This window comes from uncultured Amnibacterium sp., assembly GCF_964250715.1.
In the GTDB taxonomy this organism is placed as follows: domain Bacteria; phylum Actinomycetota; class Actinomycetes; order Actinomycetales; family Microbacteriaceae; genus Amnibacterium.
Window position 1 is genome coordinate 1 of the sequence record NZ_CAXUGX010000007.1, and the last position, 55353, is coordinate 55353.

The 55353-nt window shown below is 70.8% G+C and carries 56 protein-coding genes and 3 tRNA genes (1 of these 59 only partly in view); 28 read left to right on the plus strand and 31 right to left on the minus strand.

Translation table 11 applies throughout. From position 1 onward, the window contains the following. A tRNA-Thr gene (locus tag ACFE7H_RS08295) sits at positions 1-72 on the plus strand. 37 nt (positions 73-109) lie between these two features. Beyond that, positions 110-183, plus strand: a tRNA-Met gene (locus ACFE7H_RS08300). A gap of 133 nt (positions 184-316) precedes the next feature. Here ACFE7H_RS08300 and ACFE7H_RS08305 read toward each other — a convergent pair. Next, entirely contained in the window at positions 317-1531 is a 1215-nt protein-coding gene (locus ACFE7H_RS08305) for an FAD-dependent monooxygenase (protein ID WP_375400763.1), read from the minus strand. 289 nt (positions 1532-1820) lie between these two features. Between ACFE7H_RS08305 and ACFE7H_RS08310 the strand changes: the two genes are divergently transcribed. Together ACFE7H_RS08310 and ACFE7H_RS08315 are read left to right on the plus strand one after the other, a co-directional pair. Further along, on the plus strand, positions 1821-3224 hold the full coding sequence (locus ACFE7H_RS08310; protein ID WP_375400764.1) for an amidase: 1404 nt from the start codon (positions 1821-1823) through the stop codon (positions 3222-3224). Positions 3225-3316: 92 nt separating this feature from the next. Further along, positions 3317-3679 carry a nitroreductase/quinone reductase family protein gene (locus tag ACFE7H_RS08315; protein WP_375400765.1) on the plus strand — a complete coding sequence of 121 codons (363 nt, stop codon included), beginning with the start codon at positions 3317-3319 and terminating at the stop codon, positions 3677-3679. Between the two features lie 241 nt (positions 3680-3920). Here ACFE7H_RS08315 and ACFE7H_RS08320 read toward each other — a convergent pair whose 3' ends face one another. Next, positions 3921-4421 carry a GNAT family N-acetyltransferase gene (locus ACFE7H_RS08320; protein ID WP_375400766.1) on the minus strand — a complete coding sequence of 167 codons (501 nt, stop codon included), beginning with the start codon at positions 4419-4421 and terminating at the stop codon, positions 3921-3923. After that, positions 4418-5302, minus strand: coding sequence for an alpha/beta fold hydrolase (locus ACFE7H_RS08325; RefSeq protein WP_375400767.1), 885 nt, complete (start codon positions 5300-5302; stop codon positions 4418-4420). The genes ACFE7H_RS08320 and ACFE7H_RS08325 overlap by 4 nt, the downstream gene beginning before the upstream one ends. A gap of 108 nt (positions 5303-5410) precedes the next feature. Between ACFE7H_RS08325 and ACFE7H_RS08330 the strand changes: the two genes are divergently transcribed. Next, positions 5411-6301 (plus strand): SDR family oxidoreductase, encoded by an 891-nt coding sequence (locus tag ACFE7H_RS08330; protein WP_375400768.1) that lies wholly within the window; start codon positions 5411-5413, stop codon positions 6299-6301. A 38-nt stretch (positions 6302-6339) separates the two neighbouring features. Here the strand turns inward: ACFE7H_RS08330 and ACFE7H_RS08335 are convergent, their stop codons facing one another. Further along, on the minus strand, positions 6340-7140 hold the full coding sequence (locus ACFE7H_RS08335; RefSeq protein ID WP_375400769.1) for an inositol monophosphatase family protein: 801 nt from the start codon (positions 7138-7140) through the stop codon (positions 6340-6342). 162 nt (positions 7141-7302) lie between these two features. On the opposite strand from ACFE7H_RS08335, the gene ACFE7H_RS08340 reads away from it, so the two are divergent. Then, the gene (locus ACFE7H_RS08340) at positions 7303-7899 is read left to right on the plus strand and encodes a DUF1440 domain-containing protein (RefSeq protein ID WP_375400770.1); all 597 of its coding nucleotides are present in this window, start codon (positions 7303-7305) and stop codon (positions 7897-7899) included. A 94-nt stretch (positions 7900-7993) separates the two neighbouring features. On the opposite strand, the gene ACFE7H_RS08345 is transcribed toward ACFE7H_RS08340, so the two are convergent. Then, positions 7994-8692 carry a hypothetical protein gene (locus ACFE7H_RS08345; protein WP_375400771.1) on the minus strand — a complete coding sequence of 233 codons (699 nt, stop codon included), beginning with the start codon at positions 8690-8692 and terminating at the stop codon, positions 7994-7996. Positions 8693-8868: 176 nt separating this feature from the next. Next, positions 8869-8950: transfer RNA gene (locus tag ACFE7H_RS08350), tRNA-Tyr, on the minus strand. Between the two features lie 193 nt (positions 8951-9143). On the opposite strand from ACFE7H_RS08350, the gene ACFE7H_RS08355 reads away from it, so the two are divergent. Both ACFE7H_RS08355 and cls read left to right on the plus strand, forming a co-directional pair. Next, the gene (locus tag ACFE7H_RS08355) at positions 9144-9632 is read left to right on the plus strand and encodes a YajQ family cyclic di-GMP-binding protein (protein WP_375400772.1); all 489 of its coding nucleotides are present in this window, start codon (positions 9144-9146) and stop codon (positions 9630-9632) included. Between the two features lie 68 nt (positions 9633-9700). Then, positions 9701-11170, plus strand: coding sequence for a cardiolipin synthase (gene cls / locus ACFE7H_RS08360; protein ID WP_375400773.1), 1470 nt, complete (start codon positions 9701-9703; stop codon positions 11168-11170). Positions 11171-11176: 6 nt separating this feature from the next. Here cls and ACFE7H_RS08365 read toward each other — a convergent pair whose 3' ends face one another. From ACFE7H_RS08365 to ACFE7H_RS08375, 3 genes are all read right to left on the minus strand, one after another. Beyond that, positions 11177-12529 (minus strand): FAD-dependent oxidoreductase, encoded by a 1353-nt coding sequence (locus ACFE7H_RS08365; RefSeq protein WP_375400774.1) that lies wholly within the window; start codon positions 12527-12529, stop codon positions 11177-11179. 69 nt (positions 12530-12598) lie between these two features. Further along, the gene (locus tag ACFE7H_RS08370; protein WP_375400775.1) at positions 12599-13675 is read right to left on the minus strand and encodes a polyprenyl synthetase family protein; all 1077 of its coding nucleotides are present in this window, start codon (positions 13673-13675) and stop codon (positions 12599-12601) included. Continuing rightward, positions 13672-14397, minus strand: coding sequence for a demethylmenaquinone methyltransferase (locus tag ACFE7H_RS08375; RefSeq protein WP_375400776.1), 726 nt, complete (start codon positions 14395-14397; stop codon positions 13672-13674). Before ACFE7H_RS08375 ends, ACFE7H_RS08370 begins: the two co-directional genes overlap by 4 nt. A gap of 42 nt (positions 14398-14439) precedes the next feature. On the opposite strand from ACFE7H_RS08375, the gene ACFE7H_RS08380 reads away from it, so the two are divergent. Continuing rightward, positions 14440-15711: an isochorismate synthase MenF gene (locus ACFE7H_RS08380; RefSeq protein ID WP_375400777.1), complete on the plus strand. Its 1272-nt coding sequence runs from the start codon at positions 14440-14442 to the stop codon at positions 15709-15711. Here the strand turns inward: ACFE7H_RS08380 and menD are convergent. The 3 genes from menD to ACFE7H_RS08395 form a co-directional block, all read right to left on the minus strand. Next, positions 15662-17389 carry a 2-succinyl-5-enolpyruvyl-6-hydroxy-3-cyclohexene-1-carboxylic-acid synthase gene (gene menD, locus ACFE7H_RS08385; protein ID WP_375400778.1) on the minus strand — a complete coding sequence of 576 codons (1728 nt, stop codon included), beginning with the start codon at positions 17387-17389 and terminating at the stop codon, positions 15662-15664. The two genes, ACFE7H_RS08380 and menD, sit on opposite strands and share 50 nt — an antisense overlap. Beyond that, positions 17382-17768, minus strand: a complete 387-nt coding sequence (locus tag ACFE7H_RS08390) for a PLDc N-terminal domain-containing protein (protein ID WP_375400779.1) — start codon at positions 17766-17768, stop codon at positions 17382-17384. The genes menD and ACFE7H_RS08390 overlap by 8 nt, the downstream gene beginning before the upstream one ends. 68 nt (positions 17769-17836) lie before the next feature. After that, the gene (locus ACFE7H_RS08395) at positions 17837-18190 is read right to left on the minus strand and encodes a PLD nuclease N-terminal domain-containing protein (RefSeq protein WP_375400780.1); all 354 of its coding nucleotides are present in this window, start codon (positions 18188-18190) and stop codon (positions 17837-17839) included. Between the two features lie 182 nt (positions 18191-18372). Here ACFE7H_RS08395 and ACFE7H_RS08400 point away from each other — a divergent pair, with 182 nt between their 5' ends. Next, positions 18373-18717 carry a DUF4229 domain-containing protein gene (locus ACFE7H_RS08400; RefSeq protein ID WP_375400781.1) on the plus strand — a complete coding sequence of 115 codons (345 nt, stop codon included), beginning with the start codon at positions 18373-18375 and terminating at the stop codon, positions 18715-18717. On the opposite strand, the gene ACFE7H_RS08405 is transcribed toward ACFE7H_RS08400, so the two are convergent. Beyond that, positions 18675-19637: a 1,4-dihydroxy-2-naphthoate polyprenyltransferase gene (locus tag ACFE7H_RS08405; protein ID WP_375400782.1), complete on the minus strand. Its 963-nt coding sequence runs from the start codon at positions 19635-19637 to the stop codon at positions 18675-18677. The two genes, ACFE7H_RS08400 and ACFE7H_RS08405, sit on opposite strands and share 43 nt — an antisense overlap. Positions 19638-19648: 11 nt before the next feature. Then, positions 19649-20959 (minus strand): AMP-binding protein, encoded by a 1311-nt coding sequence (locus ACFE7H_RS08410; RefSeq protein WP_375400783.1) that lies wholly within the window; start codon positions 20957-20959, stop codon positions 19649-19651. 133 nt (positions 20960-21092) lie between these two features. Between ACFE7H_RS08410 and ACFE7H_RS08415 the strand changes: the two genes are divergently transcribed. Next, a complete protein-coding gene (locus tag ACFE7H_RS08415) occupies positions 21093-22073 on the plus strand; it encodes an o-succinylbenzoate synthase (protein ID WP_375400784.1) in 981 nt (326 codons plus the stop codon). A gap of 140 nt (positions 22074-22213) precedes the next feature. On the opposite strand, the gene ccsB is transcribed toward ACFE7H_RS08415, so the two are convergent. From ccsB to ACFE7H_RS08440, 5 genes are all read right to left on the minus strand, one after another. Next, positions 22214-23200, minus strand: coding sequence for a c-type cytochrome biogenesis protein CcsB (gene ccsB, locus ACFE7H_RS08420; protein ID WP_375400785.1), 987 nt, complete (start codon positions 23198-23200; stop codon positions 22214-22216). 111 nt (positions 23201-23311) lie between these two features. Further along, positions 23312-24928, minus strand: a complete 1617-nt coding sequence (locus ACFE7H_RS08425; protein ID WP_375400786.1) for a cytochrome c biogenesis protein ResB — start codon at positions 24926-24928, stop codon at positions 23312-23314. Then, the gene (locus ACFE7H_RS08430) at positions 24912-25670 is read right to left on the minus strand and encodes a cytochrome c biogenesis CcdA family protein (protein ID WP_375400787.1); all 759 of its coding nucleotides are present in this window, start codon (positions 25668-25670) and stop codon (positions 24912-24914) included. Before ACFE7H_RS08430 ends, ACFE7H_RS08425 begins: the two co-directional genes overlap by 17 nt. After that, positions 25667-26290, minus strand: a complete 624-nt coding sequence (locus ACFE7H_RS08435; protein WP_375400788.1) for a TlpA family protein disulfide reductase — start codon at positions 26288-26290, stop codon at positions 25667-25669. The genes ACFE7H_RS08430 and ACFE7H_RS08435 overlap by 4 nt, the downstream gene beginning before the upstream one ends. After that, positions 26287-26922 (minus strand): histidine phosphatase family protein, encoded by a 636-nt coding sequence (locus ACFE7H_RS08440; protein WP_375400789.1) that lies wholly within the window; start codon positions 26920-26922, stop codon positions 26287-26289. Before ACFE7H_RS08440 ends, ACFE7H_RS08435 begins: the two co-directional genes overlap by 4 nt. Positions 26923-27096: 174 nt before the next feature. Here ACFE7H_RS08440 and aspS point away from each other — a divergent pair, with 174 nt between their 5' ends. The 3 genes from aspS to ACFE7H_RS08455 all read left to right on the plus strand — a co-directional run bounded on the left by aspS (position 27097) and on the right by ACFE7H_RS08455 (position 31116). Continuing rightward, a complete protein-coding gene (gene aspS / locus ACFE7H_RS08445; RefSeq protein WP_375400790.1) occupies positions 27097-28413 on the plus strand; it encodes an aspartate--tRNA(Asn) ligase in 1317 nt (438 codons plus the stop codon). Between the two features lie 163 nt (positions 28414-28576). Continuing rightward, the gene (locus ACFE7H_RS08450; protein WP_375400791.1) at positions 28577-29869 is read left to right on the plus strand and encodes a DUF222 domain-containing protein; all 1293 of its coding nucleotides are present in this window, start codon (positions 28577-28579) and stop codon (positions 29867-29869) included. A gap of 131 nt (positions 29870-30000) precedes the next feature. Then, a complete protein-coding gene (locus ACFE7H_RS08455; RefSeq protein WP_375400792.1) occupies positions 30001-31116 on the plus strand; it encodes an AI-2E family transporter in 1116 nt (371 codons plus the stop codon). A 6-nt stretch (positions 31117-31122) separates the two neighbouring features. Here ACFE7H_RS08455 and ACFE7H_RS08460 read toward each other — a convergent pair whose 3' ends face one another. Next, positions 31123-31380 carry a glutaredoxin family protein gene (locus ACFE7H_RS08460; protein ID WP_375400793.1) on the minus strand — a complete coding sequence of 86 codons (258 nt, stop codon included), beginning with the start codon at positions 31378-31380 and terminating at the stop codon, positions 31123-31125. 150 nt (positions 31381-31530) lie between these two features. Between ACFE7H_RS08460 and ACFE7H_RS08465 the strand changes: the two genes are divergently transcribed. Genes ACFE7H_RS08465 through ACFE7H_RS08480 form a run of 4 tightly spaced genes read left to right on the plus strand, consistent with a single transcriptional unit; the run spans position 31531 to position 36460 of the window. After that, on the plus strand, positions 31531-32133 hold the full coding sequence (locus ACFE7H_RS08465; protein ID WP_375400794.1) for a PadR family transcriptional regulator: 603 nt from the start codon (positions 31531-31533) through the stop codon (positions 32131-32133). Then, positions 32130-32852, plus strand: a complete 723-nt coding sequence (locus ACFE7H_RS08470; protein WP_375400795.1) for an ABC transporter ATP-binding protein — start codon at positions 32130-32132, stop codon at positions 32850-32852. Before ACFE7H_RS08465 ends, ACFE7H_RS08470 begins: the two co-directional genes overlap by 4 nt. After that, the gene (locus ACFE7H_RS08475; protein ID WP_375400796.1) at positions 32852-35656 is read left to right on the plus strand and encodes an FtsX-like permease family protein; all 2805 of its coding nucleotides are present in this window, start codon (positions 32852-32854) and stop codon (positions 35654-35656) included. Before ACFE7H_RS08470 ends, ACFE7H_RS08475 begins: the two co-directional genes overlap by 1 nt. A gap of 48 nt (positions 35657-35704) precedes the next feature. Beyond that, positions 35705-36460, plus strand: a complete 756-nt coding sequence (locus ACFE7H_RS08480) for an HAD family hydrolase (RefSeq protein ID WP_375400797.1) — start codon at positions 35705-35707, stop codon at positions 36458-36460. 42 nt (positions 36461-36502) lie between these two features. On the opposite strand, the gene ACFE7H_RS08485 is transcribed toward ACFE7H_RS08480, so the two are convergent. The 4 genes from ACFE7H_RS08485 to proC all read right to left on the minus strand — a co-directional run bounded on the left by ACFE7H_RS08485 (position 36503) and on the right by proC (position 38490). Next, complete coding sequence (locus tag ACFE7H_RS08485; RefSeq protein ID WP_003792170.1) at positions 36503-36601, minus strand: 30S ribosomal protein bS22; 99 nt, start codon at positions 36599-36601, stop codon at positions 36503-36505. 80 nt (positions 36602-36681) lie between these two features. Further along, positions 36682-36903, minus strand: coding sequence for a helix-turn-helix domain-containing protein (locus ACFE7H_RS08490; RefSeq protein ID WP_375400798.1), 222 nt, complete (start codon positions 36901-36903; stop codon positions 36682-36684). 230 nt (positions 36904-37133) lie between these two features. After that, positions 37134-37568 carry an ArsR/SmtB family transcription factor gene (locus ACFE7H_RS08495; protein WP_375400799.1) on the minus strand — a complete coding sequence of 145 codons (435 nt, stop codon included), beginning with the start codon at positions 37566-37568 and terminating at the stop codon, positions 37134-37136. A gap of 100 nt (positions 37569-37668) precedes the next feature. Then, positions 37669-38490, minus strand: a complete 822-nt coding sequence (proC, locus tag ACFE7H_RS08500) for a pyrroline-5-carboxylate reductase (RefSeq protein ID WP_375400800.1) — start codon at positions 38488-38490, stop codon at positions 37669-37671. A 56-nt stretch (positions 38491-38546) separates the two neighbouring features. On the opposite strand from proC, the gene ACFE7H_RS08505 reads away from it, so the two are divergent. Beyond that, on the plus strand, positions 38547-38837 hold the full coding sequence (locus ACFE7H_RS08505; RefSeq protein WP_375400801.1) for a hypothetical protein: 291 nt from the start codon (positions 38547-38549) through the stop codon (positions 38835-38837). 69 nt (positions 38838-38906) lie between these two features. On the opposite strand, the gene ACFE7H_RS08510 is transcribed toward ACFE7H_RS08505, so the two are convergent. After that, on the minus strand, positions 38907-39359 hold the full coding sequence (locus tag ACFE7H_RS08510) for a nucleoside deaminase (protein WP_375400802.1): 453 nt from the start codon (positions 39357-39359) through the stop codon (positions 38907-38909). A 92-nt stretch (positions 39360-39451) separates the two neighbouring features. Between ACFE7H_RS08510 and upp the strand changes: the two genes are divergently transcribed. Both upp and ACFE7H_RS08520 read left to right on the plus strand, forming a co-directional pair. Then, a complete protein-coding gene (gene upp / locus ACFE7H_RS08515) occupies positions 39452-40093 on the plus strand; it encodes a uracil phosphoribosyltransferase (protein ID WP_375400803.1) in 642 nt (213 codons plus the stop codon). A gap of 410 nt (positions 40094-40503) precedes the next feature. Then, entirely contained in the window at positions 40504-41214 is a 711-nt protein-coding gene (locus ACFE7H_RS08520; protein WP_375400804.1) for a winged helix-turn-helix domain-containing protein, read from the plus strand. Between the two features lie 242 nt (positions 41215-41456). Here the strand turns inward: ACFE7H_RS08520 and ACFE7H_RS08525 are convergent, their stop codons facing one another. Next, positions 41457-42842 carry a glycosyltransferase family 2 protein gene (locus ACFE7H_RS08525; protein ID WP_375400805.1) on the minus strand — a complete coding sequence of 462 codons (1386 nt, stop codon included), beginning with the start codon at positions 42840-42842 and terminating at the stop codon, positions 41457-41459. 285 nt (positions 42843-43127) lie between these two features. Between ACFE7H_RS08525 and ACFE7H_RS08530 the strand changes: the two genes are divergently transcribed. The 5 genes from ACFE7H_RS08530 (at position 43128) to ACFE7H_RS08550 (ending at position 48277) form a co-directional block, all read left to right on the plus strand. Beyond that, on the plus strand, positions 43128-44558 hold the full coding sequence (locus ACFE7H_RS08530; RefSeq protein ID WP_375400806.1) for a cryptochrome/photolyase family protein: 1431 nt from the start codon (positions 43128-43130) through the stop codon (positions 44556-44558). Positions 44559-44902: 344 nt separating this feature from the next. Further along, positions 44903-45496: a TasA family protein gene (locus ACFE7H_RS08535; protein WP_375400807.1), complete on the plus strand. Its 594-nt coding sequence runs from the start codon at positions 44903-44905 to the stop codon at positions 45494-45496. 355 nt (positions 45497-45851) lie between these two features. Further along, the gene (locus tag ACFE7H_RS08540; RefSeq protein ID WP_375400808.1) at positions 45852-46511 is read left to right on the plus strand and encodes a signal peptidase I; all 660 of its coding nucleotides are present in this window, start codon (positions 45852-45854) and stop codon (positions 46509-46511) included. 138 nt (positions 46512-46649) lie between these two features. Next, positions 46650-47873, plus strand: a complete 1224-nt coding sequence (locus ACFE7H_RS08545; protein WP_375400809.1) for an LCP family protein — start codon at positions 46650-46652, stop codon at positions 47871-47873. A 62-nt stretch (positions 47874-47935) separates the two neighbouring features. Next, complete coding sequence (locus ACFE7H_RS08550; protein ID WP_375400810.1) at positions 47936-48277, plus strand: hypothetical protein; 342 nt, start codon at positions 47936-47938, stop codon at positions 48275-48277. 46 nt (positions 48278-48323) lie between these two features. Here ACFE7H_RS08550 and ACFE7H_RS08555 read toward each other — a convergent pair whose 3' ends face one another. From ACFE7H_RS08555 to ACFE7H_RS08570, 4 genes are all read right to left on the minus strand, one after another. Next, entirely contained in the window at positions 48324-49367 is a 1044-nt protein-coding gene (locus ACFE7H_RS08555) for a glycosyltransferase family 9 protein (protein ID WP_375400811.1), read from the minus strand. Further along, entirely contained in the window at positions 49364-50542 is a 1179-nt protein-coding gene (locus tag ACFE7H_RS08560) for a glycosyltransferase (RefSeq protein WP_375400812.1), read from the minus strand. The genes ACFE7H_RS08555 and ACFE7H_RS08560 overlap by 4 nt, the downstream gene beginning before the upstream one ends. A gap of 8 nt (positions 50543-50550) precedes the next feature. Next, entirely contained in the window at positions 50551-50991 is a 441-nt protein-coding gene (locus ACFE7H_RS08565) for a nitroreductase family deazaflavin-dependent oxidoreductase (RefSeq protein ID WP_375400813.1), read from the minus strand. Between the two features lie 123 nt (positions 50992-51114). Beyond that, entirely contained in the window at positions 51115-52659 is a 1545-nt protein-coding gene (locus ACFE7H_RS08570) for an MFS transporter (protein WP_375400814.1), read from the minus strand. A 163-nt stretch (positions 52660-52822) separates the two neighbouring features. Here ACFE7H_RS08570 and ACFE7H_RS08575 point away from each other — a divergent pair, with 163 nt between their 5' ends. Both ACFE7H_RS08575 and ACFE7H_RS08580 read left to right on the plus strand, forming a co-directional pair. Further along, the gene (locus ACFE7H_RS08575; protein WP_375400815.1) at positions 52823-53332 is read left to right on the plus strand and encodes a MarR family winged helix-turn-helix transcriptional regulator; all 510 of its coding nucleotides are present in this window, start codon (positions 52823-52825) and stop codon (positions 53330-53332) included. After that, positions 53325-54644 (plus strand): MFS transporter, encoded by a 1320-nt coding sequence (locus ACFE7H_RS08580; protein ID WP_375400897.1) that lies wholly within the window; start codon positions 53325-53327, stop codon positions 54642-54644. Before ACFE7H_RS08575 ends, ACFE7H_RS08580 begins: the two co-directional genes overlap by 8 nt. Before the next feature lie 6 nt (positions 54645-54650). Here ACFE7H_RS08580 and ACFE7H_RS08585 read toward each other — a convergent pair whose 3' ends face one another. Then, a protein-coding gene (locus ACFE7H_RS08585; RefSeq protein WP_375400816.1) for a hypothetical protein crosses the window boundary here: on the minus strand, positions 54651-55353 show its 3' portion. Its footprint extends 65 nt past the window's final position; 703 of the gene's 768 nt are visible here — the last part of the coding sequence; its start codon lies off the right edge, out of view; its stop codon occupies positions 54651-54653.

Consider the following 55353-nt stretch of genomic DNA (forward strand, 5'->3'; position numbering starts at 1 on the left):
GCCCCGATAGCTCAGTGGTAGAGCATCTCCATGGTAAGGAGAAGGTCAAGAGTTCAATCCTCTTTCGGGGCTCTGGATTCCGTCTCGCCAAGTCGACGCGGAGTCCCGCGGCGGGGTAGCTCAGGTGGTTAGAGCACACGGCTCATAATCGTGGTGTCGCGGGTTCAAGTCCCGCCCCCGCTACAGCAGCAGGCCCGGTATTGCGCGGATGTCAGCACCCGTCAGTACCAGCGCCTCCACTTCTGCCCACATCGCGCCCAGCCAGAGGCACGGGTCACCGCGTCCCTCAGCCGGGAGCTGAAAGCGCGGCAGCGAATCACGTTCCGCCTCGTCGGTTCGTCTCGAGGTGGCCGTAGTCGGGGAGCTCGATCTTGTCGGCAGGTGGTGAGAAGAGACCGCCGGTGAGTCTGCTGACGAGCGGGGTGGCGGCGAGGCGGACCGCCGTGTGGAAGGCGGCGATTCCGAGCCGTGTGCGGGGGTTCGCAATCGCGGGGACGCCGGGTGGCAGCTTCTGCGCCTGGTCGACGTAGGGGCGCATGATCCGCTCGTAGCCACGGAACGCATCCTGGTGATGATGGTGGGCGGCGAGTTCACCGGCGAGCACGTACGCGCCGGTCAGCGCAAGGCTGGTCCCCATGCCGCTGACCGGAGATGCGCAGTAGGCGGCATCGCCCACGAGCGCGATCCGGCCTGTGCTCCAGCGCGGGGCGTGCACCTGGGCGACGCGTTCGAAGGTGAAGTCCGGCGCGACCGTCATGTCCGACAGGGCGCGGTTCGTCTCCCAGCCCGCACCGGAGAACACCGTGCGCAGCAGTTCGAACTGGTCCTCCATGGACCGCTGCTCGTATCCGGGCGTTGTGGAGAGGAACGAGAGGGCGGCCCGCGTGGTTCCATGATTGTCCGGGCGGAGGGTGACCGTGCGGCCGCCGGGAGCGCCGTACCAGCACCACCACGGAGCGTCGGTGGCGGTGCGGGGGACGGTGAACCATCCGGTGTAGAGGCCGAGGAAGCGGATCGTGGCCTCGTCGCCGAACGCCAGCCTGCGGGTGCTGGAATTGATGCCGTCGGCGGCGACCACCAGATCGAATGCGCGGGTCTCCCCATGCTCGAACGCGACCGAGACACGGTCGCCTGTGTCCTCGAGTCCGGCTATCCGGTCCCCGAAGACGTACTCGACGTCGTGCGTGGTGTCGACGAGCAGCCGGGCGAGATCGCCTCGCAGGATCTCCAGCTCGGCCGTGGCGCCGTCGGTGTCCGAGGTGCCGACCGGGAACTCGGCGATCACATCGCCGTCGCGGCCGACGAACCGGGTGCCCTGCTCGCCGGTGTTCGCCGCGCGGATCGCGTCCTCGAGACCCATCCGCCTGGCGACTTCGCGGCCGGCGCCGCGGACGTCGATGTTCTGCCCGCCGTCGCGCAGCCGAGGGGCACGTTCGATGACGACTGGGTCCCAGCCGTAGCGGCGCAGCCAGTAGGCCAGAGCGGGGCCGGCGATACTCGCCCCCGAGATCAATGCGGTGCGGGAAGTCATGCGGATTCTCCTTGAGGACTCGGTGCAGTGCTCAAGTGCTCGGAGGCACGGAGATGGTCGTGCTTCCGGGATCGGCGGCCGCGCCGAACCTTGATGCCCTTCGAGTCGACCACGCGGACTCGAAACCATGGCCCACCGGTCCTTTTCAGTTCTGACGGACCCGAACTGAACGGCTACGATCTCCGCGGGAGGGCCACAGTTCCGAAGCGTTTCTTCACAGTGTGAGCAGGTCGTCCTCGTGGGTGAAAGCGGGTCATCGGCAGAGTCGACTGAGCCGGAGTTGACCTGGATGTCCGCGGTCGACATCGCGAAGAACGTTCGAGAGCGTCGGTTGAGCGTCGTCGAAATCGCGGACCACTTCATCGAACGGGTCGAGCGGCTCAATCCCGCCCTCAACGCGTTCGTGTATCACGACGCCGCTCGCGTGAGGGCCGATGCTGCGCGGACGGATACGTCGATCCGGGCCGGCGTCGACGTCGGACCGATGGCGGGCGTCCCGTACTCGCTCAAGGAGAGCACCGCGGCGCTCGGGCTGCCGCACACCGGTGCGATGAAGGCCATGGAGGGCCATCGCGCGGCGTACGACGCGGTGGTCACCCAGCGACTGGCGTCAGCCGGCGGACTCTTCATGGGCAAGACCAACCTGCCTGAGAACGGCTACCGATGCGGCACCGACAATCACCTCTACGGCGCCACCCGCAACCCCTGGGACCTCGACGCGTCACCGGGCGGATCGAGTGGCGGAGCCGCGGCCTCCGTCGCAGCCGGGCTGACGCCGCTCGCTGACGGAAGCGACGGCGCGGGCTCGATCCGCGTACCTGCAGCGATGTGCGGATTGGTCGGCTTCAAGCCGACGACCGGCCGCATCCCGCAACAACTGCTTCCCAGCACCCATGCGACATTCATCAGCCACGGGATCATCGGCCGATCCGTGGCGGATGTCGCCCTCATGCTGGGCGTGGAAGCCGGCCCCGATGCGGCCGACCCGCTGAGCCTTCCACTCGACGCGACCGACTACTCCGCCGCGCTCGTGGATGACCTGACGGGGTGGCGGATCGCCTGGTCGCCGACCCTCGGTCTCGGCGAGGACGACACCGATCCCGAGGTCATCGCTCTCTGCACGCGCGCGGTCGCCGCCTTCTCGGAGCTCGGAGCGACCGTGGTCGAGGCGACGCCGGATTGGCCGAACCCCGAAGAGGCGATGTGGAACGGGGTCTGGCTTCCGGCTTACGCGCCCGACCTGAACGCCTACGACTGGGCCGCGCTCGAGGGCAAGGTCGATGAGGAGCTGGTCGAGATCGTCAGGTCTGGCGCAGCCAACACCGGCGCGGCGATCGGCGCCGCCGAACTGGTTCGAGGCGAGGTCTACCGTGCGTTCGCTCGCTTCATGCGGAGATATGACGTCCTGGCCAGTCCGACCACACGGGTTGCGGGGTACCCGATCGGGCGGTTCGGGCCGTCGTACCTCGACGGCGAGCCGCTCAGCCGTCGGCTGCTCGGCTGGGTGAACACGTATCCGTTCAACATGACCGGTACGCCCGCCGTGACGGTGCCAGTCGGCTTCACCTCAGACGGGTTGCCGGTCGGGCTGCAGCTGGCGGGGGGTCACCTCGCTGACGCCACGGTGTTGCGTGCCGCCGGGAACTTCGAGAGGGTTCGGCCCTGGTCGCACCTGCGGCCCGTACACAGCTGAGAGGCCATGGTCGGAGGGCCGGCTGAGCGACCGAGCGTCATCTCGGCCGCCCAGCGCATCCGCACCCATCAGCGCGTGCCACGATGGCCGGCGTGACACCCGGCATCGAACAGGCGCTCGCGCACGATCGCGTCATCGACATCACGACCATCGGCCGGAAGACAGGCGAGGCCCGTCGGATCGAGATCTGGTTCCATCGGATCGACGGCCGTTACTACATCACCGGAACGCCGGGGGCCCGCAGCTGGTACGCGAACCTGCTCGTCAACCCGGACTTCACGTTCCATCTGAAGGAGTCGACGCAGGCCGACCTGGCCGCCCACGCGACGCCGGTGGAGGGTCCCGAGAAGCAGCGCGTGCTGGAGGCGATCGTGGCGTCGATCGCGAGCAGTCGTCTCACGCTCGACGCCGACACGAGTCCGCTGGTCGAGGTGACCTGGGCCGACGCGGCATAGCCCTTCGGGTCCCGATGGACGTCGGCATCGCGAGGCGCCACTGGACGACGCGCTACGTCGCCCGAGCTGGCGGCGCCGCTCGCCCCCTGATCGAACTGCGACAGCCGACGACCCCACGCGGAGCACGAGAGCAGGACAGGGTCCCGGCAGCAGGCTGCTGGTCGACCAGGGGCCTGCTGTCGGGACCTGGTCCTGCTGTCGAGACGGGCCGGAGCCACGAAGTCGGCCGACTCGTCGACGCTCAGGGATGCAGGTCCTGGCCGTAGATCAGCACCGGGGTATCGCCGATCGTCCACTCGCCCTCCAGCGACGACCCGATCGCCTCGGCCACGCGGATGGAGGCGGCGTTCGCCGGGGCGATCAGCGAGATCAGGTGCGGCTCGCGCAGCACGTGGGCCGCGAAGTCACGGCTCGCCCGGCCGAGCTCGCTCGCATAACCGCGACCCCACCGGCTGCGGTCCAGCACCCACCCCACCTCCAGCCCCGGCCAGTCCGGTGGTCGCCACAATCCGCCGCGGCCCACGAACTCGCCGGTCTCGCGCTCGACGACCACCGCCTGCGACCAGCCCCGGAGCGCACGGTGGCCGATGAACAACGCGACCTGCCGCCACACCTGCTCCTCGGGCACGGGGCCGCCGAAGAACCGGCTGACCTCCGGGTCGCGCATGATGCGGGCGTACCGCGGGACGTCCTCGGCCGACCACCGCCGCAGTTCCAGGCGCGGAGTCAGCAGGTCGGTCATCGCTGCAGCACCCAGTCCATGGCGGCGGCGCAGGCGTTCAGCACGGAGATGTGGCCGTCGTCCGGCTGGCGCCAGGCCTGCGCGGTCGGGATCGTCGCCGCCAACCACGCTCCGTGCGATGGCGGGATCACCCGATCCAGGCCACCCTGCACGACGAGCACCGGCACCCGCACCGATGCGACGTCGAAACCCCACGGATGCATGAAGGCGACGTCGTCGTCGATCAGCCCGTCGTCACCCCACCGCGCGGAGCGCCCGACGTCGTCGCCCAACGAGGACCACGGACCGTCCAGGGCGGCGTGGTCCGCCGCGACGAAGCTGGTGGGATCGAACTCGTCGGTCAGAGCGAAGGCGGCGCGCGACGCACGGCCGGCGCTCGCGGCCCGCATCCCGCCCGGCGCCGCCATGTCGGCGAAGTATTCGAAGTCGACCGCCGGGTACGGCGCCGGGCTCGCCAGTACGACGGCTGCCGTCACCCGCTGCGGCAGCAGGGCGGCGCAGGCGAGCGCGTGGGGGCCGCCGCCGGACGCGCCCATCACCGCGAACCGATCAACGTCGAAGGCGTCGACGATGCGGGCCACGTCCGCCGCGGCGGATGCCACATCCCGTCCCGGGAGGGGGTCGGATCCGCCGTAGCTCGGCCGGCCGTAGGAGAGCAGGCGGATGCCTCGCTCCGCCGCCGCCTGCAGCACGGGCGCGAGCGGGGCCCCGGTCTGCGGGGAGCCGTGATGCCAGACCAGTACCGGTGCGCCAGACGGCCCACCGCCGTCATACGCGTGCAGCACGCGTCCCTGTGCTGTGCCCGTCCCCGGGCCGCTCGTCCCCGGCGTGCGCTCCTCCGCGCTCCCCTCCGGCATGCGCACGATCCGCTCCACCACCACGGCCTGCACGGTAGCGCCACCCGAGACGACCGATGGAATGCTGACCGGAGCATTGAAGTCCCCTGGACGCAGACTGAGTTCTCGGCGTCGAGGCGTTTGACTGATCGCATGACCGATCTCTCCGCGCCGACGAACGTCGCGACCAAGTATCCGCAGCCACCGTTCAAGAAGCAGCAGCAGTCCGGGGTGGGAACCGTGTCCGAGATGGACCCGCAGCCCGACCACGGCGAGCAGTCCTATCGAGGTAGCGGCAAGCTGACCGGCCGCCGAGCGCTGATCACGGGGGGCGACTCCGGCATCGGACGTGCGGTGGCGATCGCATTCGCGCGCGAGGGCGCGAGTATCGCCCTGAACTACCTGCCCGAGGAGCAGCCCGATGCGGACGAGGTCGCGTCCCTGCTGCGCGGCGAGGGCGCGACGGTGGAGTTGCTGCCCGGCGACCTGACCGACGAGGCATTCAACGCAAAGCTGGTGGAGCAGACCGTCGCCGCCTTGGGCGGCATCGACCTGCTCGTGATGGTCGCCGGCGGAATGCCGACGGTCAGCGGCATCGAGGATTTCGACACCGCCACCTTCGACCGTCTGCTGCGCACCAACATCCACTCGCTGTTCTGGCTGACGAAGGCGGCCAAGCCGCACTTCGGGCCGGGCGCCTCGATCATCGCCACCGGGTCCATCCAGAGCTTCAACCCGTCACCCGACCTGGTCGAGTACGCCGTGACCAAGGCGGGGATCGCCAATTGGGTCAGGGCCATGGCCCAGCAGTTGGCGCAGGAGGGGATCCGCGTGAACGGAGTCGCACCCGGCCCGTTCTGGACACCGCTGCAGCCCTCCAGCGTGCCGAACGACAAGATCGAGAGCTTCGGCGGCGAAGCGGCCTACGGCCGGCCCGGACAGCCGGTGGAGCTGTGCTCCACCTACGTCTACCTGGCATCGCAGGAGTCCAGCTACACGAGCGGCGAGACGATCGTGGTCTCGGGCGGCACCCCGGTGCACTGAGTGCAGTGCACCGGGGCGGGACGGGGCGGGGCGGATGCTCAGGCGCCCAGGCGCTGGAGCAGGTCGTCCAGGGCGGCCGCGGTCTGCGGCGCACCGGCGATCAACATGCGGACGCCCGGGCCGGCTCCGTCCAGCCCGGTCACGACGCCGCCCGCCTCCCGCACCAGCAGGGCTCCGGCGGCCTGGTCCCAGGGATGCAGCCCCTGCTCGAAGTACGCATCGATGCGACCGGCCGCCACCGACGCCAGATCGATCGCGGCGCCGCCGGTGCGACGCAGATCGCGCACCCGGGACAGCAGTTCGCCGGCCACTTGGGCCTGCGTCGAGCGGACGGCCTGGGTGTAGTGGAACCCGGTGGCGACCAGCGCCGACTCGAGGGGCACGGCCGGCCGCACCTCCAGGCGGCGGTCACCGAGGAACGCCCCGCCCCCGGCCGATGCGGTGTACAGGTCGCCGAACGCCGGTGCCGCGACGGCGCCGGCCAGCGCCCGCCACGTCGCGGGATCCGGCTCGCCCTCCACGACCGCGACGGACACGGACCAGTTCGGCAGGTCGTAGAGATAGTTGACGGTCCCGTCGATCGGGTCCACGACCCAGGTGAGGCCGCTGGACCCGTGCTCGGCGCCCGACTCCTCACCCAGGAAGCCGTCGTCCGGCCGGGCGTCGGCCAGGCGGGCGCGGATCATCGCCTCGACCGCGCGATCGGCCTCGGTGACGATGTCGATCGGCGAGGATTTGGTGGCGGCGACGGAGACGCCTTCCCGGCGCAGGCGGGCGGCGAGCTCGCCGGCGGCGACCGCTACGTCGGAGGCGAGCGCGAGCAGTCCGGTGTCGGTCACCCCTCCAGCCTGCCGCCTCCCGCCCCAGCACGACAGCAGGACCACGTGCCGACAGCAGGCGGCTGGTCGACCAGGAACCTGCTGTCGGGACCTGGTCCTGCTGACGGGACCGGAGTGGGCGTCCCGCTTTGCGCGTGGAGCCGCCGCAGGAGACGATGGGGCATGGCGAAACGGTCGTTCCTCGGTTCCCTGCTCGAACTCTCGGTGCCGGAGAGCCGCCGCCCAGCCGCCGCGCTTGCAGCGGGCCTGATCGCCGGAGTGACCTCGGGCTTCATCAAGATCGGCTGGGAGAACTTGGTACCGCCGCGCATCGAGGGCCGCGAGCCTCCGCCCGTCACGCTGCTGAAGAACCAGGGCGTCGACTTCGAATCGAAGACCTTCACCTTCTCGGGCAATCAGGTGCCGTGGGCGATCTTCTCGGTGCACTTCGGCTTCTCGGTCGCCGCCGTGGCGGCCTACGCCGTGCTGGCGGAGTACCTGCCGAAGACCAAGCTGGCGCTCGGCACGGTATACGGCACGGGCGTGTGGGCGGTCTTCCACCTGGGGGTGCTGCCGGCGCTCAAACTCTCGCCGGGCGCGAAGGACCTGCCGCGGGACGAGCAGATCTCGGAGTTCTTCGGCCACCTGGTGTGGATCCTCGAAGCCGAGTTCATCCGGCGCGACGTCCGGCAGCGGATCGCGGGCGTGCCGGACGCGGAGACCCGGTCGGCGGCCGCGGCCGCCCTGCTGAGTACCGCGAAGGGCGCCCTGCGCCGCTGAGCCGCCGCGGCGCTCCTGCTCCGGCGCTCCGCTGATCCGGGCCTGCTCCGGCGCTCCGCTGCTCAAGCGTTCCGCTACTCCAGGGCTCCGCTACTCAGACGCTCGGCTGCCCCGCGGCTTCGGCGAACACGATCGTCTCCGCCAGCCGCAGGTAGTACGACGAGATGAGCGCATCAGGCTGCCGGAGCGACGTGAAGTACGGCGGAGCCGCGAAGCGCACGTCCACGCCGGTGGCGGACAGTTCGGTGCAGACCTGGGCGAGCGCGCGGTTGAACCGCGGCACGAGCCGCCGGGCGGCCCCTTCCAATGAACCCGGGGTCGACGGCATCGGCAGGCCGGTGAGCACGATCTCGACCTCACCGCCCGCGGTTTCCCGCAGGAAGGGAACTGCGCGGCGTATCGCTTTGCCGAGCCGCCCGTTCGCCGGCGACCCGATGATCTCGAACATGGATGGGCACCACACGACCACCTGGTACGTGTGCGCACCGAGGGCGCCGAGCTGGTCGATCGCCTGATCGAGAGGCAGCCGCGGGCGTGCGCGGTTGTGGACGACGGCGCCGCGTCCGGACCGAGCGGCGATCGCCCGCGCAAGATGACCCGTCAGCGCGTCGTCCTGATCGGTGACGCCGAAGCCGACCGCGACGCCGGAGCCGATCACGAGCACGCGAACCGGATCCAGTCCGACGACCTTTGACTCCCCGACGCCCTGCGGACGCACGGCCAGCGCGGGCTGCCTGCGCGTGCTCGTCGCGAGGGCGCGGGTGAACAGGCGGGTGAGGATCCGGTCGGTCATCGATGCACGGCCCCCACGGCGCTTCTGTGGTCCGCTTCGCCGGATCCGCCCAGATGATAACCGTGGAGGACCATGCAGGGCTGACGATCGCCGTACCGATTCCGAGTCGATCCGCCGATCGGCAGACAAGGCCGCGGCGGCGGAACGATCCGGACTCCGGCACTAGCGCGGTGGCGTGGCGGGTGAGGGATTCGAACCCCCGAAGGCTACGCCGGCTGATTTACAGTCAGATCCCTTTGGCCGCTTGGGTAACCCGCCAGGCTGCTCCGGCCGGACTGGAACAGCCCGGCCGGAGGCGCACGACGAGGATACCGGCGCCCCAGGCTGTGAGGAAATCGCGCGGATCGCTTCGGAACCCGATCGAGACGTGTGCTGCGGCGCGGCGAACACCGACCGCCACTCGACCGCCGATCGACCGTGCGCTCGGCGGCGCTCCCTACACTTTTCGGGTATGGCGGACTCCTCCTTCGACATCGTCAGCAAGGTCGACCACATGGAGGCAGAGAACGCGGTGAACCAGGCCCGCAAAGAGGTCGAGCAGCGCTACGACTTCAAGGGGGTCGGCGCCTCCCTGAATCTCGCGGGCGAGACGATCACGGTGAAGGCCAACAGTGACGAACGGGTGCGGGCTGTGCTGGACGTGCTGCAGACCAAGCTGATCAAGCGGGGGATCTCGCTGAAGAGCCTGGAGGCCGGAGACCCGGTGGCGAGCGGCAAGGAGTTCCGGCTGGAGGCGACCCTGAAGAACGGGATCGACAGCGATCATGCGAAGCAGATCGGCAAGCTGATCCGCGAGCAGGCACCCAAGACGGTCAAGAGCCAGATCCAGGGCGACGAGCTGCGGGTGCAGTCCAAGAACCGGGACGACCTGCAGGCGACGATCGCGCTGCTGAAGGGCGCCGACCTCGACCTGGACCTGCAGTTCGTCAACTTCCGCTGAGCGGCGCCGAGACGGCGCGCGGGGGTGTGCGGCGGAACGCCAGGTCAACCGCTGAATAGAATCCGGGCATGACCGACGCCGGCATCTCGCTGGCCCTCGCCATCAGCGCGTTCGTGCTGGACATCATCATCCGGGTCCTGGCCGTCGTCTTCGTGCCGAAGAACCGGCGCCCGGCCACCGCCACCGCCTGGCTGCTCGCCATATTCTTCGTGCCGTATGCAGGTGGGATCCTGTTCCTGCTGCTCGGCAGCACGCGGCTCTCCAAGCGCCGGCGGGAGCGTCAGCAGGAAATCAATACGTTCATCCTGCAGGCGACCGACGGTCTGGAGGAGAGCCGACCGAGCGAACTGCCGTCATCCTGGATGGACTCGGCGGTGCGCCTGAACCGGGAGCTCGGAGCGATGCCGCTCGTGGGCGGCAATCGGGCACAGCTGTTCGGCGACTACCAGCGCTCGATCGACGAGATGACGAAGCTCGTGGAATCGGCGACGACCTTCGTCCACGCGCAGTTCTACATCCTGATCCTCGACTCCACGACGGCGGGCTTCTTCGCGGCGCTGGAGGGGGCGCATCGACGCGGCGTGACGGTGCGCGTGCTGTTCGACCATTTCGCGTCCCTGCGCACGCCCGGCTACCACCGCACGCTGCGGGCGCTGACGCGCAGCGGCATCGAGTGGCACCGGCTGCTGCCCCTGCAGCCCTGGCTCGGCGGGTACCAGCGGCCCGACCTGCGCAACCACCGCAAGGTGCTGGTGGTCGACGGGCGAGTGGCGTTCATGGGTTCGCAGAACATGGTCGACCGCACCTATAACAAGTGGCGCAACCGTCATCGGGGCCTCCGATGGCAGGACATCATGGTCCGCCTGGAGGGACCGATCGTCGCCGAATTGAACGCCATCTTCATCACCGACTGGTACGGCGAGACCGACGTGCTGCTGGAGCGCGAGGGCAGCCAGACCGTGGCACCGATGGCGCCGGATTCGCCCCTGCTGAACTGCCAGGTGGTGCCGAGCGGCCCGGGGTTCGAGGGCGAGAACAACCTGCGCCTGTTCAACACCCTGATCTACGCGGCGCAGGAGCGCGTGGTGCTGACCAGCCCGTACTTCGTGCCCGACGACTCCATGCTCTACGCCGTCACCACCGCGGCCCAACGCGGCGTGCAGGTGGAGTTGTTCGTGTCGGAGGTGGGCGACCAGGCGCTCGTCTACCACGCGCAGCGCTCGTATTACGAGGCGCTGCTGAAGGCGGGCGTGGTCATCTGGCTCTACCGCTCGCCCACGATCCTGCACGCCAAGCACTTCACGATCGACGACGAGGTCGCCGTGGTCGGGTCGAGCAACATGGACATGCGCTCCTTCACCCTGAATCTCGAGGTCTCGCTGATGGTGCAGGGCCGCTCGTTCGTCGCGGACCTGCGGCAAGTGCAGGAGGGCTACCGGCGCGCGAGCCGACGACTGAGCCTGGACGAGTGGCAGCAGCGGCCGCTGCGCAGCGCGGTCCTGGACAACGTCGCCCGGCTCACCGCATCGGTGCAGTAGCCGTGGTCAGCCGAGCGACGCCGCCAGCATCTCGTCGCGCGGGACGACCTTGACCCGGGCGCGGCCCGCCGGCTCACCGAGGGCGATCTCATGCCGGTCGAGGGCGTGCCAGCCCTCGACCGTCGTGTAGCGGACGCCGCGCGAATCGAGCAGATCAGTGACGGCGGACTCCGCAGGCGCCTGCGGCGACCACCAGAGGCCCGCATCCGTCAGCACGTGGTGCACCGTCTCCATCGCATCCGACTTCGTGTGCCCGATCAGGCCCACCGGCCCACGCTTGATCCAGCCGGTGGCATAGACGCCGGGGACGATACCGCCCTCGGCATCCACGACCTGGCCCTCGTGGTTCGGCAATATGCCCCGACCGGCATCGAAGGGCAGATCGGGTAGGGGGGAGCCGAAGTAGCCCACCGCGCGGTACACCGCCTGCACGGCCTGCTCCCGGAACTCGCCGGTCCCGCGGGCGCCACCCTGACCGTCGGGCTCGGTGCGCTCCCAGCGGATCGCGGCGACCGCGCCGTCATCCCCCGCGACGAACTCGGTGGGCCGCGCCCAGAAGTGCAGGTGCAGCCGGCGGCTGGCCGCGCCGACCTGCCGGGTGCGCCACTGCTGCAGCACCCGGTCGATGACGAGCACCTGCTTATTGGTCGCGATCGCCAGCCGGGACGCCTCGTCGTAGTCGAAGTCCTCGTCGTGGACGACCATGTCCACATCGGGCACCTCGCCGAGCTCGCGCAGCTCCAGCGGCGTGAACTTGACCTGCGCCGGCCCCCGGCGACCGAAGACGTGCACGTCCGTCACCGGCGACGCGGTCAGCCCGGCCACCACGTTGTCGGGCACCTCCGTGGGCATCAGGTCGTCGACGTGCTTGGCCAGGATGCGCGCGACGTCGAGCGCGACGTTGCCGTTGCCGATCACCGCCACCTCCCGCGCGGTCAGCGGCCAGGTGCGCGGCACGTCGGGGTGCCCGTCGTACCAGCTGACGAAGTCGGCGGCGCCGTAGGAGCCGGGCAGGTGGACTCCCGGAACGTCCAGGTCGGCGTCGCCGCTAGCTCCGGTCGCGAAGATCACCGCGTGGTAGTGCCGCTGCAGGTCGGCAAGCGTGATGTCGGTGCCGTACTCCACATTGCCGAAGAGCCGCACGGCGCCGCCGTCCAGCACCTCGCGCAGAGCGCCGATGATGCCCTTGATACGCGGATGGTCCGGGGCGACGCCGTAGCGGACCAGGCCGTAGGGCGCCGGCAGCCGTTCGAACAGGTCGATGGAGAGGTCGATCGCGTGGTCGGTCTTGCGGGCGATGTCGGCCGCGTAGATACCGGCCGGGCCGGCGCCGACGATCGCGAGGCGCAGCGTGGTCACGAGAGGCTCTCCTGTTCGGCGCGCACGGACGGCGCGAGTGTGTTCGGACCCGCCACGACGGGCGACGGGTCAGCTGGACCGTTCGACCAGCAGGTCGGCGAACCGGACCAGGGCGTGACGCGCCGGCACGTCGGGCAGCTCGTCGAGCGCAGCGATGGCTTCGGCCGCCCAGCGGTGGGCCTCGCGGGTCGTCCGGGCGGTCACCTCGTGGACCCGCAACTCGGCGACCGCGCTCTCCAGGGCGCCCGGGTCCTCGATGCCCGCCTCGACCGCCTCGACCAGGTCGTCGATGCGCGCCACCAGGGCGGCAGCGACCCCATCGGTCAGAGCGTTGCGCCGGAGGTAGAGCAGCGGCAGGGTGGGCACGCCGGTGCGCAGATCGGTACCCGGCACTTTGCCCGTGTCCGCCGCCTCCGGCGACAGGTCGATCACGTCGTCGACCAGCTGGAAGGCGACGCCGATGCGTTCCCCGAACAACCGCACCGGCTGCCGGTACTGCTCGGGGGCCCCCGAGAAGGCGATGCCCCACTCGGCTGCGGCGGCGATCAGCGCGCCGGTCTTGTCGCTGAGCACCCCCAGGTAATGCTCGACCGCGTCCTCGCCGTGGCTGGGCCCGACGGTCTCGTGCAGCTGACCGAGCACCAGCCGCTCGAACGTGCTGCTCTGCGCGACCGCCGAGGCTCCGTCGATCTGCGCGATCAGCTTGCTGGCGCGGGCGAACAGCAGGTCGCCGGTCAAGATGGCGATGGAGTTGCCCCACACGGTCTGGGCGGAGGGCACGCCCCGTCGCTGCTCCGCATCGTCCATCACATCGTCGTGGTACAGCGAGGCGAGGTGGGTGATCTCCACCGCCTCCGCAGCGGTGATCACCCGGTCGGTGATGCCCTCGCCGAACTGGGCGGTGAGCAGAGTCAGCAGGGGTCGCACCCGCTTGCCGCCGGCGTCGAGCAGGTAACGCGAGAACGGATCGGCGACGACGTCCGCGAACTGCACCTGGTCCTGCAGGCCGGTTTCGACGCGCTCGAGGCCCTCGTCGATCGCGGTCGCCATCGCGCGATCGGACGCGGACGAGAAGATCCGGTCCGTCAGACCCACATGGGACGAGAACGCCTTGGTGCGGCGCGCGACGGGGGCGCGGGGACTCACTCGGAGGCCCACACGCCGGCAGCGGGCTTGACGCCGCGGTGCAGGGCGACGATGCCCGCCGTCAGGTTGCGGTACCGCACCTGCTTGAACCCGGCGTCCCGGATCCACGCCGCGAGCGTGGTCTGGTCGGGCCAGGCCAGGATCGAGTCGTTCAGGTAGTCGTAGGCGGCGGCGTTGGAGCTGGCGACCTTGGATACGGCGGGCATCCCGTACCGCAGGTAGGCGAAGTACGCCGCGCGCACCGGCGCGAGCGGCGGCTTGGAGAACTCGCACACCACGACGCGGCCGCCGGGCTTGGTGACGCGGAACAGCTCGGCCAGGGCCCGGTGCGGATCGGTGATGTTGCGCAGGCCGAACGAGATGGTTGTGGCGTCGAACTCGTCGTCGCCGAAGGGCAGGGCCATGGCATCGGCGAACACGAACTCGACCCGCGCGTTGTCCTGGTGCCGCGCGCGGCCGACAGCCAGCATCCCCTTGGAGAAGTCCGCCGCGACCACCCGGGCGCCGTTGCGGGCGAGCGACTCGCTGGACGTGCCCGTTCCGGCTGCCAGATCGAGGATGCGCTCGCCGGGCCGCGGCCGAACCGCCCGCACGGTGGCGAGCCGCCACAGCGTCGCGTTGCCGCCGGAGAGCACTGCGTTCGTCAAGTCGTAGCGACGGGAGACCTGATCGAACATGGCCGCGACCTCCGCCGGCTTCTTGCTCAGATCGGCCGTGGACACGACGCCAAGTGTAGGTTGCGCGCTCGGACGTACTCTGAGGCGGTGACAGATCCCGCGGTGCCGGCCTTCACCGTCACCACGAGGGCCGCGACCCTGCCCGAGCGGATCGTCGCGACCGCAGAGGACTCGGCCGTCTGGGCTCGCGGCGACGAGGTGCTGGTGGCCTCCGGGGTCGCCCTGCGACTCGACTTCTCCGGACCGGAGCGGATGACTCGCGCGGCCACCGCGTGGCAGCAGCTGCTCGGCCTCGCCCGGGTCGACGACGCGGTCGGCGTGGTCGGATCGGGGCTGGTCGCCTTCGGCACGTTCGCGTTCGCGGACGACTCCGCGGCCGCCAGCACCTTGATCGTGCCCAGGCGGATCCGCGGCCGGCGCAGCGGGGTGTCTTTCGTGACCGAGATCGTGGGCGGCCCGGCCGTCGCGGCCGCCGGGCCGCCCCGGGTCCCGTCCGTGAGCGTCGCAGCGATGGACGAGCGCGGGTACCGGGACGCGGTGGCCGAGGCGGTGCGCCGCATCCGCCGCGGGGAGTTGCAGAAGGTGGTGCTGGCGCGGGACCTGGTCGCCGCTCCTCCGCCGGGCTTCGACCTGACCGCGGCGCTGCGCCTGCTGCGTCGCCGGTACCGGGAGGCGTGGACGTTCGCGGTCGACGGCTTCTTCGGCGCGAGTCCGGAGACGCTGATCGCGACCGACGGCACATCCGTCACCGCGCGCGTGCTGGCCGGCACGGCGGCGCGCGAGACCGACCCCGTGGCTGACGACCGCGCCCGTGCGGCGCTGGAAGCGTCCGCGAAGAATCGGGTGGAGCACTCCCTGGCGGTCGACAGTCTGGTGATGGCGCTCGCGCCGAGCGTGCGCGACCTGACCGTACACCGCCGCTTCGCGCTGGAGCTGCCCAACGTGTGGCACCTGGCGACGGACATCGCGGCCGGGCTGGTCACGGACGGCGCGGCGCTCGACCTGGTCGCGGCGCTGCATCCGACCGCGGCCGTCGCGGGAGTGCCGCGCGCGGTGGCGATCGACGCGATCGCCGAGCTGGAGCCGTTCGACCGAGGTCGCTACGCCGGTCCCGTCGGGTGGGTGGGCGCTCATGGAGCGGGCGAGTGGGCGGTCGGTCTGCGGGGCGCCCAGGTGGGTCCGGACGGCACGGTCCGCGCGTTCGCCGGGGCGGGGATCGTCGCCGACTCCGAGCCGGCGACCGAGTACGCGGAGACCGGCTGGAAGTTCGCGCCCGTGCGGGAGGCGTTGGGCCGGGGCGACGTCGGTCTCAGGCCGGAAGCGGTACTTCGACCAGTTCCCGACCGGGCGCCGGTGTGATGAGTGCGGCGTCGAGCTCGCCGCGGGTCGTCACCCGTCGGTAGGACCAGCCGTAGGCGGCGGCGAGCGCGGACAGATCGGCGGGCCGCGGCGTCGTGAGCACCCGGCGGAAGTCGTCCGGCGGGGCGGTCGCGGCCACCTCCAGGGAGTCGAAGATCGTGCCGCCGCCGTCGTTGCCGACGATCACCTGCAGTCGGGGCACGGGTTCGCCGGGCGTCGCGAGCAGCGCCCCCGCATCGTGCAGCAGCGTCAGATCGCCGAGCAGCACCCGGGTGCGGCCGCCCCGCCCGCTGCGCGCGGCGCCGAGCGCGACTCCGATGGCAGTGCTGATCGTCCCGTCGATGCCGGCCAGCCCGCGGTTCGAGACGACGCGGATGCGCTTGCCCGGCACGACCGCGTCCGCCTCCCGGATCAGCCGGCTGGCGCCGAAGACCAGGCGGTCGTGCGGCCAGGTGGCGCGCCACACCGCTTCGACGAGGGCGCGTCGGGTGACCGGCGCCCGGACGGCGGCCAGTTCTGCTCGGGCATGGGCGCCGCGCTCCCGGGGCGAGGCGTCGTCGGCCGGGGGGCGGTAGGGCGGGTCGTCGGAGTCGGCGAGCAGGCCGCGCGAGGCGGTGATCCACGCGCCCAGCCAGGTTCGGTCCGGGCTTGGCGCGGTTGCGCGGACGGCACCGGTGCGCAGCGCTCGGCCGTCGGTGGGATCGAACCACTCCCCGCCGGCCGGCCCGACGAGCACCACCTCCACCTCCGCCCCGGCAAGCAGCGCCGGCACCTGACGACTCAGGGTGGGATGACCGAAGACCACGACCCGCTCGATGCGGCCGCCGAGCTCGGGATCGTCGAGCAGCGGACGGTAGGCCCCGACCACCATCGGGCCGAAGCGCGCACCGCTCGACACCTCCGCCAGCAGGGGGACACCGGCGTCGCGCGCGAACGCCTCCGCCCGCTCCCCGGCCTTGTCGCCGGCGACGACCACCGTGCGCGGACCGGGTTCGATCGGCAGCACATCGGCAGGGTCGGAGCCGGCGACCGGCGTCGGCTGCAGCTCGACCGCCGGCGCAACCCCCGAGAGCGGCTCCCGGTAGGCCAGGTTCAGGTGCACCGGGCCGGGTGCGGTCGACGCCGAGCCGAGGGCGACCGCGAACGCGCGGTCGGCGAGCTGCGTCGCGGCCAACGCATCCGCCGGCGTGCCCGGCGCTGCCACGTCGAACTCGGCGCGGACAGCCGCGGCGAACATCCCCGCCTGCACGGTGGTCTGGTTGGCGCCGATGCCGTGCAGCTCGGCGGGACGGTCGGCGGTGAGCAGCAGCAGGGGAACCCCGGCATGGTGCGCCTCGAGCACGGCCGGATGCAGCTCGGCCACGGCGGTGCCGGAGGTGACCGCGACTGCGACCGGCCGGCCGGTCTCCTGCGCCAGCCCGAGTGCCGTGAACCCGGCGACGCGCTCGTCGATGCGCACGTGCAGCTGCAGGCTTCCGGCGCGTTCCAGCGCCGCGGCCGCCAGCGCGAGCGCCTGGGAGCGGGAGCCGGGCGCGAGCACCAGGTCGGTGAGCCCCGCCTGGATGAGGCCGGTCAGCAGGGCGGTCGCCGCTGCGCTGGCCGGGGACGGCGGCGTGGGGGTCGGCGGAGCCGGGAACGTCGGGTTCGACGCGGTCGGGAGCGCCGGACTGTCAGGCACCGCGGCGGCCGGGGTCCCCGTCGTCCTCGGTGTCGGTGCGGGCGAGCTCCTCCTCGAGTCGCCGGATCTCATCCGCGTCGTCCGTTCGCCGCCGCTCGGCCGGCGACGGACGAGGGGCGGGCGGAGGCGTGGAGCCGACGCGACTCAGGAACGCCGGATCGTCGTCCGGGCCGCGGCGCATCGTGCGGGCGGTCGCGGGTGTGCGTCCGACGATGAACCAGAGCGCGACGCCCAGGACCGGGATCAGCAGGATGATCGGCAGCCACAGCAGCTTGACCGGGCCGCGGACGAAGCGCCGGTCGAACGTGACCCAATCCACCAGCGAGTAGACCGTGACGGCGACGAGCACGACGGCCAGGATGAGTGCCAGACGTGCCATTGGAGCACTGTAGGCACGCCAAGCTGACTGCGGGTGTGGTGGCGCCTATGAACATGGACGGCGAGCGGTCAGCGGGGCCGGCCGGGGGCGTCGTCGTCGGACTCCCGCTCCAGCCGAGCCAGGTCCTCCTCCATCTGGCGGATCCGCTCGTCCTGGGCGCGCTTGGACATGTAGCCGTCCGCTGCACCGAGGAACCGAGCGTCGTCGTCGGGAGCCTTGCGCTGCACGGGACCGGCGATGCGCTCCCGTCCCACGGCGAGCCAGAGCACGCTGCCGATCAGCGGGAAGATCAGGATGGCGATCAGCCAGAGGGCTTTCGGGATGCCGCGCACCCGGGCGTCGGGCATCAGTGCGCAGTTGACCACGGCGAAGATCTCGAGCACCAGGACGGCCAGCGCGACCAGCACCTCCAGGCGACCCATGCGCCGAGGGTAAAGCATCGCCGCCTGCTCATGGCCGATGCACAGGGTCCGCGCACCAGAGCACGACAGCAGGACAGGGTCTCGACAGCAGGCTGCTGGTCGACCAGCGGCCTGCGATCGGGACCTGGTCCTGCTGAAGTGCTCGGGATCGGGGCGGGCGGGGCGCTGCCTACACTGGGCGCGTGGCTGGGCGCGAGCAGGGTGGGGCCGGTCGGCTGCCCCGCTGGCTGCCGTACACGGCGCTCCGGATCCTGTTCTTCGTGGTGCCGCTGGTGCTCACCTACGGCTTCGGCGCCAATATCTACATCGCGGCGATCGTGGCGGCGATCGTCGGCTTCTGCCTGTCGCTGATCTTCCTCAACCGGCAGCGGATCGAGTTGGCCGGCGAGCTGGCCGCCCGGCGGCGGCGCGACGCCGAGGCCGCCGGGCCGAGCATCGACTCGGATGAGGCGGCCGAAGACGCCGCGCTCGAGCAGGGCAGCGATCAGGCGGGCAGCGCGAGCGCCAGGCCCAGTCCCAGGCCGTAGACGAGCCCGGTCAGCCCGGTCAGGCTGAGCGCCAGCACCAGTTCCTTCGCGGTCTTCGCGGTCGACGTGATCAGCACGGCCGGGGCGGCGAGGAGCACCGCCAGGAACACGAGCGACGGGGTCGTGTAGAAGAGGCAGAGGAACAGCAGCAGGAGGAACGGGACCAGCATCAGCACCCCGTAGAGCACGCGGCTGCCGGTGGCGCCGATGCGCACCGAGAGGGTGCGCTTGCCCGCCTTGGCGTCGTGCTCCAGATCGCGCAGGTTGTTGACGACCAGGGCGGCGCAGGCGATGCAGCCGATCGCGACGCCGCAGAGCAGCGCCTCGGAATCCAGCTCGCCGAGCAGTACGAACGTCGTGCCGCAGGTGGCGACCAGGCCGAAGAAGACGAAGACGGCGATCTCGCCGAGCCCGGCATAGCCGTACGGGCGCCGCCCGCCGGTGTAGAACCAGGCTGCGGCGATCGCGACGGCGCCGATCGCGAGCAGCCACCAGAACTGAGTCACCACCACGATCACCAGGCCGGCCACAGCCGCGAGAGCGAAGCAGGCCAGGGCGACCGCCAGCACCGTCCGCGGCTTCGCGGCGCCGGAGGCGGTCAGCCGGGCAGGGCCGACGCGGAACCGGTCCGAGCCGCGCACGCCGTCGGAGTAGTCGTTGGCGAAGTTGACGCCGATCTGCAGCAGCAGGGCGACCGCCAGGCAGATCAGGGCGAGCCACCAATGCGCGGGGACGCGTTGCGCGTAGGCGGAGCCGGTGCCGAGGGCGACGGGGGCGATCGCGAGCGGCAGCGTGCGCAGGCGGGCGCCACCGATCCAGTCGCCTGCCGTCGCCCTGCGCGCGGGAGCGACGGGGCTGCCGCCGGGTCGTCGCCGCACCGGCGGGCGCCGGGTGCTGCGGGTACCGCTGCGGGAAGCCATGACGAGCGAGTCTACGAAGCGTCGCCCGCCCGGCCTGCTCCACCCGCCTGGCCCGTCGCGCCCACTTCGCCTGGCGCGCCCCCCTCGCCCGGCGCGCCCCCCTCGCCCGGCGCGCCCCCCTCGCCTGGCGGGACGGCCGCGAGCGCAGCGATCCGGCGACGGTCCGGCTTGCCGCTGCTGAGCGCGGGCAGCGGATCGAGCACCAGCACCTGGGCCGGCGCGGCCGCTCGGCCCAGGCGTTCGGCGACGGCGGCGCGCAGTCCGGCCAAGTCGACCGCCCGGGTGGCGGCCACGATCGGTACCTGACCCCATTCGGCGTCCGGCACCGCCACGACCACCGCCTCCGAGAGCCCGGGCTGGGCGCGCACCGCGGATTCGATCAGCGCGAGCGACACCTTCTCTCCGCCGGAGACGATCACGTCGTCCAGCCGCCCGGTGACGGTCAGGCGCTGTCCGTCCCAGGTGCCCGAATCCCCGGTGCGGTACCAGGTTCGCCCGGGCTCGGGAAGGAACGTGGCGGCGGTGCGGGCGTCGTCGCCCAGGTAGCCGTCGGCCAGCACCGGCCCCGCCAACTGCACCTCGCCGTCGCGCACGCGCACCTGCACTCCGGCCAGCGGTACCCCGTCGTACACGCAGCCGCCGGCGGTCTCGGAGGCGCCGTAGGTGCGCACGACACGCACGCCGACCCGCTCGGCGCGGTCGGCCAGCCCCGCATCCAGTCGTCCACCGCCGATCAGCAGCGCGTCGAGCGACCGGACCGCCGCGCCGACGAGTCGATCCCCGTCCTCGATCGCGCCGACGACGCGGTGCAACTGGGTCGGGACCAGCGAGCTGTAGCGCCGCCGGGTGTCGGGCAACGCCTGCACGGCGCGGGCGAACTCGCCGGCCGTGAAGGATCCGGGAGCGACCGGGTGCGGGTCGGATCCGGCGGCGATCGCCCGCACGATCACCTGCACACCCGCGATGTAGTGGCCGGGCAGCGCCAGCACCCACTCGCCCGGCCCGCCCAGGGCGCTCTCGGTCGCCGCCGCGGAGGCGAGCAGCGCACCGGCCGACAGCAGCACGCGTTTGGGTGCACCACTCGACCCGGAGGTCGCGATCACCAGGGCGACAGGCAGCGGCACCGGCTCCAGCCCCGCCCCGGGCCCGCGCCCGCGCCCGCGCCCGCGCCCGCGCCCGCGCCCGATGGCATCGGATCCGACCGCACCCGGTACGGCCGACTCGACCGGCAGGACCGCAGGCCCCGAGCCATCGAGTGCGCTCCGCAGGGCGCGGGTCAGCCCGTCGATGTCGCCGGCGGGCACGGCGACCAGCTCGCGCATCCGCTCAGCGCACCCGGGGGACCGGCGCCCGGTCGGGCGGCACCGACGCGTCCGCTGCGCCGGCGGGGTGGACGAGGGAAGGGACGGACATCAGTGCAGCGTAGGCGCCGACACGGTCGGCGAGACTGGGGCGGTGCTGCCCGACGTCGGTGACCTGCGGTCCTCCCTGCGAGTGGTGTCGCTGCCGCTCGTGACGCGGTTCCGAGGAATCACGGTGCGCGAGGCGGCGCTGGTCGAAGGGCCCGCGGGCTGGAGCGAGTTCGCGCCCTTCCTCGAGTACGAGGACGCGGAGGCGGCGACGTGGCTGGCCGCGGCGATCGCGTTCGGGTGGGAGGCGGCGACACCGACCCGTCGCGACCGCATCCCGGTGAACGCGACGGTGCCCACTGTGCCGTCGGCCGAGGTCGCGGGCCTGCTCGCCCGGTTTCCGGGTACCCGCACTGCCAAGGTCAAGGTGGCCGATGCGGCCGGGCACCTCGCAGACGACGTCGCCCGCGTCGCGGCGGTGCGCGAGGCGCTCGGTCCGGCCGGCCGGGTGCGCATCGATGCGAACGGCGGGTGGACCGTGGACGAGGCGGAGCGTGCCCTCCGGGCGCTGGCCCCCTTCGACCTGGAGTACGCGGAGCAGCCGTGCGCGACGATCGACGAGCTGGCGCAGCTGCGGCGTCGCACGCGGGACCTGGCCGTGCCGATCGCCGCCGACGAGTCGGTGCGCAAGGCGACGGACCCCCTCGCCGTGGCGCGCTCCGGGGCCGCCGACCTGCTGGTGCTGAAGGCGGCTCCGCTCGGCGGCGTGCGCGCGGCGGCCGGCCTCGCCGCGCAGGCCGGACTGCCGGTGGTGGTCTCCAGCGCGCTCGACACCTCCGTCGGCCTGGCGATGGGCGCCTTTCTGGCCGCGGCGCTTCCCGAGCTGCCGTACGACTGCGGGCTCGGCACCGCTGCGCTGCTGGCCGCCGACGTGACGCACGAGCCGCTGACGCCCGTCGACGGAGCGATCCCCGTCCGGCGCGTGGTCCCCGATCCCGACCTGCTGGACCGCTTCGCCGCCGACGCCGACCGGACCGCGTGGTGGCGGGAACGCCTGCTCCGCTGCCACCACCTGCTACCCGCCTGACCGTCGCGACCACCGCTCAGGGCGCGAGAAATTCAGGAGGAATCGAGGAATGAAGCAACGACGCGCCGCGCAGAGGCCCCCGTTCCCGCAGTTGTCCTGAGTTCTTCGCGCGGGGAGAAGCGCGGAGAGCGGAGGCGGGGCTACTTGAGGCCGCTGTAGCTGTGCAAGCCGTGGAAGAAGACGTTCACGATGCCGAAGTTGAACAGCACCGCGCCGAAGCCGATCAGGGCCAGCACCGAGGAGCGTCCGCCTCGCCAGCCGCGCGTCGCGCGGGCGTGGATATAGCCGGCGAAGATCACCCAGATGATGAAGGTCCACACCTCTTTGGTGTCCCAGCCCCAGTAGCGGCCCCACGCGTGCTCGGCCCAGATGGAGCCGGCGATCAGGGTGAAGGTCCACAGGATGAAACCGATCACCGCGATGCGGTAGGTGGTCGCCTCCAGCCGGTCCGCGGCCGGGATGGTGGCCATCAGCCGCAGGCGCTCCGCGGGTCGGCCCTCGGCGGCCCGGCGCTCCCGGTGCGACTGCACTAATTGCACCGCGGCCAGCGTGCCGGCCAGGGCGAAGAACGCCGTGCCGAGCGTCGCGACGAACACGTGGATCACGAGCCAGTACGACTGCAGGGCCGGCGGCAGCGGCGAGACGGCGACGTGGAATCCGACGGTCGACACTCCGAGCAGCACGAGGACGAGGGCCGTGATCGGAGCACCGAGGAACGTCAGGTCGGTGCGCAGCAGCGACAGCAGGAACACGCCGACGATCAGCAGCGTGGCCGTCATGGAGAACTCGTAGAGGTTGCCCCAGGGCACCCGGCCGGCGGCGACCCCGCGCAGGACGTCGGCGCCCAGGTGCAACGCCCAGGCCAGGATCGTCAGCGCGATCGCGGTCCGCAGCGCCGGACGGCGTCGGCCCGTCGGAGCGTTCGCTGGCGGCGCCGTGCGCACCAGCGTGGCGACCCCGCCGCCCTGGGCGGCAGTCGTCGAGGCGGCCGCCGCGTCGGCCTGGCGCACACCGACCTCGGCGGAACGCCGGGCCAGGTCGAAGGCGAAGGCGATGAACGCGATCGCGTACACGGCGAGCGCCGAGACGAGCATGATGCCGGAGACATCGTCCAGCGGATTGTTCACGATCCCAGCGTACGTGCGCGCAGGACGTGCGCAGGCCGGACGACGGATTCGAACGGGCGGTCGGCCCGATCCGATCCGATCGAGGGGACCTGCGGTCGGCCGTACCGGAGGTCAGACCCCGGCCGGAACCCGGGGCCGGCTCGGCTCATCCGTCTCGAGCGCCGTGCCGTGCTGCTCCGCGAACTCCGCCAGCGCCCGCTCCAGGCCGGGGTCGTCGCCGCGCGCCAGGGCCGCGTACTCCAGCCGCAGCCCGCCCTCGCCGTCGTCGCCCGGACCCACAGCCACCCACATGCGGCGGCGCGGGACGAGCAGCGAGGTGAGCAGGCCGGCGACGACGAGCACCGCGAAGCCGCCCACGTAGTTCTGGGTGGGGTCGTGATGGATGTCGAGCGAGGCGAACCGGGTCACACCGTCGAACCGGATGGTGCCGAGGCCGTTGGGCAGCGCCACGGTTCTCCCGGGCGTCAGCTCGAGTGCCGGAACCGTGGACCGGGGCGGCCCCGCGACCTGGGTCATGTGGTCGGTGTTCAGTTGGTAGACGTTGGAGGCCGACCCGTCGGTGTCGCCGAGGTTCCCGGTGAACACATTGAGGCTCAGGACGGGGTTGGTGAGCCCGGGAAAGTTGGACACGGAAGCGCCTGGAACGACGGACGGCACCCGCGTCGGATAGAAGAAGCCCTGCAGCCCGATCTTCGGCGTGATCCCCGGCACCTTGATGACGCCGAGCGAGGTCAGATCCGCGTCCTGCGGGATGAACGGCACCGCGCCCTGGAATACGCGCTTGCCGGTGGCGTCTCGGACCGTGATCTTGGGTGCGTAGCCGTTGCCGAGCAGGTAGACGCTGGCTCCCTGGATCTCGAGCGGGTGGTTCACCTTGATGGTGCGCTGATGGGTGCCCGTCGCATCCGTCGCCAGGACACGGGCGGTGTAGTCCAGTGGCTCGCCGAGGGACGGACCGATCTGCTCGTCGTACTTCACGGAAAGGCTCGTGAGCGTCAAGGAGTAGTTCGGCAGCGAATTCGACCCGAAGAACCTGCCGGTCGTCAGGCTGTCGAAGCCGCTCTGGCTGGCGTTGAACGAGTCGCCGACCGCGAGGATCCGCTGCCCGGTGTACGCCAGTCCCCCGGCCAGGAACACCGCGATCAAGATGCCGACGAGCGCCAGGTGGAACACCAGGTTGCCGGTCTCACGCAGGTACCCGCGCTCCGCGGAGACGGAGTCGCCGTACCGGCGCACCCGGTACCGGCGCGCCTTCAGCAGTCGCTCCGCCTGCGCCAGCGCCGCCTCCGTCGAGGCATGGGTCGTCGCGGACCGGTACGCCTGCAGCCGGTTGAGCCGCACCGGTGTGCGGGGCGGGTCGGCGCGCAGGGCTTGCAGGTGGTGCTTGGTTCGAGGCAGCACGCAGCCGATCAGCGAGACGAACAGCAGCAGGTAGATGGCCGAGAACCACACCGAGGTGTAGACGCTGAAGCCCTGCACCGCCGTCACCAGGTCGACCAGGCCGGGATTCGCGGCCTTCCAGGCCACCACGCCGTTCGGATCGGCCGCCTCCTGCGGGATCAGCGAACCGGGCACCGCCGCGACCGCCAGGGCGAGCAGCAGCAGCAGCGCGGTGCGCATGCTGGTCAACTGCCGCCACGCCCAGCGCAGCCACTCGAAGCCGCCGAGTCGCGGGTTCGATACCGGCGACTCGAAGCCGTTGTCGATGAAGTCAGACGGCCGTGACAACGCTGCCCACCAGGATCTGCAGTTGACCGGTCAGCGCGAGCCACGCTCCGCTGACCATCAGCACGCCGACAACGACCAGCAGTCCGCCGCCCGCCAGGTTCACCACACGAATATGCCGGCGCAGGAATGCAGTGCCGCGGGTCGCCCAGCCGAGGCCCAGGGCGATCAGCAGGAACGGCACGCCCAGGCCCAGCGAGTAGCAGGCCGCGAGCAGTGCCCCCTGCCCGGCGCTGCCGCCGCTGATCGCGAGCGACTCGATCGCCGCGAGCGTCGGGCCGATGCACGGCGACCAGCCGATCGCGAAGACGACGCCGAGCAGGGGGGCGCCGATCAGGCCGGTGCGCGGCTGCCAGCCGGTCTTCACCATGCGTTGCAGGGGGCCGAGTCCCCCGAGGAACACGACGCCCATCAGGATGACCAGCACGCCGAGCACCCGGGTCAGGGGATCGCTCCACGCCCGCAGGAACAGCCCGACGCTGCCGAAGACGAACCCGCCCAGCACGAAGACGACCGAGAACCCGAGCACGAACAGCGCCGCGCCCAGCACCAGGCGCGACGAGCCGCGCGCCGCCGATCGGTCCATGCCGCCGACGTAGCCGAGATACCCGGGTACCAGTGGCAGCACGCACGGCGACGCGAACGAGACCGCTCCGGCGAGCAGTGCGAGGGGGACCGACAGCAGCAGGTTGCCGCCGGTGACGAGCGACCCGACCGATGCCACGATCACCGCCGTCGTCATCATGCCGGCGCCTTCAGCGCGTCCTGGATCAGGTCGCCGACGGTGGTCGTGTTAGTGACCTGCCCTACCTGGTAGGCGAGCACGCCGTGGGTGCGCGTCAGGATCATCGTCGTGGGCGTCGCCGTCGGCGGCAGCACCTCGCTGAACGCGTACTGCACCAGGCTGTGGTTCGGCGAATCGAGGATGGAGGGGTAGCTGACCTTGTAAGTGGTCTGGAACGGCGCGGCCTGGCCGACCGGATCCCGCACGTTGACGCCGACGAACTGGACGCCGCGGCCCGCGTACTGCGTGGCCAGCTTCTCCAGCGCCGGCGCCTCCCGCTGGCAGGGACCGCATCCGGCGTACCAGAAGTTGACGACCAGCACCTTGCCCAGGTAGTCCTTGGAGTCGAACCGGCTGCCGGAGACGGTCGTACCCGAGAAGACCACCGGCTTGGTCGGGGTTGCGAACTCCTTCAGGTCGCCGTCCGCCGAGGAGTAGCTGACGCCCGGCAGCGGCGCGGATTGGGTGCACGCGGACAGCAACCCGCCGGCGACCAGCATCGCCGCGGCGACGGCGACCGCTCGCCGGACGCCGGTGGGCCGGACGACTCCGCGACGGGTGGTGCGAATGCGGCGCGTCACGCCGCACCCTCGTTCTGCGCCTCGGTCGTGACGGCGGCGCCCGGGTCGGCGTACGCCGTCTCGATCAGGTAGCCGCCGCGCCGCTCGAAGCTCGTGATGCTGGACAGCGCACACCGCCGCCGGCGCGGATCGTGCGCGAGCGGCCGGCCGACGACGGACCGGTGCACCGTCCAGATGGGCAACTGGTGGCTGACGATCACGACGTCGCCCGACTCGGTGCCCGAGAAGGCGTCGGCGATCGCGGCCCGCATGCGCCGCAGGATCTCGGAGAAGGGCTCGCCCCACCCGGGCCGCACCGGGTTGGCGAAGTAGTGCCAGTCGGCCGGATTGCGCAGCAGCGCTCCGCCAGCGGTGCTGCGACCCTCGAAGACGTTCGCGGCCTCGATCACCCGGTCATCCGACTGCAGCGACAGCCCGAACCGTTGCACGATCGGCGCCGCTGACTGCTGGGCGCGCAGCAGCGGCGATGCGATCACCCGCGTCACCGGCCGGTCGGCCAGCGCCTCGGCGGCGGCCGTGGCCATTGCCTGCCCGCGATCGGACAGCCGAAAGTCGGCGAGCCGTCCGTAGATGACGCCCGCCGGGTTGAACACCTCGCCGTGTCGGACGAGGTGCAGCGCTCGAGCGACCACCAGTTCAGTGTAAGGACGGCCCGATCCGCTCCTGCGCTGCCGTCGGAACGCATGGACGACCGAGACCTGCCGCCCGCTGTGCAGGAGAGGGCGCTCTGGAGGAGAGGCGCAGCGGAGGAGAGGATCGGGCCCTCCGGGCGGGCGATCCGGACCGTGATATCGGCATGCGTAGGCTTGACCGCCGTGGATCGCACCCCTGTGAAGGCATTGGCCGGGCTCGACGACGGCCCGGTCTCGGTAGGCGGCTGGGTCGAGACGATCCGCGATCAGAAGAAGGTGCAGTTCCTGGTGCTGCGCGACGAGAGCGGCGCCGTACAGCTGGTCAGGCCCCGGCCCGAGGGCGACGACGCGATCTCCACCGCGATCTCCGGGCTCTCGCTGGGAACGTTCCTCGCGGTCGACGGCCTCCTGAAGCACGACGAGCGGGTGAAGCTCGGCGGCATCGAGGTGCGGATCGACGACCTGCGCGTCGTCGCCGCCAGCGATCCGGAGCAGCCGATCGCCGCCGACTCAGGCATCGACAAGCGCCTGGACTGGCGCTTCCTCGACCTGCGCAACCCGGCGCAGCAGCTGATCTTCCGCGTGCAGACCACCTTCGAGCACGCGCTGCGCACCTGGTGGGTGGAGCACGACTTCATCGAGGTGCACACCCCCAAGCTGATGGCGTCGCCCAGCGAGTCGCGGGCAGAGCTGTTCCAGGTCGGCTACTTCGACACCACCGCGTATCTGTCGCAGAGCCCCCAGTTCTTCAAGCAGATGGCCCAGCCGGCGGGCTTCGGCGGCGTCTTCGAGATCGCCGACGCCTTCCGGGCGGACCCGTCGTTCACCGCGCGGCATGCCACCGAGTTCACGAGCGTCGACATGGAGTTCAGTTGGATCGACAGCCACGAGGACGTGATGGCGGTGCACGAGCAGCTGTTCGTGGCCGGGTTCGAGGCCGTGCAGGCGAAGCACGGTGACGACATCAAGCGGCTGCTGGGGCTGCAGGTGACGGTGCCCACCCGGCCGTTCCCGCGCATCCCGCTGGCCGAGGCCAAGCGGATCGTCGCCGAGCAGGGCTACACCGTGCCGCGTGCGGACGAGGACATGGACCCGGAGGGCGAGCGGCGCATCTCGGCGCACGTGCGGCAGGCGTTCGGCCACGACTTCGTGTTCCTGACCGACTATGCATCCAGCATCCGGCCCTTCTACCACATGCGTCACGACGACGATCCGTCGCTCACGAACAGCTACGACCTGATCTACCGGGGCACCGAGATCGCCACCGGGGCACAGCGGGAGCACCGCATCGACGTGCTGACCGCGCAGGCGCGCGACAAGGGCGTCGACCCGTCCGAGATCGACTTCTACCTGGACTTCTTCCGCTACGGGGTGCCGCCCCATGGCGGATTCGGCATGGGCCTGGCCCGCGTGCTGATGCTGCTGCTGGAGCGCTCCAGCATCCGCGAGACGACCTACCTGTTCCGGGGCCCGAACCGCCTGCTGCCGTAGCGGAACCATCCCAGAACTCGGCTTGTCAAACTGCCGCGCGGTAGAATCTTTGTTCTACGAACTGGCATTGCAGTGTGCTATAGTTTCGAACATGGCGGGTGGGACTGACGCGGACGGCCCGGCGGATGACGGATCCGGCGAGTTCGCTTCGCCGCAGCCGGATATGACTTCCTTGGATGCACGTGAGGCTCTGTTCACGTCGGCGTTGGAGCAGGCGGATCGGGTCGCCAACACGGCGGAGGCGGTGCGCTTGCAGGTGATGCTGGCCGGGTTCGACGCGATGCTCATCGAAGAGCAGGCCGAGACCGGGGGCACGCTGCGACCGGATGATGCCGCGGTGCGGGCGTTCTGCCTGCACCAGGCGAACGTGCTCCGTGTATCCCGTCATGCAGTGGAACGTCGGATCGATGACGGCCGGACCGTGCGGGAGAAGCTGCCTGCCACGTGGGCGGTGTTCGTCGACGGGCTCGCCTCCGAAGAAGCCGTCCGAGCCGCCGCCCGCCAGACGGTCGGACTGAAGCCGGACGCACTGCCCGAGTTCGATGCGAAGGCCGCCGACCTCGTCCAGACCGTCAAGGCGACGGTGGTCGAGAAGCGACTCGGGCTGCTCCGGGACCGACTCGATCCGGATGGGGCGATCGAACGACACGAACAGGCCGCCACCCGCCGGTGGGTCAGCGCCCGACCCGACAGTGACGGGATGGCAGTCCTGGAGGTGCACTCCACCGCCATCGACATCGCCGCGATGTACGACGGGATCCGACAAGCCGCCATCGACCTGCACGGCCGGGACGGGGAACACCGCACCCTCGGCCAGTTGATGGCCGATGTCGCCGCCGATGTGATCCTGCACGGTCTCGCCGTCCCCGCAGCCGAAATGACGGAGCCGGGCTACCCGATGGAACGCATCGGATCGTTGAAGGCACCGCACCGGAAGGCAGTGCAGGCGACCGTCCTGGTCGTCGTCGCGGCCGACACCGCGACCGGCGCCGGGAATGCACCCGCAGAGCTCGCCGGAGTGGGAGCGATCGACGCGGAAACCGCACGACAGGTCATCGGACACACGAAGACGTGGACCCGCGTCGCGGTCGACCCGATCGACGACTCGATCCTCGGCATCGATTCCCATGAGCGCTACATCCCGGCCGGGCTTAAGAAACTTCTCCAGCTGCGCAGCCCCTCCTGCGTCGGCGACGACTGCGGACTGCCCGCCCACCGAGCCGACATCGAGCATGTCGTCCGGGTCGAACACGACGGACGGACCCGACACGACAACCTGCAGATCCTCTGCCGGAAGAGTCACCAGATGAAAGACGAGGGCTACTTCGACGTCCAGACCCTCCCCGACGGGAGCATCCGATGGCGAGACAAATGGGGCGGCAACCGGACGGTGCGACCAGCACTCACCGTGAAAACCCGCGTGCCCGTCCAACTGCCCGACGAGCAACCCTTCTGACCCGAGGCGACCGGACACCCGCCGATCGCGATCCGCTTTGACGACTTATGCAAGCTTTACAGGAGTTGCTAAAGCGGGGATAAACTTGTCAAGGCGCCTCAAGACCCGCCTGCGTCTGCTGCACTGGGCCCATGAAACTCCAGCTGGATACCGCGCCGCCCCCGGAAGCTCCACGGCCGCGCACCTGGACCGACGGGTTCGGGCGCACCAGCCTGCGGTGCCTGCAGGTGCTGATCGTGCTCGCCCTGGCCACCGTCGTCGTGCTCGGGGCGATCCAGTTGAAGCTTGTCGTGATCCCGGTGATCATCGCGCTCATCCTCGCCGCGGCCGTCAGCCCGGTGACGCGGTTGATGATCCGGCACCGGGTGCCCGCCGCGCTGGCCACGGTGATCGCGATGGTGCTCGGCGTCGGCATCCTGCTGGCCGTGATCGCGCTGGTCTCCCTCGCCGTGGCGAACCAGTGGAAGACGCTCGTGCAGTCGGCGAGCGACGGAGTGGACCAGATGCAGCAGTTCGTGCAGAGCGGCGGCCTGCCCGTCGACTCCGCACAGATCGACAAAGCCCGCGACACCGCCGTCACGTACCTGACGAGCAGTTCGTTCGGCAACAGCGCGCTCGCCGGGCTGTCCGCGGTCGGCTCGATCGCGGCCGGGCTCTTTCTGGTGATCGTCGTGCTGTTCTTCTTCCTGAAGGACGGGCCGATGATCTGGTCGTTCCTGATCCGTCCGCTGCCGGTGGAGCAACGGGTGCGGGCGGCACGGATCGGCCTGCGCAGCATCGGCGTGCTGGGCGCCTATGTGCGCGGCACGGCGGGAGTCGCACTCGTCGACACCGTGTTCATCGGCGCCGGCCTGCTGATCCTGGGCGTGCCCCTGGCGATCCCGCTGGCGGTGATCGTGTTCGTGACCGCGTTCATTCCGATCGTCGGCGCCACCGCCGCCGGCATCATCGCGGCGCTGGTCGCGCTGGTCACCAACGGCCCGGTCGTGGCGGTGATCGTGGTGGCGATCGTCATCGTCGTGAACCAGTTGGAGGGCAACCTGCTGCAGCCGCTGATCATGGGCCGGTCGCTGTCGCTGCACCCGCTCGTGATCCTGCTCGCACTGACCGCCGGCACCATCGTCGGCGGCATCATCGGCGCCGTGCTGGCGGTCCCGCTGACCTCCGTCGCCTGGACCGCGATCAAGTCGTGGCGCAACGATCCCGCCGAGGTCGCCGAGACGGCGATCCAGGAGTCGCGCCGCTGACCTCGATCAGGCGGTGAGCTCGGCGACGAGCGCCTGCGGGTCCACCCGCCAGCGGGAATGCTGTCGGCCGTCGACCAGAACCACCGGAACATCGTCGGTCCACCGCGCTTGCAGGGCCGCGTCGTCATCGATGGACTGCTCGTCGAAGACGATCGGCCGCCCCTCCCCTACGAGGCGCGCGACGACGGTCGTGACGACCGCGCGCGCCTCGTCGCACAGGTGGCAGCCGGGCCGGGTCAGCAGGGTGATGGTCGATCCGGGCACGAAGGAGAGGCTAAGCCGCGCCGCCGCCGACCAGCACCGCGGGCGTCACGGGTAGTGGGCACAGGTGCCGCGCGGGGCAGCGGCGTGGCGTCGGCGACCCGCAAGTGCATGTGCTTTACTCGATAACCAGTTACCGGGTAAGGCGTAATCATGTCGGTGCGTCAAGGGTTGCTCGCGGTGCTGGCAGAGGGCCCGTGCTATCTGTTCCAGCTGCGGAACGAGTTCCATCGCCGGACCGGCTCGTCGCTGCAGCTGAACGCCGGTCAGGTGTCCACCACCCTGGATCGACTGGAACGCGACGGCCTGGTCGTCCGCTCGGCCGACTCGGACGGGCAGGTGTGGTTCTCGACCACGGAGCAGGGACGCTCGGAGGTCAGGACGTGGCTGGGCCGTCCCGTGGCACGGTCGGCGACGACCCGGGACGAGTTGACGGTGAAGCTGGCGATCGCGGTGACGTTGCCCGGAGTCGAGATGGCGGAGGTCCTCGAGGTGCAACGGCTGGAGTGCCTGCGGCATCTGCAGGACCTGACCCGGACCAAGCAGGCCGGCGGGGAGCCGACCTCGGGCGAGGACCTGGCCTGGCTGATGACCGTCGACAGCCTGATCTTCGCGGGCGAGGCGGAGCTGCAGTGGCTGGACCACTGCGAGGCACGACTCGAACGGGCACGAGCCGCAGGCGTCTCGTTGACCTTCCCGATCAGCAATGAGCGGCCTCGTGCGGGTCGCCCGAGCCGGGCGGGAGCGTCGTCATGAGCGAGAACCTGCTGCGCCTCGATGGCGTCTCGGTGCAGTACGGCACCGGCGTCACGGCCGTGACGGCGCTCTCCGGCATCGACCTGTCGGTCGATCGCGGCGAACTGGTCGCGGTGATGGGCACCTCGGGCTCGGGCAAGTCGACGCTGCTGTCGGTCGCGGGCGGCCTGGCACGGCCGACCTCGGGCGAGGTGATCGTCGACGGGCAGTGGTTGAGCCAGTTGAAGGCGAAGCAGCTGGCGGTGCTGCGGCGACGCAGCATCGGCTTCATCTTCCAGGACTTCAACCTCATCCCCTCGATCAGCGCGATCGAGAACGTGGCGCTGCCCCTGGAGCTGGACGGGATGTCCCGCCGTCGAGCGCGTCCTCTCGCAGCGGAGGCTCTGGCCGCCGTGGAGCTGACCGACCGTGCACAGCACTACCCCGCTGATCTGTCCGGTGGGCAGCAGCAGCGGGTCGCGATCGCGCGAGCGGTGGTCGGCGGGAAGTCGCTGATCCTGGCCGACGAGCCGACCGGGGCGTTGGACTCGATGACGGGTGAGGTCGTGCTGAAGATGCTGCGCGCTCGAGTGGATGCCGGCGCCGGCGCGCTGCTCGTGACCCACGACTCCAAGCACGCCAGCTGGGCCGACCGCATCGTGCACGTCCGCGACGGCCGCATCGCCGGGCAGGCGCAGCGTTCGTCGGCGGAGTCGCTCCTCGTCCGAGGCGGTCAGTGATGGCGAGCAGGCGGGACCGTGCCGCGCGTCCACGGCTCGGTCTGCTGCTTCGGCTGGCGTGGCGGATCGCACGGCACGCGTCGCTGCGCAGCGCGCTGATCGTGCTGCTGATCGCCGTGCCGACCTTCGGGCTCGCCGGCGTCGCCACCGTCGCGACGAGCATGATCCCGACCGCGAACGAGTCGGCGACCGCGGAGCTCGGCGGGACGCAGGCGCATCTGACCGTCGTCTCCCCACCGGACACGACGCTGGTGCAGAGCCCGAACAACAGCAGCAACTTCAGGTGGGCCACGGACGAGAAGGGGCCGACCCACCACGACGAGTCCGCCCCGCTCGTCTCCCCCTACTCCTACCTCCCTGCCGGCCGGCTGCTCACGCTGCACGGCACGACCGTGACCGCCCGCACCGCCGGTGGCGTCGGGTCCTTCGGCGTGACCCAGGGCGACGCGTTCGACCCCGCGTTCGCCGGCAAGTACGTGCGAGACGCAGGCCGCGCACCCGGCGCGGCGTCCGAGGTGATGGTCACCCCGGCCCTCGCGGAACGCCTCGGCGCCACGATCGGATCGACCGTGCACGTGATACAGCCGAGAGCGGTCCGGCTGACCGTCGTGGGAGTCCTTCGTGACCTGACCAAGCCGGCCGCGGACGAGCAGCTGTTCACCCTGCCGCGCGTGATCGACCGCTCCGACCCACGACGCGACCCGACAGGCACGGACTACTACCTCACCGGCAGCCCCGTCTCGTGGCCGCAGGTGCAGGCACTGAACAAGCACGGCGCAGTCGTGCTCTCCCGCGCCGTAGTCGAGAATCCCCCGGCGGTGAGTGAGCTCGGTGCGGACAGTCCGTCGCTGCCGTCGCAGCTGCTGATCGCGCTGCCGCTGGCGGGGTTCGCGCTGCTGGAGGTCGTCCTGCTGGCCGGCGCCGCATTCATGGTCGGCGCGAAGCGGGACGAGCGCACCCTCGCGATGCTCGGCGCGATCGGGGCGAACCGGTCCGCGCTGTTCGCCGTCGTCATCACCACCGGCATCGTCCTCGGCGCTCTCGGCGGCGTCATCGGCACGGTGACCGGCGCAGCAGCAGCAGCGGTCTACATCCGGATCACCAGCGACGGATCGATCACCCAGTACCCCGGCTTCCACCCCTGGCCACTCCTGCTGATCGGCATCGCACTGTTCGGCACGATCGCCGGCCTCGCCGCCGCCGTCCTCCCCGCCCGGGCCGCGTCGCGGACCGACGTACTGGCCGCGCTCCGCGGCAGCTCCCGTCCCCCGATCGCACGGCGTCGGCGCCCGATCGCGGGACTGATCGCACTCATCCTCGGCGCTGCGCTCACCTTCATCGGGGCCGGCCTGATCGTCGCGGGCAACTCGGCGGCAACGAACGATCCGCACGCTGGCCTCTCTCCCGTGCAGCTCGCCGGAGCCGCGCTGGCATTCCTCGGCCCGGCGCTCATGCAGCTCGGGGTACTGCTGCTCAGCCGCTTCCTGCTCACTCGCATCGCCGGTCTCGCGGCCCGGTTCGGCGTGGGCGCCAGGCTCGGCACTGAGGACACCGCCCGGAACCCCAGCCGCAGCGTCCCCGCCGTCGCGGTGATCATGACGACGCTGTTCCTCGGCTCGCTTCTGATGACGATCATCACCTCGATGCAGGCCCAGCAGAAGATGGTGTGGAACTACTCGACCCCGCCCCAGGTCCTCCAGATCGGCCTCGACGAGCTCTACCGCAGTCCCCAAGCGCACAAGGCCCAGAAGGCCGAGCAGCTCAACCAGGCCGTCACCAGCAGCTTCGACGTCGCGTCGGTGCACAAGATCAACAGCACCCCCATCTGGGACGGCGTACAGACCGGCCGAACCCTCATCGCCTCACCGATGCTGCAGGACCGGCCGCGCTGCCTCGTCTTCCCCCGCGACGACCAAGCCTCCACGGCCGGCACGGAGTGTCCGCAAGCGAGCCCGTACTACCTCAACCAGCGGGTCTACTTAGGTACCGCAGCAGACCTCGCGGTCATGCTCGGCGCACCCGTCAACGAGGACGCTCGAGCGACTTTGCAGGCAGGCGGCGCCGTCGCCCTCTACCCGCAGTACGTCAAGAACGGGCACCTCACCATCCAGTGGCACACCGCCAAGCAGTTCGCCACCGCCTTCGCCACCGGCCGCCCGATCACCGGCTCGAAGAAGCAGCTGCAACTGCCCGCGGTCGTGCAGCGCCCCCCGCACGACTACGACTACGGGGTCTTCATGCTCACCACCACCGCCCGCCGTCACGGGCTCGCTACCCAGCAGGCCCTCACCCTCGCACCGCTGCGCTCCCCCGTGACCGACCGGCAGTACGACCAAGCCGACGCCGCCGCAATCGCCATTGCGGGCGGCGCCGACCAGATGTCGCCCGTCTTCGCCCGCGTCGAACAAGGACCGCCCACCGACGGCAGCACCACCGCCTGGGCAGTCCTGGCCCTCTGCGCCCTCATCGCCCTCGCTGCCGCCGCGATCGCGATCGGACTGTCCAGAGCTGAAGGACGCCGAGACCAGTGGATCCTCACGGCCCTCGGCTCCTCCCCCGCCCTCCGCCGCACCTACGCCTTCTGGCAGACCCTCAGCATCACCATCACCGGCGCCGTCCTCGGCGTCCTCCTCGGCCTGATCCCCGTCGCCGCCATCGCCCTCCAACACGGGCAGACCGCGATCCCCTTCGTCGCACCGTGGCCACAACTCGCAGCAGCAGCCATCGGCCTCCCGCTCCTCATCGCTGCAGCCACCTCCACCACCTCCCGCCCTCCACGACAACTCAAGGCGCCGATCGCCTGAGACGGAGCGGCGGGGCGACGGCCGCCCGCTGGGTACACTTCCCCTCCGATGGCAGCGAACTCTGGAGCACGGCTCCCGGTCGTCGCGTTCTTCGACGTCGACAACACACTGCTGCACGGGGCCAGCCTGTGGTATCTCGCTCGTGGCTCGCGCAAGCTCGGCATCGTGCGAGTGCGCGACATGGCGCGGTTCTTCTACCAGGTCGTCCGCTTCCAGCGGCGCGGCGAGCACCTGGGGGCACTGGATCGGATCCGGGACCGCGGCATGCAGCTGCTGGCCGGGCACGATGTGGGCGAACTGCGCCAGCTGGCCCGCGAAGTCGTCGACCACATGCATCCGCGGCTCTGGCCCGAGACGGTCGCGCTGCTGACGGAGCACCTGCGCCAGGGCCATCAAGTGTGGCTGGTGTCGGCGACACCCGACTTCCTCGCGGAGGAGTTGGCGGCGCGACTCGGCGCGACAGGAGGGCTCGGCAGCCCCCTGGAGATCGCCGACGGCAGGTTCACCGGCGGGTTCTCCGGCCCCACGATGCACGGTGCCGAGAAAGGCGTCGCGGCGACACGCCTGCTCGCCGAGCAGCACGTCGACGCCGCCGACTGCTACGCCTACAGCGACTCGATCAACGACCTGCCACTGCTGAGCGCCATCGGGACGGCCGTGGCCGTCAACCCCGACCGGGCGCTCGCCGAGCACGCGCGGCAGGTCGGCTGGCGCGTGCTGCGGCTGGATCCGGCCAGCATCAAGGCCGAGCGACGCCGGATCCGCGCCAGCACGCGAGGAGTGCGCCCGAACGTGCGGCACTGAACCCGACGCGGATCGGACCCGACGCGGATCAGACGATCGGCGCTACTTCTTGTTGCGGCGCTGGTGGCGCGTCTTGCGCAGCAGCTTGCGGTGCTTCTTCTTGGCCATGCGCTTGCGGCGCTTCTTGATGACCGAACCCATAGGGCTTCCTTCCCATCAGCGGACCCGCCGCCGTGCGAAGGACTGCGGAACACTTGCTCCAGCAGTCTAGCGCGAGCGTCTCAGGCGCTCTCCGCGATCCTGGGGTCGGCGCTACCCGGCTCGACGACATGGTTGCCGAGTGCCATCACGACGGCCGACTCCGGAACGCGGAACGACCGGCCGAAGCGGATGGCGGGCAGGTCACCGGAGTGCACCAGGCGGTAGACGGTCATGCGCGACACGCGCATCATGTCCGCGACCTCGGCGACCGTCAGGAATCGGGCTTCACTGATTCCAGCCATCGTGCCCTCCCCTGAACGCAGTCTCGACGTGGACCCGGCGTGGAACTGGACGGGGAGCACCCCGCCCGCCCCGCTTGGTGTCCTCGTCAACCATAGAGGCGGATGTGACGGATGGTCCAGAGGACGACGGTGGGTTCGTCCCGAACGGGGGACGTGGCCCTCAGCCGTGCCCGGCGGCACGGACGGTAAAGGGCGGCGGTAGGGGTGGCGGTGGCGACGGCGCGCGGCGGTCAGCGCGAGGCGCGATGCGTCACGGTCGCCGCCAGCGCGCCGAGCCGGACCCCGATCGCCCGGACGGATCCCGGCAGGGGTCGGGCGGGCGCCGCCTGGGCGACCGCGTCCACCGCCAGTTCGGCGGGATCGGTGTGCGGCACACTCGGCTCGGGCGACGGGAGGAACGCACCGAGCCACTCCGCGATCGGCGCGAGGCGCTGAGGCTCCAACCGGTAGTAGCGGTGCTGACCCTGCTCCCGCACGGACACGATCGCGAAGTCCCGCAGGATCTTCAGGTGCTTCGACACGGTCGGCTGACTGAGCGAGAGTTGCCCGACGAGCTCGCCGACGCTGACCTCGCCGGTGCCGTCGCCGGTCGTCTCGGCCTGGAGCAATGCGCGGAGCAGTTCTCGGCGTGTCGGGTCGGCGATGACGTCGAACAGGTCCGGCATGCCGCCCCACGTTAGAGGGTCACCGGTGCCGAGCACCATGCCTGTCGGGCAATGCCTACCGGGCTATGCCCATGGGCAATGGACGGCGCCGAGGCCGACGTCAGCCGGCTACCCGGGCCAGTTCCGCCGAGCGGGCGATCGCCGCGGCGAACGCGTCGTCGACGATGCCGCCGAGATCACGCTCCGCAAACACCGCCACCGCCCGCTCGGTGGTACCGCCGGGGCTGGTGACGCGCCGGCGCAACTCCGCGGGGCCGTCGCCGGTCTCGTCCAGCAGCCGGACCGAACCCCGCACCGTGCCGAGCACCATCTGCCGGGACTGCTCGGGGGAGAACCCCAGTCGCTCCGCCGCTCCGAGCAGCTGCTCGACGAAGTAGTAGACGTATGCAGGCCCGGAGCCGGAGATCGCGCTCAGCGCGTCGATGCGCTCCTCCGGCAGCTCGATCACGGTGCCGGTGGTGCGGAACAGGTCGCGCACCGAGTCGGCCGCAGCGCGGGATACGGAGGGTCCGGCGGCGAGGCCCGTCACCCCGGCACCGATCGCCGCGGGCGTGTTCGGCATGGCGCGGAGGACGGCGGTGCCGTCCTGCAGCCGAGCTGCCATCGCTCGGATCGGGACGCCTGCCGCGACGCTGACCACCGCCGCGCCCGCGGGCAGGTCGGCGGCGATCTCGTCCAGCAGTGCGAGCACTCCCGGGGGCTTGACGGCGATCACCACGATGGCGGCCTCGCGCACCGCCACGCTGTTCGCGCGAGGGTCGTCCTCGACGCCGGCGACGCTCAGTCCGTCGCGTGGTGCGACTGCGGCGGCCCGTGCCGCGGACCGCGTCGTCATGCGCACCGTCGTGCCGGCGGACAGCGCGCCGGCAGCGATGGCGCCGCCCATCGAGCCGCCACCGAGGATCGCTATCGCGCCGCTCATCCGGATCAGCATACGAACGGCGCGTAGGGTGAGGACGTCTCTTTGGGGGTGCGGCGATGGTCGGGCAGGGCGTGCACGAGCAGGCGATCCTCGACGCGGTGGGGGCGATCGAACCGGTGCGGGCGGTGCTCGCCGTCACGATCAGCGAGGCCGACGGTCGGCCGTTGATCGCGCTGCGCGTAGGGCTGCCCGCCACGCTCGGCCTGCCCGAGGTGGTGCGGGTCGTCGGTCAGGTGCAGGGCGCCGTGGCGCGGGTGGCGCCGGGTGCCCGCGTCTTCGTGGAGCCCGAGTCGGCCGTGGACCCCGCGGCGCCGACCGAGGCGATCCTGATCCGCGCGCTGGAGTAGCTCGTACTGGACTAGGAAGCCACACCGGGTGGCGGATCAGCGCCGGTAGCGAGCAGCGCCGGTAGCGGGTCAGCGCTGCCCGGCGAAGAAATCCTTCAGCAGGCCGGCCGCCTCGTCGGCCAACAGACCGCCGATCACCTCCACGCGATGGGGCAGCCGGCCGTCCCGCACGACGTCGTACACCGATCCGACCGCGCCGGCCTTCTCATCCCACGCGCCGAAGATCAGGCAAGGGACGCGCGCGGCCAGCACCGCGCCGGCGCACATGGTGCAGGGCTCGAGCGTCACCACCAGGGTGCAGTCGTCCAAGCGCCAGTGGCCTCGACCGCTCGCTGCGGACCGGAGCGCGACGATCTCGGCGTGGGCCAGCGGATCGCCGGTCGCCTCCCGCTCGTTGCGTCCCGTACCGATCACCGATCCGGCGCCATCGACCACCACGGCACCGACCGGCACGTCCCCGGTCGCCGGCGCCCGTCGCGCCTCCGCAAGCGCGGCGGTCATCCAGCGCGCCCGGTCGTCCATGCGCCCATCCTGACCCGCCCGGCCCCTACCCGCCCACCCGCCCTGTCCCCTCCACCCGCCGACCCGTCCCGGCTCGTCACTACCCTTGAGCCATGCGCGTGCATGTTGCCGACCATCCGCTCGTCACGCACAAGCTGACCGTGCTGCGCGACCGTACGACACCCTCCCCCACCTTCCGCGCACTGGCCGAGGAGCTGGTCACGCTGCTGGCGTACGAGGCGACCCGCGAGGTACGGGTGGAGCCGGTCGAGATCGAGACGCCGGTGGCGAAGACCACCGGACTCGCCATCAGCGATCCCAAGCCGCTGATCGTGCCGATCCTGCGCGCGGGCCTCGGCATGCTGGAGGGGATGGTGCGCCTGATCCCGAGCGCCGAGGTCGGCTTCCTCGGCATGGTGCGCAACGAGGACACCCTGGAACCCGCGATCTACGCCGAGCGGCTGCCCAAAGACCTCTCCAACCGGCAGTGCTTCGTGCTCGACCCGATGCTGGCGACCGGCGGCAGTCTGCTGGCCGCCATCGAGTACCTCTTCGACCGAGGCGCCGTCGGCGTGACCGCGGTCTGCCTGCTCGCCGCTCCCGAGGGCCTGGCGGCGGTCGAGGCCGCGACGAAAGACCGCGACGTCACGATCGTGCTCGGTGCGCTGGACGAGAAGCTGAACGAGGTCGGCTACATCGTTCCGGGCCTCGGCGACGCCGGCGACCGCCTGTACGGGACACTGCCCGCGGAGTGAGTGGGCAGGGCGAGCCCGCGGAGGGGCGATTTGACACACCGCCCGAACCATTGGCATGATCCGGGACATGTCGCTCTCCGCCCGCCCCCTGACCTCCCTCGAGGCATCCGGGACTGGACGCATGATGGCGTGCTGTGCGAACTCGACGCGAATGTGCTGCTGCTAGCCGCATCCGCCCCCACCGCCGACACGTCGTCGCGCGACCGATCCGCACACTGATCTTCTGCTCGCACCGACCGGATCACACCGAGTTCTGGTTCGAGCATCGCGGAGTCATCGCACCCACGACGCTGACGGCCACCGGTTCCGTCCCGGTGTCCTGACCGCAGCCATCGGTTGCCGTCCCGCACGTGCATCGTTCGCACGCCCGCCTCGCCGGGTGAGCGACACAGTGATCGAAGGTCCTGTTCATGTCCATCGCCACCCTCGCCCCGATCCAGACCGTTCAGACCGAGACGCAGACCGATAGCAGGGCCCAGGCAGAGGAGTCCGTCGGCGACCACCGCCCGGCGCTCCGCCTGGTGCCCGCCGGCTCCGAAGCCCGCGGCTTCGCCCTGTACGTCGGCCTCGACGAAGCCAAGGCCCGAGCCGCCGGCACCACCCTGGCGGAGGTCGTGCAGGCGCTGCGCCGCCTCGCCGACGACCTGGTCCCGACCGCCGAGACCTACGCCGCCGTCGCCCTGGCACCCGGCGGCACCGGCGGCCGCGACGTCGAGATCGTGCGCCGTGCGCTCACCACGCCGGTCGCGACGGACGATCCGGCCGCACCTCCCCGCGCAGCCGTCGCGGGTGTCGTGATCGACCTGGCCCGCAAGCGGCTGCAGCTGGACGGCAGAGCTGCGCCCCTGACGTACCGCGAGTTCGAGCTGCTGCAGTACCTCGTGCTGCGGGAAGGCATCACCGTGCGTCGCGCCGACCTGATCGCCGGCCTCTGGGCCGAGGCCGACGGCGACATCCCCAACGAGCGGACGATCGACGTGCACGTCCGCCGGCTTCGAGCCAAGCTGAACGGGTACGAGGACATCGTGCGCACCGTTCGAGGCAGCGGATACCGCTTCGACCGCCACACCGATGTCGTCATCCGATATGGCACCGCAGCGCCCAGCCCCGACCGCATCTGACGACTCACAGGAAGATCAGGGCGACGACACGCCGCAGCCCCTGGCGCGACGTTACCGAACCGTTATACGGTTTCACCACATCGACCGTTTGCTGTGGCGGTCGGTGTGTGTGATTGCAGAACACTCTTGGTGCAAGGGACGAGGGCCGGCTGCCGCCTCTGTGGCCGGCCCTCACTGCACCTATTGTCGGGCCGCCGCTCCTGCGGCCCGAGTCGTGGGTAGTCCGAACGCGCGACGATCACTCACACGCGGAAGCCGCGCTGGTTGCGCAGCAGCTTCTTCACCATCGTCAGGGTCTGCACGATGGTGAGCACCGCCAGCGCCACCCAGCCCACGGCGAGGATGCCGCTCTGCAGCGACACGTTCAGATGCGCCCACCCGTACGCGAGCGCGGCGAGCGTCGCCACAACGCCCACGAACGGCAGGATCCACCGCGTGCTCATCGCTCCGCCACTCTCCGCTCGCGCCTGCGCGGCCCAGTTGTCGTGCTCCTGCTTGCCGAGCACCTGCGCCCACGCCTTCAAGAAATGCAGGCCGCGCATCACCATGTAGGTCTCGCCGGGGATCAGCAGCAGCGCATAGGCGATGTCCCGCCACGTATGCACCTTAATGCTGCGCGCGAGCCGCAGGTTCACGAGCACCGCGACCACCGGCGGCAGCGACCACCACCATGCGAACTCGAAGGCGTGGATCGAGAGCGCCGCCGCGGCCAGCATCCCGAACAGCCCCCGCGTGCCCAGGTTCGCCAACATCGCCAGGTTCTCGCGCCACCGCAAGCGCAGATTCGGATGCAGCGGCTGCGCGAGGATCAGTTCCACGCCGCCCGCGTTCCACTTGACCTGCTGCGCGTCGAGCGCCCGCACCGTCGTCATCGGCCCGACGTCGGCACGCGCGCTCGCCGAGATCTTCGTGCGGTACCCCGCCGACCGCAGCTGCAGCGACAGCAGCGAATCCTCGATCTCGGAGTCGGTGACCCAGGGCGCGTTCTGATGGTTGTCGTGCATCGTGCGGCGCATCGCCGCGACGCTCAGCAGCGAGCACTGCCCGCCCAGCACGGCCATGTTGCGGGAGCGCAGCAGGTTGTCCATGTTGAAGCCGGCGAACTGGAACCGCTGCGAGCGCACCAGGAAGCTCTGCACCGCACCCTTCGCGGCGCTCTGGTCGAACCCGTAGATCGCCGAGATACCACCGATCCGGCTGTCGTCCACCATCTCCTCGGCCAGATGCTCCACGCACCGCGGATCGAGGGTCGTGTCGCCGTCGACGCCGAGGAGGTAGTCGTAGTCCTCGGCGAGCGCCCAGCCGAAGTTCAGCGCACCGACCTTCTTGTCGGGATTCACGCCCATGTCGATCGCGCTCACCACGCAGGTGAACACCTGGTCCCGGTATCGCAGCTGATGCGTGCCGTTGTACTCGCGGGCGATGGAGAAGCTGTCGTCCGTGGAGTTGTTCACGATCACGAAGAGCGCATCCGGCGGTCGCGTCTGGCTGAGGATCGACTCGATCGACGCCGCGATGCCCTCCTCCTCGTTGTAGGCCGGCAGGATCGCGGCGATCCGCACCTCGTCGATGCGCCGCCGCGAGGGCAGCTTCAGCATCTCTTCGAGTTCGAGCAGTTCGGGTTCCATGGGGAGTCCTTGATTCGGGCTGCTCGACCGATCCGCACCATGGGGAGGGGGCGGATCGAGTCGACATCGACGGCCCGGCCCAGGGCTCGGCCGGAGGTGCGTGAGTGCGACTTGACTCGCGCTCACCGGACAGTACGACGCGATGTGGGTCGCGCTGCCTGGACAGTACGAACGGCGCGCGCACGAGCCCAGGTCCCACTTAAGGGGGCACCCCGTTTGGGGGTGGGATCGGCCCCTGGAAGCGGGCCGGGACGGCGTGTCGCTGCCCCGACATAGGGTTTCGGCATGTCTGACAACACCCCCGGCGCCGCGGTCGTCTGGCTGCGCGACGACCTGCGCGTCTCGGACAATCCGGCGCTCGCCGCCGCCGCGCGGGCCGGCCTGCCCACGGTGGCGGTGTACGTGCTCGACGACACCGAAACCGTGTCACGGCGCCTCGGCGGGGCCAGCCGCTGGTGGCTGCATCACAGCCTGGCCGCGCTGGCCGCATCGCTCGAGAAGCGCGGTACGTCTCTGGTGCTGCGCCGCGGCGACGCGGCAGAGCAGGTGGTGGCAGTCCTGCGCGACACCCGCGCCACGCACCTGTACCTCAACCGCCGCTACCCGGCACCGGAGCGGCAGCAGGACGAGCAGGTCGCCGCCGCAGCTGCGGCCCTGGGCGTGCAGACCGTGTCGTCCGCGGCCCAGCTGCTGACCGAGCCCGGTAAGGTGGTCAACGCCGACGGCCGGATGTTCGGGGTCTTCACCCCGTTCTGGCGGGCCGCGCAACGTCTCGGCGAGCCGCGGCAGCCGCATCCCGCTCCGTCGTCGATCCGGGGCGGGCTGACGGTGCGCAGCGAGCCGCTCGAGTCGCTGGGGCTGCTGCCGCTCCGACCCGACTGGGCCGCCGGCCTGCGCGAGACGTGGACGCCCGGGGAGAAGGGCGCGCACCGGCGGCTGGATGCATTCGTGCACGCCCGACTGCAGCACTATGCCGACGGCCGCGACGAGCCGGCCGCCGAGGCCAGCTCGCGCCTGTCACCGCACCTGAAGTTCGGTGAGCTCAGTCCCCACCAGGTGTGGCACCGGGTCCACACCGCGCAGGCGGTGCCGCAGGCGGTGCGCGAGAAGTTCCTGACCGAGCTGGGGTGGCGCGAGTTCAACTGGCACCTGCTGGCGAACCATGCGCAGCTGGCGACCGAGAACGTGCACCACCAGTTCGACTCGTTCCCGTGGGCCGAGGTGCAGCCCGACACCCTCGCCGCGTGGCAGCAGGGCCGCACGGGCGTACCCCTCGTCGATGCCGGCATGCGGCAGCTCTGGCACACGGGGTGGATGCACAATCGCGTGCGCATGGTCGTCGCCTCGTTCCTGATCAAGAACCTGCGGTACGACTGGCGCCTCGGCGAGCAGTGGTTCTGGGACTGCCTGGTCGACGCCGATGCCGGCAACAATCCGGCGCAGTGGCAATGGACCGCCGGATCGGGAGCGGACGCGGCTCCGTACTTCCGTGTGTTCAACCCCGTCACGCAGGCACAGAAGTTCGACCCCGCCGGCGAGTACGTGCACCAGTGGGTCCCCGAGTTGCGCGACGTGCAGGGACCCGCCCTCTTCGAACCGTGGCTGCACGGATCGATGGCCGGCTACCCGGATCCGATCGTCGATCTGAAGGAATCCCGCCGCCAGGCGCTGGCCGCATTCGAGCAGATGCGGCGAGCGCCCCAGCTCGTCGAATGAGCGAAACCGATCGGTCTACCTGTGTCCCCCGGCTCACGGCCACTCCGGCGGTCAGAACTGGGCCCGGTGATACCTCCGATCGACGGCTAGAAGCACCAAATGACCGGTTCGCGGGGGTACATGCGGTGCGAATCGGGTGACAAAGGGCCCACAGACAGATCTGTCGTCCCCTGTATCGACCCCAGAGCAGGGGTGAAACGGGCTTTTCGGCTCGAAATCGCTTGCCCGGAGGATCCGGCGGGCGCATTCTGAGAACGCGCCGGGGGTCGGCGCTTACCCCGCACGAGTACCCACAGATCGCGTGCGACACCATCCCTTGGGGGGAACCCTTGTCTTACTTCCACATGCCTCGTCCCGGCAGCTGGGCCGCTCGTTCCGTCGGCCTCGTGGCCGTCGTCGGCGCATTGGCCGGCACCTCCGCCCTCGTGTGGCAGGCCTCGTACTCGTCCTTCTCGGCCACGACCTCCAACTCCAGCAACACCTGGGCGGCCGGCACCGTCGTGCTCAACAACGACTCGTCCACCGCGATGTTCAGCGCGACGGGCCTGAAGCCCGGCTCCACGGCCACCAAGTGCATCGCGGTCACCTCGACCGGCTCACTGGCGTCCGCGGTCAAGCTCTACGGCAGCAGCTACACCACGACGAACGGTCTCGGCTCCGCGCTCAACCTGACGATCACGCAGGGCACCGGCGCGACCACGAGCAGCTGCTCCGGCTTCGTCGCCGACACATCCAACTCCAGCGTCTACACCGGAACCCTGGCGGGCTTCAGCGCCGCGACCAGCTTCAGCAACGGCCTCGGCACATGGACCCCCACCGGGACCGCGTCGGAGACCAAGGCCTACCGGTTCGTCTACACCGTGGATCCCAGTGCCGCGAACAGCGTGCAGGGCGGCACCGCCGCCATCGGCTTCACGTGGGAGGCACAGAACAGCTGACCGGAGGTCGGCTGAGCCGACCGATTCGAGACGGGCTCCGGCTCTCCACGCCCATGGAGAGCCGGAGCTCTTTCTTCGCGTCGCGACGACCCCAGAGCGGGGGTGAAACGGCCGGAAAGACGATGATCGGCGACGATCCGGCTTGTGTCCCACCGCGCCGAAGTTCAGTCTTGAAGATCGCATCGAGGGTCGGTGCGAAATCCGTACGCACCAGCTGCAGCAACGCATTCATCACCGCAGCCGTCGATCGCGGTACCGCCACGAGCCCGGACCTGCTCGAACACCGAGACCTGGGAGGCACAGAACAGCTGACCCACACCGGCCCGATCGCCGGACTGGTCATCCTCTCTGACCGATGATGCGCGCCCCCCGAACGACGACTGCGGAGCGCCCCTCCGAGAATCCGGTGGGCGCGGCGCCGGTGCTGCTCACGCCCACCTGGCGCAACGGCTGGACGGCGCTCGTGATCGCCGCCTGCTCGCGCATGGTGCTGACCATGCTGATCTCCCTGATGCTGGTGGCGCTCGTTCCCACGGCGCTCGGCTGGCACACCACCGTTGTCAGCTCCGGGTCGATGATGCCCAAGCTGCAGGTCGGCGACGTGGTGGTGGCCCGGCCGATCGGCAGCATTCCGCTGCAACTGGGGCAGATCATCCTGGAGAAGGATCTCGATCAGGCCGGACGCCTGCGCATGCACCGCCTGGTGCGCATCGACGGCGACGGACGCGTGATCACGCGGGGGGATGCGAACGGTCACGACGACTCCAGTTCGGTCGCCTTTGCCGATCTGCTGGGTGTCGGCGCGCTGCGCGTGCCCTATCTGGGCTTGCCGGCGATCTGGCTGGGCGAGCGCAACCTGCCTCCCGTGCTGCTGACCGCGATCGCCCTGCTCGCGGTCATCGGCGGCTCGATGCTGTTCTCGCCGGGCCGGGTGATGAACGCCGATCCGCAGCAGCGCAGACGGCACGGGCGGCGCCGAGCGGAGTCGCGCGGCAACCCGTCAGCAGTCGGCTGACCGGCCCGATGGGCCGCGTGGTCGGCTGACCGGCCCGGTGTGCCGCGTGAGCCGACGCCCGCACCGTCGCTACGCTGGCGATCCGCTCCGGCCGCTCGTACCCGCGTCCCGAGCCCTGACCGCGGAGGGCGCCACGAGATGACGGCCAACCGCGCGCCACAGGGCCGTGCAGCGCCGATCCGCCACGTCGCGCGACGGCGGCGTCCGCTGCTGACCGCGGTCAAGGTGCTCGCGGCGACTCTGGCTGTCGTTTTGGTCAGCACGCTCGGCGTGGCGGGGTTCGAGGCATGGCGGGTCGGCCGCGAGCTGAGCGACGGCGCCGTGGACATCGGCAACGGATCGAAGGCGGCTCCGGTGTCGATCGCCGCCATGCGCGGTGCGTTCAACGTACTGCTGGTCGGTGCCGACAACGCCCCGGGCCAGAAGCACTTCGGCGAAGCCCGTGACGCGACGCTGAACGACGTCAACATCCTGGTGCACATCGCCGCGGACCATCGGAGCGGCACGGTGATCAGCTTTCCCCGCGACCTCGTGATCGCGCATCCGCAGTGCACCGACCCGGTGACGCACGCCGTCTACTCGGCGATGAGCGCCCAGCCGCTGAACACCGCCTTCGCGCGAGGCGGCCTCGGCTGCGTCGTTGCGACGGTCAACAACCTGACCGGTATCCCGATCCCGTACGCCTCCCTCTTCTCCTTCCAGGGCACGGTCGCCATGGCGGACGCCGTCGGCGGGGTGCCGGTCTGCGTGACGAAGGCGATCGACGACCCGGACTCCGGGCTGACCCTGCCGGCCGGCCGCAGCATCGTCAAGGGACGGACGGCGCTCGCCTACCTTCGTGATCGCCACGGGGTCGGCGATGGCAGCGACCTGGCGCGAATCGCCTCGCAGCAGGCCTACATGTCGTCCCTGCTGCGCACGATGACCGCGCGCAGCACGTTCACCGACCCGGCCAAGCTCTACGGGCTCGCGACGGCAGCGGGCGCCAACGTCACCCTGTCCAAGTCGCTCGCCGACCCGAACACGATCGTCACCATGGCGCTCGCACTCAAGAAGTTGAACCTGAACAAGATGGTGTTCGTCCAGTACCCGGTCGGAACCGACCCGGCCGATTCGAACAAGGTCGTGCCCTCCACGGCCCTGGCCGCGGAACTGGTGGACCGAGTGCTGCGCGACCGGCCGGTCGGACTCGACGACGACTCGCTCGGCTCGAACGCCGCACTGAGCGGTCGGTCGACCGACGCGCACAACGCTGAAACCGTCGCCGCTCCGACCGGGAAGAAGCACACTGCCGACGACACCATCCCCGGCCTGCACGGGCAGACCGCCGGGCAGCGGACGTGCTCGGTCGCCAACGATTGATCCGCGCATCCGCGGACCCCGATCGACTGCGCGCGATCACGCGTCGTGACTACCCTGGCCGGATGAGCGAGGCGGGCCCGCGGAGCGACGACGCCGCTGTCGCAGCAGGGGTGCCGGCCGACGCGGAGTCGTCGGCCGCAGGGGTATCGGCCGACGCGGAGCGGCTGCGCCGGAACCCGTTCGCGGTCACCCTCGTGCTGATCGCCTGCGTCGGGCTGCTGGTCGGCGGGGCCCTGGTCGTCACCGGCGCGGCGCTCGAGCATCTGGTGCGGCCGCCGGACGTGCTCGCCGGGGCATCGTTCAGTTCCGCCAGCACCCCGTGGCTGTTCGTCGGCGCGATCGCCGCCCTGCTGTGGCTGGCGGTGGCGGCGGTGCGCTGGCACGTGGACGACCGAGGGCGCTGACGCCCGTCTGCGCAGATTCACGACACCTGCGCGTGCGCGCGCGTGCTCAGATGTCGCGGACCTGGGCAGAAGCGGGAGGCAGCGCAGGACCGTGCAGCGCTCGCAGCGCCGCGAGCGCCCGCTTCGGCGTGATGTCGTCCATGCAGGCGTGCGAGGCGTCGGGGGTGAGTGGGCAGTCGCCCGACCACCAGCAGGCCTGCTCGGTGATCGCCGTCGGCCGTCGCACGGTGCACCCGGGCAGTCCCTGCAGGTTGATGTTGCCGGCCGTCAGGCCGTAGCGGCCGGCCATAGTCGGCCCGTAGAGGCCCACCGCGGGTAGGCCGACCGCGGTGGCAAGGCGCACCGGTCCGGTGTCGCCGCCGATCGCCGAGCCGCCGCGCTCGGCCGCCGCCGCACAGAACGCGGCCAGCTGCCGGATGGAGAACCTGGGCGCCACGACCGCACCGGCGGCCCGCAGAGACGACTCCTGCTCGGATACCTGAGAGACGCCTACCGGTACCAGGCCGTCGATCAATATGCCTGTCACGGCATGCTGCCAGGAACGAGACGACCAGTGCTTGACGGCCATCCCGGAGTCGGGGAACAGCAGCACCGGGGCTCCGACCGGAACGACCCTGGCGAGCACCTGTCGGGCGGCGATCAGCTCGTCCTCCCCGATGATCACGCTGGGCGGCAGGGACTCGTACGCCGGGTCGATCAGCCCCTCCTCGATCAACAGACGGACGTAGCGCAGATCGACCGGCTCGTCGGGTGGCGGTGAGCGCCACAGGTCGGTGACCGCTTCGGGCACAGCCGCCCGAAGCAGCGCGGGCAGGCCGTGCAGTCTGCTGGTCGTGACGGCGACGTCCGGATGCAGGCGATGGAGCGCCGCGCGGACCGTGGCGACCGTCGTCGCCTCATCGCGGCCCTCGACGGGGATCACGGACGCGAGCAACGGGTCGCGCTCCAGCAGCACATCCCACGGCGCCGTGGTGACGACGTGCAGGGCCGCCCCCGTATGGCTGAGCGCGAGGCCGTGCAGCATCGGCAGCGCCAGTACCAGGTCGCCGAGCCCGCCCATCGTGTCGATGACCAAGATGGTCTTCTTCACGAGAGCACCGAGCGGTAGAGGTCGAGGTGGCGCCGGGCGATCGCCGGCCACGACCGGGCGGACACGATCGCTCGAGCGCCGTCCACCACCTGCTGCCGGAGGCCCGGGTCATCCAGCCGACGAACGGCCGCGGCGATCGGTGCGGGATCACGGACCCTCGACGCGATCACGCAGGTCGCGCCGTCGATCAGTTCCGGGTCGGGCACCGCCCCCGGGGTGACGATCGTCGGCAGGCCGTGCGCGAGCACGGTCAGCAGCGATCCGCTCTTCGTCGTCACCCCGGCGGTGAAGGGCAGCACCGCGATGTCGGCGGCGGCCAGCAGCCGGCTGACGTCGGCCGGGGGCAGGAACCCGGTGATCGTGACGGCGCCGACGACCCCTGCGGCACCGATCCGACCCTCGAGCTCCGCCCGGAACTCGGCGGCCTCGCCGGCCGGCAGCGCGAGCGACTCGAAGCCGCCCACCACCAGCAGGTGCGCGTCGCGACCCTCGGCGCGCAGGGCGGCGAGCGCCTCCACGAGGTAACGGACCCCCTTGACGGGATGGACGAAGCCGAAGAAGGCGAGCACCGTCGCCCCCGCGGTGATCCCCAGCTCGGCCCGCACCTCACGGCGCGCCGCAGGCCGGTCGACCGCAGGATCTACGGCAACGTTCGCGCCGATCGGGATGGACTCCACGCCGCGCAGGTCACCGAATCGAGCGCCGAGCGCGGCCCGATGTGCCGGATTGGTCACGACGATCCGGCGGCCGCGAGGCACGAGCAGTCCGGTTTCGCGATCGAGCAACCGTGCCCGCTCCAGCGGTTGCCAGAGCACCGCGGGAGCCGCCGCCCACCGCCACCAGCCGTACTCGTGCAGGGTGGTCACGATCGGTACACCGGCCAGCGCGAGCGGCAGGGCGCCGACACCGCCGCGGAACCGGTACATGGCCGGGGCGAACTGCACGTGGACGATGTCCGCGGCGCGCAGGACCGCCGCCGCACGAAGGATCGCACGGGGTGTCCAGGCGTCGCCGACCCGGGTCGACCCGGGCGGCACCGGACCGTCGGGTGGACCGGAGTGCACCACGCGAACCGCGACACCGGCGACCCGCAGCTCGTCCGCAAGGCGCAGCACATAGTCCGCGACGCCGTCCAGGTCGGAGCGCAGGGCGCCGGCGACGAGCGCGACGCGCACCGGAACGGTCAGGCTTCGATGCGCTGCAGCACGAAGACCGGGATCTGCCGGTCCGTGCGCTGCTGGTAGGTCGCATAATCCGGCCACACGGCCACGGCGCGGTCCCACCACGTCGCGCGCTCGTCGTCCGTGGCGACGTGGGCCTCGAAGTCGTGCCGCTCGGCCCCGTCCTGCAGCTCGACGTGAGGGTGTGCGACCAGGTTGTGGTACCAGACGGGATGACTCGGCGCCCCGCCCTTGGACGCCACCACGGCGTAGCTGCCGTCGTGCTCGACGCGCATCAGCGCCGTCTTGCGCAGCTTGCCCGACTTCGCACCGACGGAGGTGAGGACGATGATCGGCACGCCCTTCAGCTCGTTCGCCTCGGTGCCGCCGCTCGCCTCGTAGGTCTCGGCCTGCGTGCGCGCCCACTCCGAGGTGCTGGGCTCGTATTCGCCGGTCAGCGGCATGGTCACCGCTCCCGGGCGGTCGGTGATGCGGACCCGGTCGCGGGTGGCACGTTCTGCGGATCAGTCATGCCGCGACCCTAAAGGGAACGTCTGAGCCCGCGCCATCCGCGATCCGCACCGAGCTCAGTGCTCCCCGTTCCGGGTCGGCGCCGGGCGACCCCACTTCAGCACGACCAGGGCGATCACCGCGATGGCACCGAAGATGCCGGACGAGGTGAGGAACAGCATGTGGTAGCTGTCGAGCTGCGCCAGCGCCATCACCTGGCGCGTCGCGGGGCCGTGCGTGTCGCTGTACCGGGTAACGGCGGCGGCGGCCAGCGTGGAGAGCACCGCCGTACCGATCGATCCGCCCACCTGCTGGGAGGTGTTCACCATCGCGGAGCCGACGCCGGCGTCCCTGCGCTCGATCCCCGCGGTCGCGGTGTTGAAGGCGGAGGCGAACACGAGACCCATGCCGAGGCCGAGCACCACGAGGGCCGGCGGAATCGTCGTCCAGTACTCGCTGGTCAGGCTGACCCGGCTCAGCAGCAGCAGTCCGATGGCCCCGAGCACTGCGCCGACCACGATCATCGGCTTGGGCCCGACCCGCGGCAGCAGGTTCGGGGCGATCAGGGTCGACGTCAGCGCAATCGTGATCGGCATCGGCAGGAAACCGATGCCGGTCTGCAGTGGCGTGAAGCCGCGCAGGGTCTGCAGGTAGAACGCGAGGAATAGGAACACGCCGAAGAGGCCGGCGCCGGTGAGCGCGACCGCCAGATACGACCCGCCCCGGTTGCGGTCCAGCACCACGCGCAGGGGCAGCAGGGGATGCGTGACGCGGGTCTCGAGGATCACGAAGACGGCGAGCAGTACGACGCCGCCGATCAGTGTCACCAGGGTTCTCGGATCGCTCCAGCCGTCGGTCTCCGCCGAGGAGAAGGCATAGACGATGCCGACCAGACCGAGCGAGACGACCAGGGTCCCGGGCAGGTCGAGCTTGGGGCGGGTGCCCGCGGGCCCCTGCCGGCCGAAGAACACGAGCGCCCCCACGATGGCGAGCGCGGCGAAGGCGAGGTTGACGAACAGGCACCACCGCCACGACCAGTACTCCGTCAGCAGTCCGCCGAGCAGCAGGCCGACCGCGCCACCGGATCCGGCGACGGCACCGAACACGCCGAACGCCCGGGCGCGCTCCTTGCCTCCGGTGAACGTGGTGCTGAGCAGCGAAAGCGCCGCCGGGGCCAGCAGCGCCGCGAAGACGCCCTGGATCGCACGGCTCGTGACGAGCATGCCGAAGTTCTGGGCCGCCCCACCGAGCGCGGAGGCGGCGGCGAAGCCGACCAGACCGGTGATATAGGTGACCTTGCGGCCGAAGAGGTCCGACAGCCGGCCGCCGAGCAGCAGCAGGCCGCCGAAGGCGAGGGAGTAGGCGGTGACGATCCACTGACGCGAGTCGGACGCGAAGCCGAGGTCCCGCTGCGCGGTCGGCAGCGCGATGTTCACGATGGTCGCGTCCAGCACGACCATCAGCTGCGAGAGCGCCAGCACGGCCAGCACCCACCAGCGGTGCTCGGGACGAGCGCCCTGAGGGAGCTGCGAGCCGGTCTGCTGCGGGGCGGTCCGGTCCGGGGCCGGCGCCTGGGCGGCGACGGGTGCGGTCGGGGTGGATTCCACGATGGTGTCTGCCACGCAGATCTCCTTCGTTCGAGGCGGAGGGAGTCGGCGCGGCTGTGCGCTGGATCAGATGAGCATCCGCAGGGCAGAAGCCGCGCCGGGGGCGGGCTATTCCTCCTCGGCGCGAACCGACTCCGCTGTATCGAGAAGTTATATAGATCGGCGATATGATTGCGGGATGGCCGATCGAATGCCCTCCTCCGGTCTCACGGCGGAGCAGCACGCGCTCGGCGACGTGCTGGAGCAGGTCGCGGTCTGGCTCAAGCAGTCTCGATCCGCCGGGGTGTCCGCCACCAGCCTGTCCGTGCTGAACCGGCTTACCGACGCGGGGCCCCTGCGCATCACGGAACTCGCGTCGCGCGAAGGCGTGACCCAGCCGGCGATGACCACGCTCGTCGATCGCCTGCAGGAACGCGAGTGGGCGACGCGGACGGTCGACGCCGCCGACCGCCGGGCGACGCTCGTCGCGATGACCCCGGCGGGCCGCGACTACATCACCGCCCATCGTCGAGCCCGGGCCCAGATCATCGGCGATCGGATGGCGGCGCTCTCGCTCACCGATCAGCGGGCGCTCGGCGCGGCGCTGCCGGCGCTGCGCCGGCTGATGGTGCCACCGTCGCCCGCTCACGACGACCGCGCCGCCTCCGCCGGGAGCCGACCCCAGGAGGTCACCCGTGTCGGTGCATGACGTATCCGCATCCGCTCCACGGCAGGGTGAATCGAAGCGGCAGAGTCCGTTCAAGCAGCCGCGGGCGGTGTGGGCGGTGGCCTTCGCCTGCGTGGTGTCGTTCATGGGCATCGGCCTGGTCGACCCGATCCTGAAGACGCTCGCCGGGCAGCTGCACGCCTCCCCCGCGCAGGTGGAACTGCTGTTCACCAGCTATCTGGTCGTGACCGCTGTCGCCATGCTGGTGACAGGCTGGGTGTCGAGCCGCATCGGCGCCAAATGGACGTTGATCGCGGGTCTGATCCTGATCGTGATCTTCTCCGTCGCCGCTGGCAGCACGAACAGCATCGCGGGCATCGTCGGGTTCCGCGCCGGCTGGGGACTCGGCAACGCCCTCTTCATCGCGACCTCGCTCGCGGTGATCGTCGCTTCGGCCAGCGGCGGATTCGCGGGGGCGATCGTGCTCTACGAGACCGCCCTGGGCGTCGGGATCGCGGCCGGCCCGGTGATCGGCGGCACCCTGGGTTCGATCAGCTGGCGCGGGCCGTTCTTCGGGGTGGGCGCGCTGATGACCATCGCGCTGATCGCGACGATCTTCTTCCTGCCCCGCACTCCCCGGCCTGCGCGCAAGCAGCGACTCAGTGAGCCGCTGGCCGCCCTGAAGCACCGGGCGCTCGCGACCACCAGCGTCACGGGCCTGCTCTACAACTGGGGCTTCTTCACCCTGCTCGGCTACTCCCCGTTCCTGATGGGCATCGACAGCCCCATCCAGCTCGGGCTCGTCTTCTGCGGGTGGGGTCTGCTGGTCGCCGCGTTCTCGGTGTTCGGCGCACCGCGGCTGCAGCGCCGCTTCGGCACGGCGAAGACCCTTTACGTCAACTTCGCGCTCATGGCCGTGGACCTGGCGGTGATCGCGGTGTTCTCGACCGTGCCGGTCGTCGTGATCGTGTGTGTGATCATCGCCGGTGCGTTTATCGGAGTGAACAACACGCTGGTGACGACCGCCGTCATGTCCATCGCTCCGGTGGAGCGCCCGGTCGCGTCGGCGACCTACGGATTCGTGCGCTTCATCGGCGGCGGCCTGGCGCCCCTCGCCGCAGGTCAGATGGTGGAGTACATCGACCCGCAGGCGCACCTGCCGTTCTACCTGGGCGCCGGCACGGTCCTGCTGGCCGCGGTCGTGCTCAGTACGGTGCACAAGGCCCTGGGGGCTGCCGATCGCGGTGAGACGCCGCAGACGGCGCCGGCCGATCCGGTGGACGCCGATCCCGTGATTGCTGCGGAGCGCCGCGACCCGCTGCCGCAGGCGGTCACCATCGGCGACGCGGACTGACTCGACTCAGTTGGGCCGGCGCCGGCCGGCCGTGCGCCGCCACAGCCGTCGAACCGCACGACCGATGCGGCCCGAGCGCGACGTCGATGCGGAATCCAGTACCGGAGCGGGGTTCAGCGCACTCGACATCACCGAACTGGCCGTCACCGAATCGGCATCTACCGCGCCCTCCGGCCCCTCCCCGTTGAGTACGGCCGCGCCCCGCCGCCTCGCCCGCAACTCCTCCAGGGCCACGCCGACGGCGTCGGTCGCGCGGGCCTGGCGCACCTCGACCGGTTCGTCGACCCGGACCGACGGCGCGGTCCAGCCCTGCAGTCGCTGCTCGATGAGTTCTGCGACCTCGCCCCACGCGTCCAGCCGCGCCAGCTCGACCACCTGCCGCATCTCGTCCGGGTCGCCGATCACGGTTCGGATCCACGTCGCGAGCGCACCGTAGACCTCCTCCCGGCGCACCAGGTTGCCCACGTCGAGTGCTCGATAGTCGTGCTGATGCCGCCCGCGCCCGGCCAGAGTCTGCGCCGTGTCCTGCTCGTCGACCATGCGGGCGGCGGACTCCTCGGACTGCACCGCCACTTCGGTGAACAGCTCCCGGGCACGATCGGCGAGCCGCTCCCGATCGAATCGCAGGTAGTCGCGCAGCGCGTCGACGAGGATGCTGTTCTTCAGGGCGAGCCGGCAGCCGAAGCTGACGAGCTCGAGCCCCTCCAGC

Excerpts from the sequence above, each read along its gene's own strand:
- ACFE7H_RS08410 (WP_375400783.1), bottom strand. The coding sequence starts at position 20,959 with ATGCGCGAGCTGGTCGCCGTGCCCGCCGGCGACATCGACGGGCTGACC.
- ACFE7H_RS08455 (WP_375400792.1), top strand. The coding sequence starts at position 30,001 with ATGAAACTCCAGCTGGATACCGCGCCGCCCCCGGAAGCTCCACGGCCG.
- ACFE7H_RS08575 (WP_375400815.1), top strand. The coding sequence starts at position 52,823 with ATGGCCGATCGAATGCCCTCCTCCGGTCTCACGGCGGAGCAGCACGCG.
- ACFE7H_RS08395 (WP_375400780.1), bottom strand. The coding sequence starts at position 18,190 with ATGGGTCGCCTGGAGGTGCTGGTCGCGCTGGCCGTCCTGGTGCTCGAG.
- ACFE7H_RS08320 (WP_375400766.1), bottom strand. The coding sequence starts at position 4,421 with ATGACCGACCTGCTGACTCCGCGCCTGGAACTGCGGCGGTGGTCGGCC.
- ACFE7H_RS08540 (WP_375400808.1), top strand. The coding sequence starts at position 45,852 with ATGATGCGCGCCCCCCGAACGACGACTGCGGAGCGCCCCTCCGAGAAT.
- ACFE7H_RS08550 (WP_375400810.1), top strand. The coding sequence starts at position 47,936 with ATGAGCGAGGCGGGCCCGCGGAGCGACGACGCCGCTGTCGCAGCAGGG.
- ACFE7H_RS08390 (WP_375400779.1), bottom strand. The coding sequence starts at position 17,768 with ATGGCACGTCTGGCACTCATCCTGGCCGTCGTGCTCGTCGCCGTCACG.
- upp (WP_375400803.1), top strand. The coding sequence starts at position 39,452 with ATGCGCGTGCATGTTGCCGACCATCCGCTCGTCACGCACAAGCTGACC.
- ACFE7H_RS08520 (WP_375400804.1), top strand. The coding sequence starts at position 40,504 with ATGTCCATCGCCACCCTCGCCCCGATCCAGACCGTTCAGACCGAGACG.
- ACFE7H_RS08525 (WP_375400805.1), bottom strand. The coding sequence starts at position 42,842 with ATGGAACCCGAACTGCTCGAACTCGAAGAGATGCTGAAGCTGCCCTCG.
- ACFE7H_RS08510 (WP_375400802.1), bottom strand. The coding sequence starts at position 39,359 with ATGGACGACCGGGCGCGCTGGATGACCGCCGCGCTTGCGGAGGCGCGA.
- ACFE7H_RS08450 (WP_375400791.1), top strand. The coding sequence starts at position 28,577 with ATGACTTCCTTGGATGCACGTGAGGCTCTGTTCACGTCGGCGTTGGAG.
- ACFE7H_RS08495 (WP_375400799.1), bottom strand. The coding sequence starts at position 37,568 with ATGCCGGACCTGTTCGACGTCATCGCCGACCCGACACGCCGAGAACTG.
- ACFE7H_RS08480 (WP_375400797.1), top strand. The coding sequence starts at position 35,705 with ATGGCAGCGAACTCTGGAGCACGGCTCCCGGTCGTCGCGTTCTTCGAC.
- ACFE7H_RS08470 (WP_375400795.1), top strand. The coding sequence starts at position 32,130 with ATGAGCGAGAACCTGCTGCGCCTCGATGGCGTCTCGGTGCAGTACGGC.
- ACFE7H_RS08535 (WP_375400807.1), top strand. The coding sequence starts at position 44,903 with ATGCCTCGTCCCGGCAGCTGGGCCGCTCGTTCCGTCGGCCTCGTGGCC.
- ACFE7H_RS08355 (WP_375400772.1), top strand. The coding sequence starts at position 9,144 with ATGGCGGACTCCTCCTTCGACATCGTCAGCAAGGTCGACCACATGGAG.
- ACFE7H_RS08430 (WP_375400787.1), bottom strand. The coding sequence starts at position 25,670 with ATGATGACGACGGCGGTGATCGTGGCATCGGTCGGGTCGCTCGTCACC.
- ACFE7H_RS08475 (WP_375400796.1), top strand. The coding sequence starts at position 32,852 with ATGGCGAGCAGGCGGGACCGTGCCGCGCGTCCACGGCTCGGTCTGCTG.
- ACFE7H_RS08505 (WP_375400801.1), top strand. The coding sequence starts at position 38,547 with ATGGTCGGGCAGGGCGTGCACGAGCAGGCGATCCTCGACGCGGTGGGG.
- cls (WP_375400773.1), top strand. The coding sequence starts at position 9,701 with ATGACCGACGCCGGCATCTCGCTGGCCCTCGCCATCAGCGCGTTCGTG.
- ACFE7H_RS08310 (WP_375400764.1), top strand. The coding sequence starts at position 1,821 with ATGTCCGCGGTCGACATCGCGAAGAACGTTCGAGAGCGTCGGTTGAGC.
- ACFE7H_RS08340 (WP_375400770.1), top strand. The coding sequence starts at position 7,303 with ATGGCGAAACGGTCGTTCCTCGGTTCCCTGCTCGAACTCTCGGTGCCG.
- ACFE7H_RS08305 (WP_375400763.1), bottom strand. The coding sequence starts at position 1,531 with ATGACTTCCCGCACCGCATTGATCTCGGGGGCGAGTATCGCCGGCCCC.
- ACFE7H_RS08565 (WP_375400813.1), bottom strand. The coding sequence starts at position 50,991 with ATGCCGCTGACCGGCGAATACGAGCCCAGCACCTCGGAGTGGGCGCGC.
- ACFE7H_RS08345 (WP_375400771.1), bottom strand. The coding sequence starts at position 8,692 with ATGACCGACCGGATCCTCACCCGCCTGTTCACCCGCGCCCTCGCGACG.
- proC (WP_375400800.1), bottom strand. The coding sequence starts at position 38,490 with ATGAGCGGCGCGATAGCGATCCTCGGTGGCGGCTCGATGGGCGGCGCC.
- ACFE7H_RS08530 (WP_375400806.1), top strand. The coding sequence starts at position 43,128 with ATGTCTGACAACACCCCCGGCGCCGCGGTCGTCTGGCTGCGCGACGAC.
- ACFE7H_RS08465 (WP_375400794.1), top strand. The coding sequence starts at position 31,531 with ATGTCGGTGCGTCAAGGGTTGCTCGCGGTGCTGGCAGAGGGCCCGTGC.
- ACFE7H_RS08490 (WP_375400798.1), bottom strand. The coding sequence starts at position 36,903 with ATGGCTGGAATCAGTGAAGCCCGATTCCTGACGGTCGCCGAGGTCGCG.
- ACFE7H_RS08405 (WP_375400782.1), bottom strand. The coding sequence starts at position 19,637 with ATGGCTTCCCGCAGCGGTACCCGCAGCACCCGGCGCCCGCCGGTGCGG.
- ACFE7H_RS08485 (WP_003792170.1), bottom strand. The coding sequence starts at position 36,601 with ATGGGTTCGGTCATCAAGAAGCGCCGCAAGCGCATGGCCAAGAAGAAG.
- ACFE7H_RS08330 (WP_375400768.1), top strand. The coding sequence starts at position 5,411 with ATGACCGATCTCTCCGCGCCGACGAACGTCGCGACCAAGTATCCGCAG.
- ACFE7H_RS08545 (WP_375400809.1), top strand. The coding sequence starts at position 46,650 with ATGACGGCCAACCGCGCGCCACAGGGCCGTGCAGCGCCGATCCGCCAC.